Below are 57671 nucleotides of genomic sequence, written 5' to 3'. Positions count from 1 at the left end.
ACGACGCGGACCGCGATCGAGCCCGACGCGGCGTGCGACTCACCCCGCTCGACGCGGCGCTCCTCAAGTACACGGGCCGCTACCTGCACGGCGGGAGGGTCCCGACCCGGGAGCCCGGTGCCGTCGACCCCGCCCTGCTGCCCGAGGTCATGCGGGTGATCGCCACCGCGGAGCGGGCGTGCGCCGGGGTGCGGCTCTCCCCCGATCGGGGAGGCGGCCGGAACGCCCCGAAGGGGGACCGCGAGTGGCAGCGGATCGAGGAGGAGGTCGACCGCGCCGTTCGCCGCGCCCACCCGCACCTCGTCGACGACGCGGTGCGCACCGTGAGCTTCCTGATGTGCTCGGAAGCCGCCGCGCGGGCACGGGCGTCCCGGGGGCGGGCGAAGCGGGGGCCGGTCGGGTGAACTGGCGGGAACATTCGGGAGGCGCTATCGTCCGATGATCCGCAGACCACATCTCCAACCATTTTCGGTGTTTCACATCACACACCGAAGCGTATTCACAGAGCAACCGACGGAAGTCGGCAAGAAGCGGTTTGTGACCAATCTTCCACTCTGCTTCGAATAAAGCGCCGACTACCGCTCCCACCAGCACGGATGTCGGCTTTCCGCATTTTTCGGGGTGAGCGTCCCGCACAGGTCCAGACCACTTGCCCGAATGCCGGGAAAAGTGCATTCGCCGCCTATTTCCTTCGTCGGGCGCAGCCCTACGACCGGCCCGTCCCGGCCGTCGACCCGAGGCGAAAAGCTGCGATTGGTGGATCGATCCACCGCTCCGCACATCGCTGAAGGTGACATCCCATGCGAGTTCGACGCGTCCTGTCCCTCCTCGTCGGCGCCGGCGCCCTGCTGTCCACCACGGTCCTGGCCGCCCCGGCGTCCGCCGCGCCCGCCGCGCCGTTCGTGCCGCCGGGCCAGACCGACATCATCGACGGCGGCCCGGCCTCGTACGCCCCGTTCGCGGTCCGCCTGTTCAGCAACGGCAACCCGTGGTGCTCGGCGACCATCATCGCCCCGTCGTGGGTGCTGACCGCGCAGCACTGCGTCTCCGACGACAGCGCCACCTACACGTTCCGGATCGGCAGCCTCCAGCAGGACTCCGGCGGCGCCCTGGTGACCGGCGTCGAGGTCGTCGACCACCCCTCCGCCGACATCTCCCTGGTCCGGATCGACCAGGCGCAGCCGTCCTGGTGGCAGTTCGCGAAGCTCGGCACGTCCTCGGCGGTGGCGGCGAACCAGGCCGTGCAGATCTGGGGCTGGGGCGCCACCTGCCTCGGTGACGAGGTCAGCTGCCAGTCGCCGGTGCTGAAGCTGGCCACCACGCTGGTCGAGTCGGTCAGCGCGTCCGACTGGCTGGGCGGCGTCGCGATCTCGTCGACCCGCGTCGACGGCATCGCCGCCGGCGGCGACTCGGGCGGCCCGATGATGGCCACCAGCCCGGTCGACGGCCAGTACTACCAGGTGGGCGTGTCGTCCACGAGCAACCGCTTCGACTGGTGCGCCTACACGAACGTCACCGTCTACCGGCCCTGGATCTTCTCGGTCGCGGGCGTGTAAGCAGCGGGACGAATGACGAAGCGCTCGGCCGGGACACCCCGGCCGAGCGCTTCGCGTCACCCGTCCACGACGGGGATCCGGTAGGTCATCCCGTAGCGGTCACCGGGCACCACGACATCGCACGTCTCCACCGGCAGCTCACCGGCGAGGAACGTCCGCTCGATGGTGAGCACGTGCACGCCCGGCGGGATGTCCAACGCCTCGACCTCCCAGGGCAGCGGGGCACGGGTGGCCACCGACTCCACGGCCTCGGTCACGCGGATGCCGATGTGGTCCATGCGGGCGATGACCCCGAGACCGGCCAGCGGACCTTCCTCGGGGCGCTCCACGTCGGTCCCTTGGGTCAGCGCGAGCGGCTCGTACGACGTGGACACCTGGACGGGGCGGCCTTCGGCGAGGAAGCGGTACGCGGTCCTCATCACGGGAGCGCCCGGGGCGATCTTGAGCCGGGTGGCGATGCGGTCGGAGGCCGTGTCACGGGCGGAGGCGGCCTCGATGTCTGCCGTCGCACCCGCGCGGCGTGCGTCGTCGGCGAACTCGCCCGTGGGCTTGCGCCTGCGGTAGCGGTCGCGGGCCAGCCGCTCGACCTGCTGTCGCGGGCGCACGAAGCTGCCCTTGCCGCTGTGGCTGTCGACCAAGCCCTCGTTGCGCAGGACGCCGACCGCTTGACGCGCCACGATCCGGGAGACGCCGTACTGGCCCATCAACTCGGACTCGGACGGCAGCTTTGCCCCGGCGGGCAACGTGCCGTCGAGGATCTTCGCGCGGTAGTCGTTCGCGATTTGGGCGTAGGCGGGAGTTCCGGTCCAGCGGGTCACCTGATCGGTCTCCTCTCAGCCGCAGCCTGTCATACCTACCAGGTTAGCTCCGCCCGATCGGCTATTAGATCACCCAAGCTGTCCTACCTATTATGATAGGCATCGACGGCATGAAGCCGCCGACGAAACGGCCCGGTTGGGGCGGCTACCCCAACCGGGCCAAGAGAGACTCAACGGGCGGCTACCCGCGAGTCCTACGCGCAGAGCTGGACGGCCGTGCCGTGCTCTGGGACCGGGCGACCATCGCGCCCGGACGCGGCAAGCCCCAGTTCGCCAGGATCCACGTGCACCGACAGCGCCGCGCCATGCGGAAACTGCTGTGCCAGGTCTGCGGCCACCCCGCCGATAGGGACGAGGGCGGCGTCCTCTGGCTCCTCCCCGACCGAACGGGACGCCCACCCGGGTGGCCGGAGGGGATCCTCGTCAGCGAGCCCCCGGTCTGCGCGCCCTGCCTCACCCTGGCGATCCGCACCTGCCCGGCCCTGCGCGAGGAGGGGCACCTCGTGATCCGCACGGGCTCGTGCCCGACTTACGGGGTCGAGGGCTTCCGGTACCGCGCGGGACCACAGGGCCGGCCGGTCCCCGTCGAGCGCGAACTCGTCCCCTTCGCCGACCCCGCCGTCCTCTGGACCCTGGCCTCCGAGCTGGTGCGCGAACTCCTCGACTGCACGGTCCTGGAGGTCGCGGCGGGCAGGCCGGCGCGTGATGCGAGGTAGCCGCAGGAACTTCCCTATAATTCCCTATACTTCCCCATCGGCCCTCCCCTAAGGTCATGATGTGGAAGAAAAGCTCTACTCCCCCGACCAGGTGGCCGAACTGCTCGGCCTGCACGTCAAGACCGTCCGCGGCTACGTGCGGGACGGGCGGCTCAAGGCCGTCCGCATCGGCAAGCAGTACCGGATCGCCCACGCGGACCTCGAAGCCCTGACCGGCCGCCCGGTGCCCGCCGCGACGCGCGACACCAGTCGGCGCCGGCAGGTGGACGTGACGTGCGTCGTCGAGGTCGACGCGGCGCCGCCCGAGGTGGTCGAGCGGGTGAACGCCCTCCTGCTGGGCATCACCGCCAACCGCGGCCAGGGCGACGCCCCGCTGCGCGTGGAACTCGCCTACGACGAGGAGCGCGTCCGCCTGAAGGTCGTCATCCTCGGCAACCCGACCGACACCGCCCTGGTCCTGCGGCACGTCGAGGCGGTGACCGGGTCGTGAGCGTCTACCGCACGGAGAACGGCGGGCGGGAGGTCCGACGCGGCTACCTCCAACTCCTGGACCACTGGTCGGTGCCCCACGAACGGGTCACGGTGCCGACCTCGCAGGGCGAGACCTTCGTCGTGGTGTCCGGCCCGCCCGGCGCCCCGCCCGTGGTGCTGCTGCACGGCTCGGGCACGAACGCCGCGATGTGGCGCGACGACGTCGCCTCGTGGGCGCGGCACTTCCGCGTGCACGCGGTCGACCTGACCGGTGAGCCGGGCCTGAGCGCGCCGAACCGGCCTCGGTTGGGTTCCGACGGGTGCGCGCTCTGGCTGGACGACGTGCTGGCGGCGCTGGGCGTGGACCGCGTGTCGCTCGTCGGCGCGTCCCTCGGCGGGTGGTTCGCCGCCGATTACGCGACCAGGCGACCCGATCGGGTGCGGCGGCTGGTGCTGCTGTGCCCCGGTGGCATCGGCAGGCAGAAGACGGGGTGGGTGCCGCAGGCGATCCTGCTGCGCCCGTTCGGGCGGTGGGGCCTGCGGCGGACGCTGTGCGTGGTGGCCGGCCTCGGCGACGACGTGCCCGCGCTCTTCCTGGAGCAGTTCCTGGTGACGTTCCGCCACTTCCGACCTCGGCGCGAGCGGCTGCCGATCTTCCCCGACGAGGCGCTGCGGCGGTGGGCGATGCCCGTGCTGGTGGTCGTCGGCGCGCGGGACGCGATGCTCGACTCGGCGAGCACCGCGCGCCGGGTGCGCGAGCTGGTCCCGGGCGCGACCGTGAAGCTGCTGCCCGACGTCGCGCACACCATCAGGGGTCAGACCGCGGAAGTGCTCCGCTTCCTGCTCGACCGGCCCTGAACGCGCCGGTGGGGCGCCCCCGTCCCGGGACGCCCCACCGACTTGCCCGACTCAGCGCCGGCCGTGCACGGCCAGCAGCGCCGCGCGGTCCACCTTCCCGTTCGGCGTGGTCGGCAGCTCGTCCAGCACCCGCACGTCCTGCGGCACCATGTAGTCCGGCAGCGCCTCCATGCAGAACGCCTTCAGCTCCAGCTCCTCCAGCCCTTCGACCCCGCCCGCGAGCACGACGAACGCGGCCAGCGCGGGCTCCCGGTCCGGCACGGGCACCAGCAGCGCGGTGGCGGCGGCGACGCCCGGGAACTCGGCCACCCGGCGCTCCACCTCGCCCAGCTCCACCCGGTTGCCGCGGATCTTGACGAGCGAGTCCGCCCGGCCGCTGAAGTACAGCTCGCCGCCCTCGCCCCGACGGGCCAGGTCGCCGGTCCGGAACACCACCTGGCCGGCCCGCGGGTTCAGCGGGTCCAGGACCAGCGCGCGCGCCGTGGCCTCCGGGTCGTTCCAGTAGCACGTGAACAGGGCCGCGCTGCGCAGGTGGACCTCGCCGACGCCGTCGACCTCGTCGACCGGCCGACCGTCCTCGTCGATCAGGACCATCTCCGCGCCGGGGTGGGCGAAGCCGATCGACAGCTCCTCCACGTCCTCCGGCAGCGGGTTCGGCACGTCGGTGAACGACGACGCCACGGACTCGGTGCTGCCGAAGCAGTTCACGATCCGCACGCCCGGCAGCAGCGACTGCAACGACCGCAGCTCCGGCAGCGGGAACTTCTCGCCCGAGTACAGGATGCCGCGGATCGAGCCGCCCTGCTCCCCCAGCATCTCCGCCTCGTGCCGCAGCACCGGCCGCCAGATCGACGGCACGCCGTTGACCTGCGTGGCCTGCGCGTCGTGCAGGAACTTCACCAGCTTGCGCGGCCACCGCAGCAGGTCGCGCGGCACGGGCACCACGGCCGCGCCGCTGCCCAGCGCCAGGCCGATGTCCAGCAGCGAGAAGTCGAACTGGAGCGGCGACGTGGTCGCCACCCGGTCCTCGGGGCTGACGATGCCGTGGGCGAGCATCCCGCGGAAGAACGCCAGGATCGCCCGGTGGCTCATCACGACGCCCTTGGGGCGGCCGGTCGTGCCCGAGGTGAAGATGATGTAGGCGGCGTCGGTCGGGGTGACCTCGCGCCGGTGCCGGACGCGCGGCGCGGGCGCGCGCTCCACCACCAGGCCGTCCGGCCCGAACCGCGCCAGGCCCACGCCCTCGGCCACGCCCTCGCGCCGGCCGCCCGCCGCCTGGAGGTGCAGGGCGGGCTCGACGGCCTCGACGATCGCCTGCAACCGCTGCGCGGGCGTCTCCGGGCTGACCGGGATGTAGGTGAGGCCCAGCGACGAGCACGCCAGGAGCGCGGTGATCGACCACGACGTGGTGTCGGACTCCAGCACGACGCGGTCGCCGACGTCCAGGCCCAGCTCGTCCAGCTGCGCGGCCAGGGCCGTGACCCGGCGCTCCAGCTGGCGGAAGGAAATGGTGCCGAACTCGCCGCCGGCGTATTCGACGATCGCCGCGCGCTCCGGCACGAGCCGTGCGCCGACGAGCAGGAAATCATGCAACGTGGCGACCTGGTCGTGCGCTCGCGCGAATACTTCTCGACCCATGCTCTGGAGCACCTCACTGGTTGACGCTGACCGAACGCACGGACACCGAAAGGCTAGCAGCGCAGCTCAGGGGCTTAACCCGGAGAGCACCCCTAACCGACCCCTAATCCTCGACCCGCACCCCAGAGCGGTTTTCCGAACTCCGCACAACATCATTCTTGCACGGTTTTCCCGTGCTACCGTTGCCGCATCTCGGCGAAGCAATTGTCGTAAATGACCCGGAAGGGGATCGGTCACCATGTGGGAAGAGCGGTTCGAGGAGATCCTGCGCAAGCACCTGCCGTTCCTCGACGCGAGCGAGGAGCTGACCGGGGACGTCGAGCTGCGCGACGTCGGCCTCGACTCGCTGGCCATGGTCGACCTGCTCGCCGAGCTGGAGAAGGCCTACGGCGTGCGCTTCCGCGACGACGCGCTCAACCCCGAGACCTTCCGCACGCCCCAGACCCTGTGGACCACGCTGTCGGGGATGCTCGAACCGACGGCCTGACCACGTACGCGGAAGGGGGGCGGACCAACCGGTCCGCCCCCCTTCTCGCGCGTCCTGGACCCCTCAGAGCCCCTTGAGGAACTCCAGCAGCACCTGGTCGAACCGGTCGGGGTTCTCCAGGTGCGGCAGGTGGCTGGCGTCCGGCACGACCTCCAGCCGCGCGCCCGGCACCAGCTCGTGGAACGGGGCGATCGCCGCCGCGGTGACCTCGTCGTGCTCACCGCGCACCACGAGCGTGGGCGCGGTGATCGAGGGCAGCTCCGGGATCAGCGAGAAGTCCTTCAGGGTGCCGGTGATGTGGAACTCGTTGGGCCCGTTCATGGCGCCGTACACCGTCGGGTTGGTGTTCAGCTCCATGAACGTCGCGGTCAGGTCGCTCGGCAGCGAGGTCAGCCGGCACACGTGCCGCTGGTAGAACACCCCGCTGGCCTCCTGGTACTCGGCGCGGTGCGTGGTGCCCGCGGCCTCGTGCCTGCGCAGCACCTCGTCGACGCCCGGCGGCAGCGCCTTGCGCAGCTCGTCCAGCTCCTCCAGCCACAGCGGGTAGGAGGCGGGCGAGTTGGCCACCACGAGGCCGACCAGCCCGGCAGGCGTGCGCGCGGCGTGCGCCGCGCCCAGGACACCGCCCCAGGACTGCCCGAACAGGACGTACCGGTCGGCGATGTCCAGCGCCTCCAGCAGGTTGTCCAGCTCGTCGAGGAACAGCTCGGGGGTCCAGAAGTCCGCGCCCCGGTCGCGCAGGTGCGTCGAGCCGCCGTTGCCCAGCTGGTCGTAGTGCACGACCGGCCAGCCCTCCTCCGAGAGGAGGGCCAGCCTCAGCAGGTAGTCGTGCGTGCTGCCGGGCCCGCCGTGCAGGACGACCACCGGCGGCCGGTCGCCGCCGAGGTCGCCGGTGACGCGGTACCACGTCTTGTACGGCCCGAAGGGCACCGTCCCCTTGCGGCTCGGCGCCGGCGTCGCGGCCATCCGCACCACTCCTCATCCTCAAGAGCGGGGCGGGCGCCCCGCGGTCGTCACAGTCCGAGCAGCCAGTCGCGCACGGCGGACGCCGTGCTCTCGGCCGTGCTCTCCATCATCGTGAAGTGGTCGCCGGGCACCTCGACCAGCTCGTGCGCGCCGCTCCAGACCGCGCGCCACGTGCCGTCGCCCTCCTTGCCCTCGATCGACTCCTGCGGCCGCACGAACAGCACGGGCGCGGCCAGCTCCTCGACCGGGCACTCGGTGAGCAGCTTGGAGTAGCGTCCCATGGCCGCCAGCCGCGAGCCGCTGAACTCGCCGAACTCCGATTCGCGGGCCAGCAGCGCGTCGAGCATGTGGGTGAAGAACCGCGTCGTGGTCGCGCCCGTGGTCGGGTAGGTGTCCAGCAGCGCGACACCGACCGGCCCGATGCCCCGGCGCTCCAGCAGCCCGGCCGCGGCGTGCGCGAACAGGCCGCCCGAGGAGTACCCGGCCACCGCGTACGGCCCCTGCTCCGCGATCGGCCGGATGGCCTCGGCGAAGTAGTCCACCGCGGCCGCCGCCGTGGCGGGCAGGCTCCCCTCCCGGTCGAAGCCCGGGGTCGGCAGCACCACCACGTCCAGCTCCTCGCGGAACCGGGCGGCGAGGCGGGCGTACTGCTGCGGTCCGCCCAGCGCCATCGGCGAGGCGAAGCACACCAGGGTCGGCGAGCCGGGACCCCGGCTCAGCGTGACCGCGGGCGGGATCTCCCCCGCCTCGGCCGCGGTGTCGAACGACTCCATCACGTCCGCCGCGGCGGTGATCAGGGCGAGGCCCTGGGCCGGCCGGCCGCTGCGCACGGCCTGGCGGAACAACGCGCTGATCGTGTCCGAGGCGGCCTCGGCGCGCGGCGCCGGAGCGCCCTCGGCCGGGGCGGCGGCGAGTTCGGCGCGCAGGTGCGCCGCCAGCCGCTCGGGCGTGCCGTGGTCGAACACCGCGGTGGTGGCCAACCTCAGGCCCGAGGCCCCGTTGAGGGCGTTGCGCAGCTCCACGGCGGTCAGCGAGTCCAGGCCCAGCTCCACGAACGCCCGGTCCGCCTCCACCGCCTCGGGGCCGTCGTAGCCGAGCACGCCGGCGGCCGTGGCGCGCACGAGCTGCCGCAGCGCCTCGTCCTGGCCCGCGTCGTCCAGCCCGGCCAGGCGGCGGCGCAGCGCGGCCGGGTCGTCGGCCGCGGTGGCGGTGGTGCTCACGCGGGCGGCGGGCACCAGGGCGTTGAGGATCGGCGGCACCTGGCCCGCGACCGCGCCCTTCAGGTCGAGCTTGACCGGCGCCAGCACGGCGTCGGGCAGCGCGCACGCGGCGTCGAACAGGGCCAGGCCCTCTTCCGCCGGCAGCGGTCGCACCCCGCCGCGCGCCATGCGGCCCCGGCCGCTCTCGCCGAGCCCGCTGGTCATCGCGCTGTCCTCGGCCCACAGGCCCCAGGCCAGCGACTGCGCGGGCAGGCCGTTGGCCCGCCGGTGCACCGCCAGCGCGTCGAGGAACGCGTTGGCCGCCGCGTAGTTCGCCTGCCCCGCGCCGCCCATCAGGCCGGCGGCGGAGGAGAACACCACGAACGCGGTCAGGTCGGCGTTCGACCCCGAGGTCAGCTCGTGCAGGTTGAGCACCGCGTCGACCTTGGGCCGCAGCACGGCGTCCACCCGCTCGGGCGTCAACGAGGCCAGCACGCCGTCGTCGAGGACGCCCGCCGTGTGGACGACCGCGGTCACCGGGTGCTCGGCCAGCAGCGCGGCCAGCGCGTCCCGGTCGGCGACGTCGCACGCCGCCAGTTCGACCCGCGCGCCCAGCCCGGTCAGCTCGGCCACCAGCTCGGCGCCGCCGCCGGCCGCCGCGCCGCGCCTGCTGACCAGCAGCAGGTCGCGCACGCCGTGCCCGGTCACCAGGTGCCGGGCCACCAGCCCGCCGAGCGTGCCCGTCGCGCCGGTGACCAGCACGCGGCCCTCGGGGCCGAACGCGCTGCCGGGCTCCTCGCCGGCCTCGGCGACCCGGGTCAGCCGCGCCGCGCGCACCTGCCCGCCGCGCACCACGACCTGCGGCTCGCCGCCCGCGACGACCGCCGCGAGCGCCTGCGCCGACTCGTCGTGCCCGTCCAGGTCCACCAGCACGACCCGGTCCGGGTTCTCCGACTGCGCGGACCGCGCCAGGCCCCACACCGCCGCCGAGGCCGGGTCGTCGCCGTCCTGCGCGCCGCGCGTCAGCACGACCAGCTTGGTCGCGCCGTAGCGCTCCTCCGCCAGCCACGCCTGGAGCGTCGCCAGGGCGCGGTGCGCGACCGAGCGCACGGTCGCCGCGTCGAGCGAGCCGGTCGGCGCGAACTGCGCCAGCACCACCTCGGGCGCGCCGTCCACCAGGGTCTCGCCGAGCGCGGCGAGGTCGGCGTGCGCCTCGACCGCGTACCCGGCGGCCTTGAGCACGGTGCCGACGCCCAGGTCGTCGTCGCCCACCAGGGCCCAGCGGCCGGTGACCGGCGCGGCGGGCGCCGGGACCGGCACCCACTCCGGCCGGAACAGCGAGTCCGCCCGCCGCGAAGGCTGCCCGGCGAAGGGCCGCAGGACCAGCGAGCGCACCGTGGCCACCGGGCGGCCGGTCGGGTCGGCGAGGTCGAGCGACGCCTCGTCCCGACCGCCGCGGGTGATCCGCACGCGCAGACCGGGCGCGCCGGCGGCGTGCAGGGTGACCCCGTGCCAGCCGAACGGCACCGCGGGCGGCTCGTCCGCGCCCCGGTCCAGGCCGATGGCCTGCACGGCGGCGTCCAGCGCGGCCGGGTGCACCCCGAACCGGCGGGCGTCGGCCGCCGCGTCCTCGGGCAGCGTGATCTCGGCGAACAGCTCGCCGTCGCGCTGCCAGGCCCGGCGCACGCCCTGGAACACCGGCCCGTAGTTCAGGCCCGCGTCCGCCATCTGCTCGTACAGGTCGTCGAACAGCAGCTCCGACGCGCCCGCCGGCGGCCACTCGACCAGCTCGACACCCGTGCCGCCGTCGCCCGGGACCAGGACGCCCGCGGCGTGCTTGGTCCACGGCGCGTCGGCGTCGGCGTCCTGCTCGCGGCCGTAGACGGCCACCGCGCGGGCCCCGTCGCCGTCCGGCGCGGACACCGAGACCTGCACGCTCACCCCGTCGTCCTCGGGCAGCAGCAGCGGCGTGTGGATGGTCAGCTCCTCCAGCGCGCCGCACCCGGCGCGCGCGCCCGCCTGGAGCGCCAGCTCCACCAGGCCGGTGCCGGGGAACACCACCACGCCGCCCAGGTCGTGGTCGACCAGCCACGGGTGGGTGTGCCGGGAGAGGAGGCCGGTGACGATCAGGCCGTCGGTGTCGGGCAGCGTGGTGGTGGCGACGAGCAGCGGGTGCTCGGCCGCGCGCAGGCCCGTCGAGGCCACGTCGCCCGCCTCGGTGGAACCGTCCATCCAGTACCTGCGCCGCTGGAACGCGTAGGTCGGCAGCTCGACCCGCCGCCCGCCGCGCCCGGCGAAGAACGCCGACCAGTCCACGGTCGCGCCGGCCACGTGCAGCCCCGCCACCGCGAGCACGGCGGTCGTCGCCTCCTCGCGGCCCTTGCGCTGGGCGGCCACGAACGTGCCGTCCACCTGGGCCATGCCGGTGAGCACGCCGTCCGGGCCGACCTCCAGGAACCGGACGGCGCCGCGCCCGGCCAGGTCGCTCACGGCGTCGTGGAACCGCACGGCCTGCCGGACGTGCCGGACCCAGTAGTCGGCGGTCACCAGGTCCTCGCCCTCGGCCAGGACACCGGTCAGCGTCGACACCACCGGCGTCGCGGGCACCCGGTAGGCGATCCGCGCGGCGACCGCGCGGAACTCCTCCAGCATCGGCTCCATCAGCGGCGAGTGGAACGCGTGCGACACCGCGAGCCGCTTCATGCGACGGCCCTCCAGCTTGGCCGCCACCTCCTCCACGGCGTCCGCCGCACCGGAGACGACCACGGCCGTGGGGCCGTTGACCGCCGCCAGACCGACCCGCTCGTCCAGGAGTGGAACGATTTCCTCTTCGGTCGCCTCGATCGCGAGCATCGCGCCACCGGTCGGCAGCGCCTGCATCAACCGACCACGAGCCGCCACCAACTTGCAGGCGTCCTCCAACGAGAACACCCCCGCCACGTGCGCGGCAGCGATCTCACCGATCGAGTGACCAGCCAAGAAGTCCGGCTTCACGCCCCAGGACTCCAGCAAGCGGAACAGCGATACCTCAAAGGCGAACAACGCGGGCTGGCTGAACCCCGTCTGGTTCAACAACTCCTGATCATCGCCGAAAACGATGTCCTTCAACGATCGACCCAGCTCAACATCCATCAGAGCGCAGACCCGGTCGAACGACGCACCGAACACCGGGTGCGCCGTCGCCAGGTCGCGGCCCATGCCGATCCGCTGCGAACCCTGACCGGTGAACAGGAACGCGAGCTTGCCCGGCGCCACCCGGCCCTTGACCACGCCGGTCGCGCCGGCGACGTCGTCGGCGAGGGCGCGCAGCCCGGCCACCAGCTCCGCCCGGTCCCGGCCGACCACGGCCGCCCGGTGCTCCAGGGCGGACCGGTGGAGCGCGGCGGACCACGCCACGTCCACCACGTCGTGCGCGCCGTCGAGCAGGAAGGACGCCAGTCGGTCGGCCTGCGCCCGCAGCCCTTCGGCGGACCGCGCGGACACCGCCAGGGCGACCGGCTCGTCCGACTCGCGCCCCGCCACGGCCGGCGCCGCGGGCGCCTGCTCGATGATCGTGTGGGCGTTGGTGCCGCTGATGCCGAACGACGACACGCCGGCCCGGCGCGGACGGCCCCGCTCGGGCCACGGCACCGACTCCGTCAGCAGGGAGACGTTGCCCTCGGACCAGTCGACGTGCCGCGACGGCTCACCGACGTGCAGGGTCTTGGGGATGACCCCGTGCCGCATGGACATGACCATCTTGATGATCCCGGCGACACCGGCGGCGGCCTGCGTGTGACCCATGTTCGACTTGATCGACCCGAGCCACAGCGGCGTCTCGCGGTCCTGGCCGTAGGTGGCCAGCAGCGCCTGCGCCTCGATCGGGTCACCCAACGTCGTGCCCGTGCCGTGCGCCTCCACCGCGTCCACCTCGGACGGGGCCAGACCCGCGTTCGCCAACGCCTGCCGGATCACCCGCTGCTGCGACGGACCGTTCGGCGCCGTCAAACCGTTCGACGCACCGTCCTGGTTCACCGCCGAGCCGCGCACGACCGCGAGCACCTCGTGGCCGTTGCGGCGCGCGTCGGACAGCCGCTCCAGCACCAGCACACCGACGCCCTCGCCCCAGCCGGTGCCGTTCGCGCCGTCGGAGAACGACTTGCACCGACCGTCCTCGGACAGGCCGCCCTGGCGGCTGAACTCGATGAACGTCTCGGGCGTCGCCATGACCGTGACGCCGCCGACCAGCGCGAGACCGCACTCGCCGGACCTCAGGGCCTGCGCCGCCAGGTGCAGCGCCACCAGGGACGACGAGCACGCCGTGTCCACGGTGACCGCCGGGCCCTCCAGGCCGAACGTGTAGGCCACGCGGCCGGACACCACGCTGCCCGCGTTGTGGCTGGTGATGTAGTCGTGGTACATCGTGCCGGCGAAGACGCCGGTCTGGCTGCCCCGCAGCGACGCCGGGTCGATGCCCGCCCGCTCGAAGGCCTCCCACGAGGTCTCCAGCAGCACGCGCTGCTGCGGGTCGAGCAGCACCGCCTCGCGCGGCGAGATGCCGAAGAACTCGGCGTCGAACTCGGCGGCGTCGTGCAGGAAGCCGCCCTGGTCGACGTAGGTCGTGTCGGGACGGGTGCGGGTGGGGTCGTAGAGCCGGCGCACGTCCCAGCCGCGGTCGACCGGGAACCCGCCGATCGCGTCGCCGCCCTCGGCCACCAGCCGCCACAGGTCCTCCGGCGACCGCACCCCGCCGGGGTAGCGGCACGCCATGCCGACGATGACCACGGGGTCGTCGTCCACGGCCTTGGCCTTCGCCACCACGACGTCGCCCCGGGAACCGGTCAGCTCGCGGTGCACGTGCTCGGCGAGCGCGGCCGGCGTCGGGTGGTCGAACACCAGGGTCGCGGGCAGCCGCAGCCCGACCGCGGCGGACAGGGCGTTGCGGAACTCGACCGCGGTCAGCGAGTCGAAGCCCAGGTCCTGGAAGGCCCGGTTCGGGTCGACCGCGGCGGCCGTGGCGTGGCCGAGGACCGCGGCGATGTTCCCGGTCACCAGGTCCAGCACCGCTTCGCGGGCCTCGGCGTCGGGCAGGGCGGCCAACCGGTCGCCCAGGCCGCCCGCGGTCGGCGCCTTCGCCGCGGTGCGGCGGACCGGGCCGGCCAGCCCGCGCAGCAGCGGGGACAGGGCGTCGCCCTGCTCGCGCAGGCCCGCCGGGTCGAGCTTGGCGGGCACGACCAGCGCCTCGCCCGCGGCGAGCGCCGCGTCGAACAGCGCGAGGCCGTCCTTCTCGGTCAGCGGCAGCACGCCGCCGCGGGAGAGCCGGGCCAGGTCGTCGGCGTCGAGCGTGCCGGTCATCGCGCTGTCGTCCAGGCCCCACAGGCCCCACGCCATCGAGGTGGCGTGCAGGCCGGCGGCCCTGCGGTGCGCGGCGAGCGCGTCGAGGTAGGCGTTGGCGGCGGCGTAGTTGCCCTGGCCCGGCGCGCCCAGCACGCCCGACAGGGAGGAGAACACCACGAACGCCGACAGGTCCGAGGTCAACCGGTGCAGGTTCCAGGCCGCGTCGACCTTGGGCCGCAGCACCGCGTCCACCCGCTCGGGGGTGAGGGCGGTGACCACGCCGTCGTCCAGCACACCGGCCACGTGCACCACCGCGGACACGTCCACCCCGGCCAGCACCGGGGCCAGCGCGTCGCGGTCGGCCGCGTCGCAGGCGACCAGCGACACCGTCGCGCCCAACGACTCCAGCTCCGCGACCAGCTCCGGACCGCCCTCGGCGGCCAGGCCGCGCCGGCTCAGCAGCAGCAGGTCGCGCACGCCGCGCTCGACCACCAGGTGCCGGGTGACGACCCGGCCCAGCGCGCCGGTCGCACCGGTCACCACGACGGTGCCGTCGCCGAAGCCGGGTTCGGTGTCGTCGGGCACCGCGGCCCGGACCAGGCGGGCGGAATGCGCGACACCGCCGCGGAAGGCCAGCTGCGGCTCGCCGGAGGCCAGCGCGACCGGCAGCGCCGCGTCCAGCGCGGTGCCCTCGTCCAGGTCGACCAGCAGGAACAGGTCCGGGTTCTCGGCCTGCGCGGACCGCACCAGGCCCCACACCGCCGCACCGACCAGGTCGCGCACGCCCTCGTCGCCGACGGGCACCGCGCCGCGGGTCACCACGACCAGGTGCGAGGCGGCGAAGCGGTCCTCGGCCAGCCAGGTCTGGAGCACGGCCAGCACCCGGTGCGCCTCGCCGTGCACCGCGGCCGGCTCCGCGCCGGCCTCCACGGGCAGCACGACGACCGCGGGCACGACGTCGTTCACGGTGTCCCACTCGACCCAGGTGACCGGGTCGGCCACGGGCAGGTCGAGCGGGGACCAGTCCACCCGGTACAGCGGGTCGCGGCGCACCGCCGCCCGCTGCCCCGTGCCGACCGGGCGCAGGACCAGGGAGCCCGCGGTCAGCACCGGCGTGCCCGCCGGGTCCGCGATGTCGAGCCGCACGCCCGAACCGGCGGGCGCGATCCGCACCCGGACCGCCGAAGCGCCCGTGGCGTGCACGGCGACACCGCCCCAGGCGAAGGGCAGCGCGGCGTCCCGGCCGGCGTCGCCGGCCAGCGCGATGGCGTGCAGGGCGGCGTCGAACAGCGCCGGGTGCACCTCGAACCCGTCGACCTCGACGTGCTCGGGCAGCGCGACCTCGGCGAACACCTCGTCACCGCGCTGCCAGGCCGCCTGGAGGCCCTGGAACACCGGGCCGTAGCCCAGGCCGGCGGCGGCGAAGCCCTCGTAGACGCCGTCGAGCGCGATCGGCTCGGCCCCGGCGGGCGGCCACTCGGTCAGGGCCTGGCCCTCGACCGGCCCGGCCGCCAGCACGCCGGTGGCGTGACCGGTCCACGGCTCGCCGCCCGCCGCGTCCTCGCGGGAGTGCACGGCCACCGCCCGGCGACCGCTCGCGTCCGGCGCGGCCACGGTCACCTGGACCTGGACCGCGCCCTGCTCGGGCAGCACCAGCGGCGCGGACAGCGTCAGCTCCTCCACGACGCCGCAGCCGACCCCGGCGCCCGCGCGGGCGGCCAGCTCGACGAAGCCCGTGCCGGGGAACAGCACCACGTCGCCGATGCGGTGGTCCGCCAGCCACGGGTGCGTGCGCAGCGCCAGCCGGCCGGTGAACACCACGCCCTCGGAGTCCGCGAGCGTCATGGCCGCGCCCAGCAGCGGGTGGTCGGTGGCGTCCATGCCCGCGCCGACGGGCTCGCCGACCACGGCCGGGTCGTCCATCCAGAAGCGCTCGTGCTGGAACGCGTAGGTCGGCAGCTCGACCCGCCGCCCGCCGCGCCCGGCGAGGAACGCCGTCCAGTCAATCGACACACCCGACGCGAACGCCTGGCCGACGGCCGCCGTCAGCGCGACGACCTCGGCGCGGTCGCGCCGCTGCGCGGCCACCAGCACCGCCGAGTCGACCGAGTCCTGCGCCATGCCGGTCAGCACGCCGTCCGGGCCGACCTCGACGAACCGGGTCACCCCTCGGCGGGCCAGGTCGCTCACGGCGTCGGCGAACCGCACCGCCTGCCGCACGTGACGCACCCAGTAGTCCGCCGAAACAAGATCATCTTCTCCGGCGAGGGCCCCGGTCAGCGTGGACACGATGGCGTACTCGGCCGGGTGGAACGTCATACCTTCCGCCACCGCGCGGAACTCCTCCAGCATCGGCTCCATCAGCGGCGAGTGGAACGCGTGCGAGACGGCGAGCCGCTTCATGCGACGGCCCTCCAGCTTGGCCGCCACCTCCTCGATCGCGTCCGCCGCGCCCGAGAGGACCACGGACGTCGGACCGTTCACCGCCGCGAGACCAACCCGCTCGTCCAGCAGCGCAACGATTTCCTCTTCGGTCGCCTGCACCGCCAGCATCGCCCCACCAGCAGGCAGGGCCTGCATCAACCGACCACGAGCCGCCACCAACTTGCAGGCGTCTTCGAGCGAGAACACCCCGGCCACGTGCGCGGCAGCGATCTCACCGATCGAGTGACCCGCCAGGAAGTCGGGCCTGACACCCCAGGACTCCAGCAAGCGGAACAGCGATACCTCGAACGCGAACAGAGCGGGCTGGCTGAACGCCGTCTGGTTCAACAACTCCTGATCATCGCCGAAAACGATGTCCTTCAACGATCGACCCAGCTCAACATCCATCAGAGCGCAGACCCGGTCGAACGACGCACCGAACACCGGGAAGGCCGCCGACAGCTCCCGGCCCATGCCGACCCGCTGCGAACCCTGACCCGTGAACAGGAACGCGAGCTTGCCGTGCCCGGCCACCCCGCGCGCCACGGACGGCGAGGCGGTGTCGGCGGCCAGTGCCCGCAGCCCGGCCAGCAGGCCGTCGCGGTCGTCGCCGACCACCACGGCGCGGTGCTCCAGCGCGGTGCGCTGGGTGGCCAGCGACCAGGCCAGGTCGGTCGGGTCGACACCGTTCTCCACCAGCGGGAGCAGCTTCGCCGCCTGGGCGGGCAGCGCGTTCTCGGTGCGGGCGGACAGCACCCACGGCGCGGTGGCGGTCACGGTGACCGGCTCGACGCGCTCGACGTGCTCGGGCGCCTGCTCCAGCACCACGTGCGAGTTGGTGCCGCTGATGCCGAACGACGACACGCCGGCCCGGCGCGGGCGGGCGACCTCCGGCCACGGCACGGCCTCGGTCAGCAGCTCGACGTTGCCCGCGTCCCAGTCCACGTGCGAGGAGGGCTGGTCGACGTGCAGGGTCTTGGGCACGACGCCGTGCCGCATCGCCAGCACCATCTTGATCACGCCGGCGACACCGGCGGCGGCCTGCGTGTGGCCGAGGTTGGACTTCACCGAGCCCAGCCACAGGGGCTCGTCGCGGTCCTGGCCGTAGGTGGCCAGCAGCGCCTGCGCCTCGATCGGGTCACCCAACGTCGTGCCCGTGCCGTGCGCCTCCACCGCGTCCACCTCGGACGGGGCCAGACCCGCGTTCGCCAACGCCTGCCGGATCACCCGCTGCTGCGACGGACCGTTCGGCGCCGTCAAACCGTTCGACGCACCGTCCTGGTTCACCGCCGAACCCTTGACCAGGGCCAGCACCGGGTGCCCGTTGCGGCGCGCGTCCGACAGGCGCTCCAGCACCAGCACGCCGACGCCCTCGGACCAGCCGGTGCCGTCGGCGGCGTCCGCGAACGGCTTGCACCGGCCGTCCGCGGCCAGGCCGCGCTGGCGGGAGAACTCGACGAACGTCTCCGGCGTGGCCATCACGGTCACGCCGCCCGCGAGGGCCAGCGAGCACTCGCCCGACCGCAGCGCCTGCGCCGCCAGGTGGATCGCCACCAGCGACGACGAGCACGCGGTGTCCACCGACACCGCCGGGCCCTCGAAGCCGAACGTGTAGGACACGCGGCCGGACACCACGCCGCCGGAGCTGTGGCCGGTCACGTAGTCGTGGTACATCACGCCCGCGAACACGCCGGTCGGGCTGCCCTTCAGGGCGCCGGGGTCGATGCCGCCGCGCTCGAAGGCCTCCCAGGACGCCTCCAGCAGCAGCCGCTGCTGCGGGTCCATGATCACGGCCTCGCGCGGGCTGATGCCGAAGAAGCCGGGGTCGAACAGCGCGGCGTCGTCCAGGAAGCCGCCCTCGGCCACGTAGGTGGTGTCGGGCCGCACGGACTCGGGGTCGTGCAGCTTGGCGACGTTCCAGCCGCGGTCGACCGGGAACGCGCCGATGGCGTCGCGGCCCTCGGTCAGCAGCTGCCACAGGTCCTCCGGCGACCGCACCCCGCCGGGGTAGCGGCACGCCATGGCCACGATCGCGATCGGGTCGTCGTCGGCGCGCTTGGTCGCGACGACCGCCTTGGCGGTGGCGGCCGACCCGGACAGCTCGGTCAGCAGGTGCTCGACCAGCACCAGCGGGGTCGGGTAGTCGAACACCAGCGTGGCGGGCAGCCGCAGGCCGGTCGCGGCGTTGAGGCCGTTGCGCAGCTCCACGGCGGTCAGCGAGTCGAACCCGAGGTCCTGGAACGCCCGCGCGGGGTCGACGTCGTCGGGCGAGCCGTGCCCGAGGACGGCCGCGACCCTGGCGCGCACCAGGGTCAGCACCTCGGTGTGCCGCTCCTCCTCGGACAGCCCGGCCAGCCGGCCCGCCAGCTCGGAGGTGTCGGCGGCGACGGCGTTCGCGGCGGCGGCGCGCCTGGCGGGGCGGCGGACCAGGCCGTCGAACGCGAGGGGGGCGTTGTCGCCCAGCGCCCGCAGCGCGCGCAGGTCCAGCCGGGCCGCGACCACGGCCGCCGCGTCGGCGGACACGGCCGCGTCGAACAGCGCCACGCCCTCCTCCGCGGTCAGCGGCAGCACGCCGTTGCGGGACATGCGGGCCTTGTCGCCGGCGTCGAGCGCGCCGGTCATGGCGCTTTCGAGGTCCCACAGGCCCCAGGCGATCGAGGTCGCGGGCAGCCCGTCTGCGCGGCGGCGGGCGGCGAGCGCGTCGAGGTAGGCGTTGGCGGCGGCGTAGTTGCCCTGGCCCGGCGCGCCCAGCACACCGGACATCGAGGAGAACACCACGAACGCGGACAGGTCGGAGGTCAGCTCGTGCAGGTTCCAGGCCGCGTCGACCTTGGGCCGCAGCACCGCGTCCACGCGGGCCGGGTCCAGCGCGGTGACCACGCCGTCGTCGACCACGCCGGCCACGTGCACCACCGCGGACACGTCGACACCGGTCAGCACCCCGGCGAGCGAGTGGCGGTCGGCCGCGTCGCAGGCCACCAGGGAGACCCGCGCGCCGCCGGCCTCCAGCTCCGCGACCAGCTCCGGGCCGCCCTCGGCGGCCAGGCCGCGCCGGCTGAGCAGCAGCAGGTCGCGCACGCCGCGCTCGGCCACCAGGTGGCGGGACACGATGCGGCCGATGGTGCCGGTCGCGCCGGTCACCACGACCGTGCCGCCGCCGAAGCCGGCCTGCTCCGCGCCGTCGGCCGCGGTGGTCAGGCGGGCGGCGGTCACCGAGTCGCCGCGGAAGGCGAGCTGGGGCTCGCCGGAGGCCAGCGCGACCGGCAGCGCCCGCGCCAGGTCGGCGCCCTCGATGTCCAGCAGGGTGACCAGGTCCGGGTTCTCGGCCTGCGCGGAGCGCACCAGGCCCCACACGGCCGCGCCGGCCAGGTCGGTGACGTCGTCGCCGACCGCTCCCCCGGTCACCACGACCAGGCGCGAGGCGGCGAACCGCGACTCGGTCAGCCACGCCTGGAGCACGCCCAGCACGCGGTGCACCTGGGTGCGCACCGACTCGGGGTCCTCGCCGCCCTCCACGGGCAGCACCACGACCGCGGGCACGTCACCGTCGCCCAGGGCGTCCCATGCCGTCCAGGACACCTCGGGCAGGTCGAGCGAGGCGGTGTCGACGGGCTTCCAGCCCAGCACGCGCAGCGGGCTGCGGCCGGCGGCGGCCGGGCGCTGGTCGGCGGTCGGCCGCAGCACCAGCGACTCGACCGCGGCCACCGGCGCGCCGGTCGGGTCGGCCACCTCGACGGCCACCCCGCCGCCGCCCGCCGGGGACAGCCGGACGCGCAGCGCGGCGGCGCCCGTGGCGTGCACGGCCACCCCGGTCCAGGAGAACGGCAGGCCGCGGTGCTCGTCCAGGCCGCTCAGGCCCAGCGCGTGCAGCGCGGAGTCCAGCGCGGCCGGGTGCAGGCCGAAGCGCTCGGCGTCGGCCTCGTCGGGCAGCGCCACCTCGGCGAACAGCTCGTCGCCCCGCCGCCACGCGGCGCGCAGGCCGCGGAACGCGGGACCGTAGTCCAGGCCGCCTTCGGCGAGCCGGTCGTACAGGCCGTCCAGCGCCACGGGCTCGGCGTCCGCGGGCGGCCACTGGGCCAGGTCGAAGCCGGGCCGCGGGCGGCCCGCGGCGAGCCGGCCGGTGGCGTGCGTGGTCCACGGCGCGTCGGCGCCGCCGTCCTCGTCGCGGGAGTACACCTCGAACGGCCGCACGCCGCTCGCGTCGGGCGTGCCGACCACGATCTGGAGCTGCACCGCGCCCTGCTCGGGCAGCACCAGCGGGGTGGCGAGGGTCAGCTCGTCCACCACGCCGCAGCCGACGTCCTCGCCCACGCGGGCGGCCAGCTCGACGAAACCGGTGCCGGGGAAGAACACCGAGCCGCCCACGCGGTGGTCGCCCAGCCACGGGTGCGACCGCAGCGACAGCCGGCCGGTGAACACCACGCCGTCGGAGTTGGCCAGCGTCATGGCCGCGCCCAGCAGCGGGTGGTCGGTGGCGTCGAGGCCGGCCGAGGTCACGTCGCCCGCGGACGAGGAGGACTCGATCCAGAACCGCTCGCGCTGGAACGCGTAGGTCGGCAGCTCCACGCGGCGCGCGGCGCGGCCGGCGAACACCGCGGCCCAGTCGATCGCTTCACCGGCGACGTACGCCTGCGCCAGCGCGGTGACCAGCGCGGCCACCTCGTCGCGGTCGCGGCGCTGGGTGGCCACGAGCACCGCGGACTCCACCGAGTCCTGCGCCATGCCGGTCAGCACGCCGTCCGGGCCGACCTCGACGAACCGCGAGACGCCCTGGGCGGCCAGGAACACCGCGCCGTCGTGGAACCGCACGGCCTGCCGGACGTGCCGCACCCAGTAGTCGGCGGTGACCAGGTCGTCGCCGGTCGCGAGCACGCCGGTCACGGTCGACACGACCGCCAGGGCGGGCTGGTGGAACGTCATACCGGAGACGACCGCCCGGAACTCCGCGAGCATCGGCTCCATCAACGGCGAGTGGAACGCGTGCGAGACGGCGAGCCGCTTCATGCGACGGCCCTCCAGCTTGGCCGCCACCTCCTCGATCGCGTCCGCCGCACCCGAGAGGACCACGGACGTGGGGCCGTTCACCGCCGCCACGCCGACCCGGTCATCCAGCAGTGGAACGATTTCCTCTTCGGTCGCCTGCACCGCGAGCATCGCGCCACCAGCAGGCAGGGCCTGCATCAACCGACCACGAGCCGCCACCAACTTGCAGGCGTCTTCGAGCGAGAACACCCCGGCCACGTGCGCGGCAGCGATCTCACCGATCGAGTGACCCGCCAAGAAGTCCGGCTTCACGCCCCAGGACTCCAACAACCGGTAAAGCGATACCTCAAAGGCGAACAGAGCAGGCTGGCTGAACGCTGTCTGGTTCAACAACTCCTGGTCGTCACCGAAAACGATGTCCTTCAACGATCGACCCAGCTCAACGTCCATCAGAGCGCAAATCCGGTCGAACGTTTCACCGAACACCGGGAACCCGGCGTGCAGGCGGCGGCCCATGCCGACCCGCTGCGAACCCTGGCCGGTGAACAGGAAAGCCGACCGACCACCGCCTGCCACGCCGCGCACCACGGCCGCCCCGTGCTCGCGCAGCTGCGCGAGCCCGTCGGCGGTGTCGGTGGCCAGCACCACGGCCCGGTGCTCCATCGGGGCGCGCGTGGTCGCCAGCGCGGCGGCCACGTCCACCGCCGACGCCCCGCCGTCCAGCGCCTCGGCGAGCCGCTCCTCCTGGGCCGCGAGGCCGGCGGCGGTGCGGCCGGAGACCAGCCACGGCACGGGCGCGCCCTCGGGCCAGCCCGCGCCCTCGGCGGGCGCGGTGTCGGGCTCCGCCTGCTCCAGGATGATGTGGCCGTTGGTGCCGCTCACGCCGAACGCCGAGACCGCCGCGCGCCGGGGCCGGTCGACCTCCGGCCACGGGCGCGTCCCGGTCAGCAGCTCGATGTGCCCGGACGACCAGTCCACGTGCGTGGACGGCGTGCCCACGTGCAGGGACTGGGGCAGCACGCCGTGCCGGATCGCCATGACGGCCTTGATCACGCCGCTGACCGCCGCCGACGCCTGCGCGTGGCCGATGTTGGACTTGATCGACCCCAGCCACAGCGGGCGGTCGGCCGAGCGCTCGCGGCCGTAGGTGGCCAGCAGCGCCTGCGCCTCGATCGGGTCACCCAACGTGGTGCCCGTGCCGTGCGCCTCGACCAGGTCCACCTCGGTGGACGACAGGCCCGCGTTGGCCAGCGCCTGGAGGATCACCCGCTGCTGCGAGGGGCCGTTGGGCGCGGTCAGGCCGTTGGACGCGCCGTCCTGGTTGAGGGCGGAGCCGCGCACCACGGCCAGCACCTCGTGGCCGTTGCGGCGGGCGTCGGACAGCCGCTCCAGCAGGATCATGCCGACGCCCTCGCCCCAGCCGGTGCCGTCGGCGTCCTCGGAGAACGGCTTGCACCGGCCGTCCGGGGCCAGGCCGCGCTGGCGGGAGAAGGCGACGAACGCGCCCGGCGTGGACATGACCGTCACGCCGCCCGCGAGCGCCAGCGAGCACTCGCGCTGGCGCAGCGCCTGGGCGGCGAGGTGGATCGCCACCAGCGCCGACGAGCACGCGGTGTTGATCGTGAGCGAGGGGCCCTCCAGGCCGAGGGCGTAGGACACCCGGCCGGAGATCACCGCCGAGGTGCTGCCGGTGCTCATGTAGGCCTCGACGGCCTCGGGCAGGTCGGTCAGCCGGTCCCAGTAGTCCTGGCCGCCGCAGCCGACGTAGACGCCGACGGGCTTGCCGCGCAGCGCGTCCGGGTTGATGCCGGCGCGCTCCACGGTCTCGTAGGCCGTCTCCAGCACGATCCGCTGCTGCGGGTCCATGGCCAGCGCCTCGCGCGGGCTGATGCCGAAGAACCCGGCGTCGAAGTCGGCCACGTCGTGGACGAAGCCGCCCTGGTGCACGTAGCTCGACCCGGCGCGGTCCGGGTCGGCGTCGAACAGCGCGGAGGTGTCCCAGCCGCGGTCGGTCGGGAAGTCGCCGATCGCGTCACCGCCCTCCGCGACCAGCCGCCACAGGTCCTCCGGCGACCGCACCCCGCCCGGGTAGCGGCACGCCATCGCGACGATCGCGATCGGCTCCTGCTCGTCGGACTCGGCCTCCCGCAGGCGCTGCCGCGTCTGGTGGAGGTCGGCCGTCACCTTCTTGAGGTAGTCGAGGAGCTTCTCTTCGTTCGCCATCGTTGTGCCTCACCAAGTCTGCTGTACCGGAGGGGAGTGACGCCCAGGGGACCCAGGCTGGGTGAAACTCAGGCCATGCCGAGTTCGCGGTCGATGAAGTCGAAGACGTCGTCCGCGGACGCGCTCTCGAGCCGGTCGGCCACCTCGGCGGGCGCGTCGCCCGCCACGGTCTGGTTGAGCCGGCTCAACAGGTTCTGGAGCCGGGTGGTGATGTGCCCGGCCTCGATCTCCGCCGGCCCGAGGTTCGCCGCGGCGATCTCCAGGCGGTCGAGCTCGGCCAGCGCGGAGCCGACGGGCGCCTCGCCCTCGCTGACCAGCTCGGTGTGCAGGAGGGTGACCAGGGCGCCCGGCGTCGGGTGGTCGAACACCAGGGTGGCGGGCAGCCGCACGCCGGTCGCGCCGGTCAGCGCGTTGCGCAGCTCGACCGCGGTGACGGAGTCGAAGCCCAGGTCCTTGAACGCCCGGTTGGGCTCCACGGCGTCCGCGCCGGCGTAGCCGAGCACCGAGGCCACGTGCGTCCGCACGATGTCGAGCAGCAACGCGCGGCGCTCGCCGTCGGGCAGGCCCGCGAGCTTCGCGGCGAGGTCGCCGTCCTGCTCGGCGGTGTCGTCCTCGGCGGGTTCCAGCGCCGCCCGCGCCTCCGGCACGGTGTCGATCAGCGGGCGGGGCCGGGACAGCGCGTAGGTGGGCGCGAACCGCGCCCAGTCCAGGTCGGCGACGACCACGTGGCCCTCGCCGCGGTCCAGCACGCCCTGGAGCGCGGAGACCGCGAGCCTCGGCTCCATGACGCCGACGCCGAGCCGGGCCAGGTGCTCACCCGCCTCGCCGCCCGCCATGCCGCCGCCGCCCCACGAGCCCCACGCCACCGAGGTGCCCGCCAGGCCGCGGGCCCGGCGGCCGCGCACGACGCCGTCGACCACGGCGTTGGCCGCCGCGTAGCCGGTCTGACCGCCCGAGCCCCACACCGCCGCGCCGGAGGAGAACACCACGAACGCGTCCAGCTCGCGGCCCGCCAGCAGCTCGTCCAGGTGCAGCGCGCCGGCGACCTTGGCGTGCCCGATCTCGGCGAAGTCCGCCACGGACACGTCGTCGAGGCCGGACTCGCGGTGCATGACGCCCGCCGCGTGGAACACCGCCGTCAGCTCCGGCAGCGACTCCACCAGCCCGCGCAGGGCCTCGCGGTCGGCCACGTCGCACGCCACGACCTCGGCCTTGCCGCCCAGCTCCGCCAGCAGCTCCGCCGCGCCGGGCGCGTCCGGGCCGCGCCGCGAGGTCAGCACGACCCGCTCCGCGCCGCCCGCCACGAGCCAGCGGGCCAGGTGCCCGCCGACGCCGCCCGTGCCGCCGGTCACCAGGACCGTGCCGCGCGGCCTCCACCGGTCCTCCGCCGGGCCCGCGGGCGCGCGGACCAGGCGCCGCGCCAGCACGCCGGCCGGCCGCAGCGCCACCTGGTCCTCGTCCCCGGAGTCCAGCACGCCGACCAGGCGCTCCACCACGAGGTCGTCCACGTCGACCGGCAGGTCCACCAGGCCGCCCCAGGAGGTCGGCCGGTCCAGGCCGAGCACCGTGCCGACGCCCCACAGCGCGCCCTGGTACGGGTCGGCGATCTCCTCGAAGTCGTCCACCGCCACGCCCGCGGAGGTGCCGAACCACAACCGCGCGGACACGCCCGCGTCGTCCAGGCCCTGCACCAGCACGACCGAGGCCGCCACGCCGCGCGACAGCGACGGGAACAGCGGGTGCGGCCGGGAGTCCAGGCCCAGCAGGGACAGCACCCCGTCCGGCGTGGTCTCCCCGACCACCGCGCGCACCCGCTCGGCCACCGCGGCGCGGTCCAGCTCCTCCACCTCGACCCGCAGCACGTCCGCGCCGCGCGCGGCGAAACCGTCCGCGATGACCGTGACGCGCTTGTCGTCGCGCAGGGACTCCGGCACCACCAGCAGCCACGAACCGGGGAACACCACCGGCACGTCCGCCTCGACCGGACGCCACTCGACGCGGTAGCGCCACGAGTCCACGGTGGAGTCCTCGCGCAGCCGCGAGCGCCACGTGGTCAGCGCGGGCAGCACCTGCCGCAGCGCGCCCTCGTCCACCGCCAGGTCGGCCGCCAGCGACTCCAGCCCGCCGTCCTCCACCGCGGCCCAGAACGCCGCGTCGGCGGGGTCGGCAGCGGCGGCGGCAGGCTCCTCGGTGAGCCAGAAGTGGCGGTGCCGGAACGCGTAGGTGGGCAGCGGCACCCGGGCGCCGCCGGGCAGCAGCACGGTGAAGTCCGGGCTGACGCCGCGCACGTGCAGCTCCGCCAGCGAGCGGGCGAACCGGGCCGGGCCGCCCTCGTCGCGGCGCAGCGTGCCGACCACCGCGGTCGGCTGCTCGCGGTCGTCCAGCGTCTCCTGGATGCTCATCGACAGCACCGGGTGCGGGCTGACCTCGACGAACGCCGCGTGCCCGCGCTCGGCGAGGGTGCGGATGGCCGGGTCGAACGCGACCGTGGTCCGCAGGTTGGTGTACCAGTAGCGGGCGTCCAGCGCGGCGTCCTCGACCCACTCGCCGGTCACCGTGGACAGCATCGGCACCTCGCCCGCGCGCGGCCCGACCGGCGCGAGGTCGGCCAGCAGCCGCTGCTCGATCGAGCCGACCTGCGCGGAGTGCGAGGCGTAGTCGACGTTCACGCGCTTGGCGCGCACGTCCAGCGCGGTCAGGGTCGCGACCAGCTCGTCGAGGGCGCCCGGCTCGCCGGAGACCACGACGGAGGAGGCGCCGTTGACCGCGGCGACCGAGATGCGCTCGCCCCACGGCTCCAGGTGCGGGCGGACCGCGTCGGCGGACAGGCCGACCGACACCATGCCGCCGTGCCCGGCCAGGTGCTCGCGGATGGCGCGGCTGCGCAGCGCCACCACGCGGGCGCCGTCGAGCAGCGACAGGTGGCCGCCCACGACGGCGGCGGCGATCTCGCCCTGCGAGTGGCCGACGACCGCGTCCGGGGTGACGCCGTGGTGCCGCCACAGCGCGGTCAGCGACACCATGACCGCCCACAGCACGGGCTGCACCACGTCCACGCGGTCCAGCGACGGCGCGCCCTCCGCGCCGCGGGCGACCGCGATCAGGTCCCAGTCGACGAACGCCGACAGCGCCTCGGCGCACTCGGCCATGCGGGCGGCGAACACCGGCGAGGCGTCCAGCAGCTCGGCGGCCATGCCCACCCACTGCGCGCCCTGGCCGGGGTAGACGAACACGGTCTTGCCCGCCACGTCGGCCACGCCCGTCACCAGCGCGCCGGAGGGCTCGCCCAGGGCCAGCGCGCCGACACCGGCGGCCAGCGCGTCCCGGTCCTCGCCCAGCACCACGGCGCGGTGCTCGAACGCCGACCGCGTGGTGGCCAGCGACCAGCCCAGGTCGCGCGCCGACAGGTCGGGGCGCCGGTCCAGGTGGTCGACCAGCCGCCCGGCCTGCGCCTTGAGCGCGTCGTCGGTGCGGCCCGACAGCACCCACGGCACCACGCCGGACCGCTCGGGCTCCCGCTCGACGGGCTCGGTGGCCTCGGTGGCGTTCTCCTCGACAGGGGCCTGCTCCAGCACGACGTGCGCGTTGGTGCCGCTGATGCCGAACGACGACACGGCGGCCCGGCGCGGACGACCGGTCTCGGGCCACTGCTGCTCCTCGGTCAGCAGCGCCACGTCGCCCCTGGTCCAGTCGACCTCGGGCGTCGGCTCGTCCACGTGCAGGGTGCGCGGCAGCACGCCGTTGCGCATCGCCAGCACCATCTTGATCACGCCCGCGACGCCGGCGGCGGCCTGCGAGTGGCCGATGTTGGACTTCAGCGAGCCCAGCCACAGCGGCCGCTCGCGGTCCTGCCCGTAGGTGGCCAGCACGGCCTGCGCCTCGATCGGGTCGCCCAGGCGGGTGCCGGTGCCGTGCGCCTCCACCACGTCCACGTCGGACGGCGCCAGGCCGGCGTCGTTCAGGGCCGCGCGGATGACGCGGCGCTGCGACGGGCCGTTGGGCGCGGTGATGCCGTTGGACGCGCCGTCCTGGTTCACCGCGCTGCCGCGGATCACGGCCAGCACCTCGTGGCCGTTGCGCAGCGCGTCGGACAGCCGCTCCAGCACGACCACGCCGGAGCCCTCGGACCAGCCCGCGCCGTCCGCGGCGGCGGCGAACGACTTGCACCGGCCGTCACCGGCCAGCGCCCGCTGCCGGGAGAACTCCAGGAACGTGGCCGGCGTGGAGATCACCGTGGCGCCGCCGGCGAGCGCGAGCGACACCTGGCCCGCGCGCAGCGCCTGGCACGCCAGGTGCAGCGCCACCAGCGACGACGAGCAGCCCGTGTCGACGGTCAGCGCCGGGCCCTCCAGGCCGAGGTGGTAGGACACCCGGCCGGACACCAGGCTGCCGGCGCCGAAGCTGTTGAAGTAGTCGTGGTAGACCACGCCCGCGTACACGGCGGTCCGGGTGCCCTTGAGCCCCACCGGGTCGATGCCCGCGTGCTCCAGGGCCTCCCACGAGGTCTCCAGCAGCACGCGCTGCTGCGGGTCCATCTCGGCGGCCTCGCGCGGCGAGATGCCGAAGAACCCGGGGTCGAACTGCGGCGCGTCGTGCAGGAAGCCGCCGCGCCGCACGTAGGTGGTGCCCGGGTGCTCCGGGTCCGGGTGGTACAGCGAGTCCACGTCCCAGCCGCGGTCGGTCGGCATGTCCGAGATCGCGTCGGCGCCGGAGCGCAGCAGCTCCCACAGGTCGTCGGGCGAGGCGACGCCGCCGGGGTAGCGGCAGCCCATGCCGACCACGGCGATGGGCTCGGCCGCCCGCTCCCGCAGCTCGCGCAGCTCCTGGCTGGTCTCGTGCAGGTCGGCCGTCACCCGGCGCAGGTACTCGCGGAGCTTAGCTTCGTTGGACATCGAACCACCGTTCACGAGTTGCCGAGCCTGTCGTCGATGAACCGGAAGAGGTCGTCGTCGCTGCCGCCCTCCAGCAGGTCCGCGACGTTCACCTCGTCCTCTTGGCCGCCCTCCGCGCGCTGACCACCGGTGGCCAGCGCCAGCAGGGCCTTGAGCCGATCGGCCACCTCGGTGCGCACGTCCTCGCCCAGGCCGTCGGCGAACGCCGCCTCCAGCCGGTCCAGGTCGTCGAGCACGGGCGAACCGGTGGCGGGCGCGAGTTCCAGCCGCAGCTGCTCGGCCAGCACGGTCGGGTTGGGGTGGTCGAAGACCAGGGTCGCGGGCAACCGCAGCCCGGTCTCCGCCGCCAGCGCGTTGCGCAGCTCCACGGCCGTCAGCGAGTCGAAGCCGGACTCGCTGAACGCCCGCTCCGGGTCCACGGCGTCGGCGTTCGCGTGCCCGAGCACCACCGCGACCTGCGCGCGCACCAGCTCCAGCAGCAGGGCGCGCTGGTCGGCTTCGCCCAGGCCGGACAGCCGCGCGGTCAGGTCGGTCGGGTCGACCACCTCGGCCGGCCCGGTGTCCTCGCGCAGCGCGGCCCGCGCCTCGGGCACGGTGTCCAGCAGCGGGCGCGGCCGGGACAGCGCGTAGGCCGGCGCGAACTTCGCCCAGTCGATGTCGGCGACCACGGTGTGCGCCTCGCCGCGGTCCAGCACGCCCTGGAGCGCCGAGATCGCGAGCGCGGGGTCCATCAGGCCGATGCCCATCCGGGTCAGCTGGCCGGTGGCGTCGCCGGAGGCCATGCCGCCGCCGCCCCACGAGCCCCAGGCCACCGAGGTGCCCGCGAGGCCGCGGGACCGGCGGTGCCGGACCAGGGCGTCCACCACGGTGTTGCCGCCGGCGTAGCCGAGCTGGCCGCCGGAGCCCCACACCGCCGCGCCGGAGGAGAACACCACGAACGCGTCCAGCTCCCGCTCGCCCAGCAGCTCGTCGAGGTGCAGCGCGCCCGCCACCTTGGCGTGGCCGACCTCGGCGAACTCCGCCAGCGAGACGTCGTCGACGCCGGACTCGCGGTGCATGACACCGGCTGCGTGGAAGACGGACCTCAGCTCGGGCAGCGAACCCAGCAGCGCGGCCAGGGCGTCCCGGTCGGCCACGTCGCACGCCACGACCTCGGCCTTGCCGCCCAGCTCGTCGCGCAGCTCGGCCGCGCCGGGGGCCTCGGGGCCGCGCCGCGAGGTCAGCACCACGTGCTCGGCGCCGTTGTCGACCAGCCAGCGGGCCAGGTTCGCGCCGACGCCGCCCGTGCCGCCGGTCACCAGGACCGTGCCGCGCGGTCGCCACCGGTTGTCGACGGGCACGCCCGGCGCCCGCACCAGCCTGCGGCCGAAGACGCCGGACAGCCGGACCGCGACCTGGTCCTCGTCGCCGCCGGACAGCACGCCGGCGAGCCGGTCGAGCACCCGCGGGTCGGTCGTGCGGGCGGGCTCGGCGGGCAGGTCCACGACGCCGCCCCAGGCGCGCGGCCGGTCCAGGCCGAGCACCGTGCCGATGCCCCACAGGGAGGTCTGGAGCAGGCCGCCGGGCTGGTCGAACCGGTCCACGGCCACCGCGCCCACCGTGCCGAACCACAGCGGCGCGGACACGCCCGCGTCGTCCAGGCCCTGCACCAGCGCCACGGACGCGGCCACGCCGGTCGACAGCGACACCGACAGGGGGTGGGGCCGCTCGTCCACCGCGAGCAGGGACAGCACGCCGACGGGGGTGGCGTCGCCCAGCGCGGCGCGCACCGCCTCCGCGATCACGGCCCGGTCGGGCTCGGTCACCGCGACGGGCACGACGTCCGCGCCGCGCGCGGCCAGGCCGTCGGCGATCGCGCCCACCCGGTCGTCACCGGAGGCCAGCACGGGGGCCACCACGAGCCAGGTGCCGGTCAGCAGGCCCGGCTCGTCGGGCACCGACCGCCACTCGACCCGGTAGCGCCACGAGTCCACGGTGGACTCCTCGTGCAGGCGGTTGCGCCACGACGACAGGGCCGGCAGCACCTCGCCCAGCGCGGCGGCGTCCACCGCGAGGTCGGTCGCCAGCGACTCCAGGCCGCCCTGCTCGATCGCGGTCCAGAACGCGGTGTCCGCGGCGCTGCCACCGGCCGCGACGGTCACCGCGGCCTCGGGCGCGTCGATCCAGTACCGCTCGTGCTGGAACGCGTAGGTGGGCAGGTCGACCCGCCGCGCGCCGCGCCCGGCGAAGAAGGCCGCCCAGTCGACCGAGGCGCCACGCGCGAACGCCTGGCCCACGGCCGCGGTCAGCGTCGCCACCTCGTCGCGGTCGCGCCGCTGGGTGGCCACGAGCGCGCCGTCCACCTGGGCCATGCCGGTGAGCACGCCGTCCGGGCCGACCTCGACGAACCTGGTCACGCCCTGCGCCGCCAGCTCGGTCACGCCGTCGTGGAACCGGACGGCCTCGCGCACGTGCCGGACCCAGTAGTCGGCGGTGGTCATGTCGCCGGTCGCGGTGGGCACGACGGGGATGGCGAGCGCGTGGAACGCGATGCCGGAGACGACCTCGCGGAAGTCCGCCAGCATCGGCTCCATCAGCGGCGAGTGGAACGCGTGCGACACCGCGAGCCGCTTCGTGCGACGGCCCTCGAACTTCACCGCGAGGTCGTCCACGGCGTCGGCGACGCCCGACACGACCACGGCGGTGGGCCCGTTGACCGCGGCCAGGTCGACCCGCTCGTCCAGCAGCGGCAGCACTTCCTCTTCGGTGGCCTCGATCGCGAGCATCGCGCCACCGGTCGGCAGCGCCTGCATCAACCGACCACGAGCCGCCACCAACTTGCAGGCGTCCTCCAGCGAGAACACCCCCGCCACGTGCGCGGCAGCGATCTCACCGATCGAGTGACCAGCCAAGAAGTCCGGCTTCACGCCCCAGGACTCCAGCAAGCGGAACAGCGATACCTCAAAGGCGAACAACGCGGGCTGGCTGAACCCCGTCTGGTTCAACAACTCCTGATCATCGCCGAAAACGATGTCCTTCAACGATCGACCCAGCTCAACGTCCATCAAGGAGCAGATCCGGTCAAACGATGCACCGAACACCGGGAAGGCCTCGGACAGCTCCCGGCCCATGCCGACCCGCTGCGAACCCTGACCCGTGAACAGGAACGCGGTCAGGCCACCGCCCGCCACGCCGGTCACCACGCCGGGCGCGGCCGTTCCCGAGGCCACCGCGCGCAGGCCGGCCAGCAGCTCGTCGCGCGACGACCCGACGACCACGGCCCGGTGCTCCAGCGCGGCCCGCGTGACGCCCAGCGACAGGCCCACGTCCACCGGCTCCAGCGAGGCGGCCCGCTCGGCGATCCGGGCGGCCTGGTCGCGCAGCGCGTCCGCGCCCCGCGCGCTCACCGGCCACGCCACCACGTCGGTGGGCACCGCCACCGGTTCGGCGGGCGCGGGCTCGGCGGCGGGCGGCTCCTCGATGATCGTGTGCGCGTTCGTGCCGCTGACGCCGAACGACGACACGCCGATGCGGCGGGGCGTCTCGCGCGCCGGCCACGGCCGCGCCTCGGTCAGCAGCTCGACGGCGCCCTCGCTCCAGTCCACGTGCGAGGAGGGCTCGCTGATGTGCAACGACTTCGGCAGCAGCCCGTGCCGCAGCGCCAGCACCGACTTGATGATGCCCGCGACGCCCGCGGCGGCCTGGGCGTGGCCGATGTTCGACTTGATCGACCCGAGCAGCAGGGGCCGCTCGCGGTCCTGGCCGTAGGTCTTCAGCACGGCCTGCGCCTCGATCGGGTCGCCCAGCGAGGTGCCGGTGCCGTGGCCCTCGACCGCGTCCACGTCGGCGGGCGCGAGCCCGGCGTTGGCCAGGGCCGCGCGGATGACCCGCTGCTGAGAGGGGCCGTTGGGGGCGGTCAGGCCGTTGGACGCGCCGTCCTGGTTCACGGCCGTCCCGCGCACGACGGCGAGCACGGGGTGCCCGTTGCGGCGCGCGTCGGACAGCCGCTCCAGCAGCAGCACGCCCGCGCCCTCGGCCCAGCCGGTGCCGTCGGCGCTGTCGGAGAACGGCTTGCACCGGCCGTCGGGCGCCAGGCCGCGCTGGCGGGAGAACGCGATGAACGGGGTCGGCGTGGCCATCACCAGCACGCCGCCCGCGAGGGCCAGCGAGCACTCGCCGGACCGCAGCGCCTGCGCCGCGAGGTGCAGGGCGACCAGCGACGACGAGCACGCGGTGTCCACCGACACCGCCGGGCCCTCGAAGCCGAACGTGTAGGACACGCGGCCGGACAGCACCGCCGCGGACGTGGCCGTCGCGAGGTAGGCCTCGACCTCCTCGGGCGCGTGGTCGAGCAGGTCCGCGTAGTCCTGGCCGCCGGTGCCGAGGAACACGCCGACGCGCTTGCCGCTCAACGCCCGCGGGTCGACGCCCGCGCGTTCCACCGCCTCCCACGACAGCTCCAGCGCCAGCCGCTGCTGCGGGTCCATCGCGGTGGCCTCGCGCGGCGAGATGCCGAAGAAGGCCGCGTCGAACTCGCCCGCCCCGTGGACGAAACCGCCCTCGTGGACGTAGCTGGTGCCGGGTCGGTCGGGGTCGGCGTCGTAGAGCGCCGCGCCGTCCCAGCCGCGGTCGGTCGGGAAGTCGGAGATCGCGTCCACGCCGTTCGCGACCAGCTCCCACAGCTCCTCCGGCGACCGCACGCCGCCCGGGTAGCGGCACGACATCGCCACGATGGCGATGGGGTCGTCGTCCACCGCGCCCGCCGGCGGCTCGACCTCGGCGGCGGCGGTGTCGCCGACCAGCTCCTCGCGCAGGAACTTCGCCAGCGCCACCGGCGTCGGGTGGTCGAACACCAGGGTCGCGGGCAGCCGCACCCCGGTCGCCTCGCCGAGCCGGTTGCGCAGCTCGACGGCGGTCAGCGAGTCGAAGCCCAGGTCCTTGAACGCGCGACCGGGTTCGACCCCGGCGGGGTCGGTGTAGGCGAGCACGGCGGCCACGTGGGTCCGGACGGTGTCCAGCAGTGCGCGGTGCTGCTCCGGTTCGGGCAGCGTGGCCAGCCGGGCGGCCAGTTCCGACCCCGCCGGGGCCGGGCTCGTGGGTCCCGCGTCGAGGCCGAGGACTTCCCGGACCTCGGGCAGGGCGTGCACCAGCGGCCGGGGGCGGGCCGCGGAGTAGGTGGGCGCGAACCGCTCCCAGTCGATGTCGGCCACGACCAGGTGGTGCTCGTCGTGGTCCAGGGCCTGCTGGAGCGCGCCGATGGCCAGGTGCGGCGCCATGGCGGGGATGCCGTGCAGGCGCAGCTGCTCGCCGAGGGCCTCCTCGTCGACCATGCCGCCGCCGCCCCAGCCGCCCCAGGCCACGCAGGTGACCGGTGCGCCGCGGTGCTTGCGCCGGAGGGCGAGGGCGTCCAGGTGGGCGTTGGCGGCGCCGTAGCCCGCCTGCCCGGCCGAGCCCCACACCCCGGCGCCGGAGGAGAACAGCACGAACGCGTCGAGCTCGCGGTCGCCGAGCAGCTCGTCGAGGTGCCGCGCGCCGGCGACCTTGGCGCGACCGGTCTCGACGAAGTCGGCCAGGGTGATGTCGCCCAGGTGCGCCTCGTCGGGCAGCACGCCCGCGGCGTGCACGACGGTCAGCGGCCCGTCGGGCAGCGAGGCCAGCAGCCCGGCGACGGAGTCGCGGTCGGCCACGTCGCACGCGGCCAGCGTCACGGTCGTGCCCGCGGCCTCCAGCTCGGCCTTCAGCTCGGCCGCGCCGGGCGCGTCCGCGCCGCGCCTGCTGGTGAGCACCAGGTGCGCCGCGCCGCGCTCGGCCAGCCAACGCGCCACGTGCGCGCCGACGCCGCCCGTGCCACCGGTCACCAGCGCGGTGCCGCGCGGGGCCCAGTCGCGGCGGGCGGGCGTGGTCAGGGGGGCGTGCACGAGCCGGCGGCCCAGCACACCGGCCGGGCGCACCGCGACCTGGTCCTCGGCGCCGTCGGCGAGCACGTCGCACAGGCGGTCGAGCAGGGCGCTGTCCGGGCCGGCGGGCAGGTCGACCACGCCGCCCCAGGTGAGCGGGTGGTCCAGGGACAGCACGCCGGCCAGGCCCCACAGGGACGCCTGCGCGGTGGAGGCGGGCTGCTCGAACGGGTCCGCGGCCACCGCGCCGGAGGTGATCACCCAGGTGGGCGCGGTGATCCCGGCGTCGCCGAGGGCCTGCACGAGGGTGACGGTGCGGGCCACGCCCGCGGTGATCGTCGGGTGGAGGGGGTGCGGGCGCTCGTCGAGCGCGGTCAGCGCCACCACGCCCGCCAGGTCCGGCGCGGCCGAGGCGCGCAGCAGCTCGGCCAGCGCCGAGCGGTCGAGCTCCGCGAGCTCCGCGGGCTCGACGGTCACCACGACCGCGCCGCGGGCGGCCAGCCGCTCCGCGACGGCGGCGGCGCGCCCGTCGGAGTCACGCCCGTCGGAGTCGGCGACCAGCAGCCAGCGGCCGGTCAGCGGCGCGCCGGTGGGCCGGCCGGTGGGCCGCCACACCACGCGGTAGCGCCACGAGTCGATCTCGGACCGCTCCCGGCTGCGCGCCCGCCAGGACGCCAGCGCGGGCAGCAGCTCGTCCAGCGCGCCGGGGTCGACGCCGAGCAGGTCGCCCAGCTCGCCGTCCTCGACGGCCCGCCAGAACTCGGCGTCGCCCTCGGTGGCCGCCTCGACCGTCGCGGGCACGACGGACTCCAGCCAGTACCGCTGCTTGCGGAAGACGTGGGTGGGCAGCTCGACGCGCGTGCCGCCGGGGTGCGCGGCCGCCCAGTCGGGCGCCAGGCCGTGCGCGTGCAGCCGGGCCACGGCGCAGGCGAACGCGGTGACCTCGTCGCGGTCCTTGCGGCGGGTGGCGGCCAGCACGGTGGTGCCGGGGTCGAGGAAGCCCTGCGCCATGCCGGTCAGCACGCCCTCGGGGCCGACCTCCAGGAACCTGGTGACGCCGCGCGACTCCAGGAACCGCACGCCGTCGTGGAACCGGACGGCCTCGCGCACGTGCCGCACCCAGTAGTCGGGCGAGCCGAGCGAGTCGGCGGTCTCGCCGGTCACGTTGGACACCACGGGGATGCTCGGCGCGTGGTAGGCGATGCCGGAGGCGACCTCGTGGAAGTCCGCCAGCATCGGCTCCATCAACGGCGAGTGGAACGCGTGCGACACCGCGAGCCGCTTCGTGCGACGGCCCTCCAGCTTCGCGGCGACCTCGTCGACGGCGTCGGCCGCACCGGAGACGACCACGGCCGTGGGGCCGTTGACCGCGGCCAGGCCGACCCGGTCGTCCAGCAATGGAACGATTTCCCCCTCGGTGGCCTCCACCGCGAGCATCGCCCCACCGGCGGGCAGCGCCTGCATCAACCGGCCGCGAGCAGCGACCAGCTTGCAGGCGTCCTCCAGCGAGAACACCCCCGCCACGTGCGCGGCAGCGATCTCACCGATCGAGTGACCCGCCAAGAAGTCGGGCCTGACACCCCAGGACTCCAACAGGCGGAACAACGCCACCTCGAACGCGAACAGAGCAGGCTGGCTGAACGCCGTCTGGTTCAACAACTCCTGATCATCGCCGAAAACGATGTCCTTCAACGATCGACCCAGCTCAACGTCCATCAAGGAGCAGACCCGGTCAAACGACGCACCGAACACCGGGAAGGCCTCGGACAGCTCCCGGCCCATGCCGACCCGCTGCGAACCCTGACCCGTGAACAGGAACGCGGTCAGGCCGCTGCTCTCGACACCGCTCTCCACGTTCGGGGACGGCGTGCCCGAGGCGATCGCGCGCAGCCCGGCGACGAGGTCGTCCCGGGTGGACCCGACGACCACGGCCCGGTGCTCCAGCGCAGCCCGCGTGGTGCCCAGCGAGTACGCCAGGTCCAGTTCGCCCGCCCGCGTGGTCTCCGCGAACGACGCCAGCCGCGTCGCCTGCGCGACCAGGTCGTCCGCGCCGCGCCCGGACACCGGCCACAGCCGCACCGGGAACCCGGTGACCGGCTCGGCCTCGCCGGTCTCCTCGGCCTCCGCCACCGGCGCCTGCTCGATGATGGTGTGCACGTTGGTGCCGCTGATGCCGAACGACGACACACCGGCCCGGCGCGGGCGGCCCGTCTCCGGCCACGGCAGCGACTCGGTCAGCAGGGAGACGTTGCCCGCCGTCCAGTCGACCTGGTCGGTGGGCTCCTCCGCGTGCAGGGTCTTCGGCAGCACGCCGTGGCGCATGGCCATGACGACCTTGATCACGCCCGCCACGCCGGCGGCGGCCTGCGGGTGGCCGATGTTGGACTTGATCGACCCGAGCAGCAGCGGCCGGTCGCGGTCCTGGCCGTAGGTGGCCAGCAGCGCCTGCGCCTCGATCGGGTCGCCCAGCGCGGTGCCGGTGCCGTGCGCCTCGACGGTGTCGACCTGCGCCGCGGACAGCCGCGCGTTGGCCAGCGCCTGCTGGATGACCCGCCGCTGCGACGGGCCGTTGGGCGCGGTCAGGCCGTTGGACGCGCCGTCCTGGTTCATCGCCGAGCCGCGCACGACCGCGAGCACGGGGTGCCCGTTGCGGCGCGCGTCGGACAGCCGCTCCAGCACCAGCACGCCCGCGCCCTCGGACCACGCGGCGCCGTTCGCGCCCTGCCCGAACGACCGGCAGCGGCCGTCCGGGGACAGCGCGCGCTGCTTGCTGAACTCCACGAACAGCTGCGGCGTCGCCATCACGGCCACGCCGCCCGCCAGCGCCAGCGAGCACTCACCCGACCGCAGCGCCTGCGCGGCCAGGTGCACCGCGACCGACGACGACGAGCAGGCCGTGTCGACGGTGACCGCCGGGCCCTCCAGGCCGAAGGTGTAGGCGACGCGGCCGGAGGCGATGCTGCCGGAGGTGGTGCTCTCCAGGTAGTCGTGGTGCATCACGCCGGTGAACACGCCGGTGGCGGTGCCCTTGAGCGTCGAGGGCGGGATGCCGGCGCGCTCGAACGCCTCCCAGGTGACCTCCAGCAGCAGCCGCTGCTGCGGGTCCGTCTCCAGCGCGTCGCGGGGGCTCATGCCGAAGAACACCGGGTCGAACTCGGCGACGTCGTGCAGGAAGCCGCCCTCGCGGGTGTAGCTCTTGCCGGCCTTGCCCGGCTCCGGGTCGTAGATGCCCTCCAGGTCCCAGCCGCGGTCGACCGGGAACCCGGAGATCGCGTCGACGCCGTTCGCGACCAGCTCCCACAGCTCCTCCGGCGACCGCACGCCGCCCGGGTAGCGGCAGGCCATCGACACGATCGCGATGGGCTCCTGCTCCTTGGCCTCCAGCTCGCGCACCCGCCGCTTGGCCTGCTGGAGGTCGGCGGTCGCCCGCTTGAGGTAGTCGCGGAGCTTGTCGTCGTTCGCCATCGGTGTTCCACCCATCCTGGAGGGCCGTCTTCGTGGTCGCGGGTGAGCGGTGGTCAGGAGATGCCGAGCTCGCTGTCGAGGACGTCGAACAGCTCCTCGTCGGTGGCCTCGCCCAGGTCGAGCTCCTCGTCGCCGCCGCGGCCGTGGACGTCCTGCCACGTGCGCAACAGGGCTTCGAGGCGGGCGGTGACCCGGGCGACGTCGTCGCCCGCCACGGCCTCCAGCGCCGCCTCCAGCCGGTCGACCTCGGCGAGCACGGACCGGGCGCCGTCGTCCTCGCCGACCAGGTCGGCGAGCAGGGCGCGGGCCAGCACGTCCGGTGACGGGTGGTCGAAGACCAGCGTGGCGGACAGCCTCAGGCCGGTCGCGGCGCCGAGCAGGTTGCGCAGCTCCACCGCGGCCAGCGAGTCGAAGCCGAGGTCCTTGAACGCCTTGGTGGGCGTGACCTCCTCCACGCCGGAGTGCCCGAGGACGGACGCGGCGTGCGTGCGCACCAGGTCGAGCACCAACTGCTCCCGCTCCACGGCGGGCAGCCCGGTGAGCCGGTCGGCCAGGGACCGCGCGTCGGGGCCCGTGCCGGCCTTCGCCGCGCGCCGGGCCGGGACCCGGACCAGGCCGCGCAGCACGGCGGGCAGCGCGTCGGTGCGGGCGCGCAGGGCCGAGGTGTTGATCCGCAGGGGCACCAGCGCGGCCTCTTCGGTGGAGAGCGCGGCGTCGAACAGCGCGAGCCCCTCGTCGGCGGCCATCGCGGGCATCCCGAGCCGGTCCATGCGGCGCAGGTCGGCCTCGTCGAGGTGCCCGGCCATGCCGCTGCTCTCCGCCCACAGGCCGTAGGCCAGCGAGGTGGCGGGCAGGCCCGCGGCGCGCCGGTGCTCGGCGAGGGCGTCGAGGAACGCGTTGGCGGTGGCGTAGTTCGCCTGCCCCGCGCCGGCGACCACGGCCGCCGAGGAGGAGAACAGCACGAACGCGCCCAGGTCGCCGGTGAGCCGGTGCAGGTGCCAGGCGGCGTCCACCTTGGCCCGCAGCACGGTGTCGACCTGCTCCGGGGTGAGGTCGGCGAGCATGGCGTTGTCCGCCACGCCCGCCGCGTGCACCACGGCGGTCAGCGGGTGCGCGGCGGGCACGCCGGCGAGCATCTTCTCCACCGCCTCGCCGTCGGCGGTGTCGCAGGCGACGACCGAGACGTCGGCGCCGGCGGCTTCCAGCTCGGCGGCCAGCTCGGCCGCGCCGGGCGCGTTCGGGCCGCGGCGGCTGGTGAGCAGCAGGTGCCGGACGCCGTGCCGGGCGACGAGGTGCCGGGCGAGCAGGCCGCCCAGGCCGCCGGTGCCGCCGGTGACGAGCACGGTGCCGTCCGGCCGCCAGGGCGCGGTCGACTCCTCGGTCACCACGACCCGGTGCAGCCGGGGCACGTGCACCCCGCCGTCGCGCAGCGCGACCTCGGGTTCGCCGGACGCGACGGCGGCGGGCAGCAGGTCCTCGTCGCCCGGTTCGACGTCGACGACGGTGAAGCGGTCGGGGTTCTCGGCCTGCGCGGCCCGCAGGAGGCCCCACAGGGGCGCGCGGGTCAGGTCGTGCCGGACCGCGCCGCGGGTGACCACGACCAGGCGGGAGTTCGACAGCCGCTCGTCGGCGAGCCACCCGGTCAGCAGGCCGAGCACGTCGTGCGTGACCGAGCGGACCTCGGCGGGCACGTCGACCGCGCCGACGGGGACCGCCGCCGGGTCGCCGGGCGTGATCGGCGCGAGCACGACCTCGGGCGCCGCCGTGCCCGCGTCGAGGGCCGCGCGCAGCGCCGCCAGGTCCGCGTACGGGGTCGCGGCGACCAGGGCGTCCGGCCCGAGCACGGCCCAGCCGTCCTCGTCGGGCACGGCCGCGGGACCGGCCGGGAGCGACGTCCAGCGCAGGCGGAACAGGGACTCGTGGTGGCCGCGGGGCGCGCCGCCCAGCTGCTCGGCGGTCACCGACCGCACGATCAGCTCGTCGATCGTCGCGACCGGCTCGCCACGGCCGTCGGCCACCGCCACGGACAGCTTGTCCTCACCGGTGGGCTTGATGTGCAGGCGCAGCTCCGTCGCGCCCGCGGCGTGCAGCCGCACGCCGTTCCAGGCGAACGGCAGCGGGGTGCGCTCGGCCGAGCCGTCGGCGAGGTTGCCGTGCAGGGCGGCGTCGAGCAGCGCCGGGTGCAGGCCGAACCGGGCCGCGTCGCCGTGCGCGCTCTCCGGCAGCACGGCCGAGGCGAACAGCTCGTCCTCGCCGCGCCGCCACACCGACCGCAGGCCGCGGAACACCTCGCCGTACCCGTAGCCGGCGTCCGCCAGCCGCTCGTAGAACCCGTCGAGGTCGACGGCCTCCGCCCCGGCGGGCGGCCACGCCTCCAGGTGCTCGGGCTCCGCTTCGCCGCCCGTGCCGAGCACGCCGGAGGCGTGGCGGGTCCACGGCTCGTCGGCGGGCGCGCCCTCGGGCCGCGAGTGGATCGACAGCGTGCGCCGACCGCTCTCGTCCGCGCCCTCGGCGGTCACGCGCAGCGCCAGCGCGCCCTGGTCGGGCAGCAGGAGCGGCACCTCCAGGGTCAGTTCCTCGACCACGTCGCAGCCGACCTGGTCGCCCGCGCGCACGGCCAGCTCCACCAGGCCCGTGCCGGGCACCAGCACGGTGCCGTGCACCGCGTGGTCGGCCAGCCAGCCGTGGGTGCTGCGGGACAGCCGGCCGGTCAGCACCACGCCGCCGGTGGACGGGGCCTCGACGACCGCGGACAGCATCGGGTGCTCGCCCGCCAGCAGGCCGAACGACTCGGCGTCGCCGGCCGGGCCGGCGGAGGTCAGCCAGTAGCGCCTGCGCTGGAACGCGTAGGTCGGCAGGTCGACGCGCCGCGCGCCGCGGCCGGCGAAGAACGCGGCCCAGTCGACCGCGACGCCGTGCGCGTACGCGGTGGCCAGGCCGGTGGTCAGCGTGACGACCTCGTCGCGGTCGCGCCGCTGGGTCGCGACGGCCACGCCGGCGGGGGCCATGCCGGTCAGCACGCCGTCCGGGCCGACCTCGACGAACCGCGAGACGCCCTGGGCGACCAGGAACTCCGCGCCGTCGTGGAACCGCACGGCCTCGCGCACGTGCCGCACCCAGTAGTCGGCGGCGGCGACCTCCGCGGTCACCTGCCCGCCGGTCACGGTGGACACGAACGCCAGGGTCGGCTCGTGGTAGGCGACCTTCTCGGCGATCCGCCGGAACTCCTCCAGCATCGGCTCCATCAGCGGCGAGTGGAACGCGTGCGACACGCGCAGTCGCTTGGTGCGGCGGCCTTCGAGCTTCGCCGCGATCTCGTCCACCGCGTCCTCGGCGCCCGAGACGACCACCGCGGTCGGGCCGTTGACCGCGGCCAGGCCGACCCGGTCGTCCAGCAGTGGAACGATTTCCTCCTCGGTGGCCTCCACCGCGAGCATCGCCCCACCGGCGGGCAGCGCCTGCATCAACCGGCCGCGAGCGGCCACCAGGCGGCACGCGTCTTCGAGCGAGAACACCCCGGCCACGTGCGCGGCGGCGATCTCGCCGATCGAGTGACCAGCCAAGAAGTCCGGCTTCACGCCCCAGGACTCCAGCAAGCGGAACAGCGATACCTCGAACGCGAACAGAGCGGGCTGGCTGAACGCCGTCTGGTTCAACAACTCCTGATCATCGCCGAAAACGATGTCCTTCAACGATCGACCCAGCTCAACATCCATCAGAGCGCAAATCCGGTCGAACGACGCACCGAACACCGGGAAGGCCGCCGACAGCTCCCGGCCCATGCCGACCCGCTGCGAACCCTGACCCGTGAACAGGAACGCGGTCGCGCCCGGCTGGACCTGGCCGCGCACCGCGCCCGGCGCGCCGTCCGCCAACGCGGCGAACAGGTCGTCGGTGGTGCGGCCCACGGCCACGAGCCGGTGCTCGAAGTGCGCGCGGGAGGTGGCGAGCGAGCAGGCGATGTCGAGCGCGCTCGCGCCGGTCACCGAGCGCAGCCGCCGCACCTGCGCGGCCAGCGCCTCCGGGGTCTTGGCGGTCACCACCCACGGCACCACGTCGGTCTCGACGGCACGCGCCTCCTCCGGCGCGCTCTCGTCCTCGGTGGCCTGCTCCGCGTCCTGTCCGGAGGACTGCTCAGCCGACTGCTCGGCAGGGGTCTGCTCGGCGGGGGCCTGCTCCAGCACCACGTGCGAGTTGGTGCCGCTGATGCCGAACGACGACACGGCCGAGCGGCGCGGGCGACCCGTCTCCGGCCACGGCACGGTCTCCGTCGGCAGCACCACGCTGCCCGCGGTCCAGTCCACGTGCGACGTCGGCGCGTCCACGTGCAGGGTCTTGGGCACGACCCCGCGGTCCATGGCCAGGATCATCTTGATCACGCCGGCCACGCCCGCGGCCGTCTGGGTGTGGCCCAGGTTGGACTTGATCGACCCCATGAACAGCGGGTGCTCCCGCTGCTGGCCGTAGGTGGCGATGACCGCCTGCGCCTCGATCGGGTCGCCGAGCCGGGTGCCGGTGCCGTGCGCCTCCAGGACGTCGACCTGCTCGGCGGACAGGCCGGCGTTGGCCAGGGCCGCGCGGATGACCCGCTGCTGCGACGGCCCGTTGGGCGCGGTCATGCCGCTGGACGCGCCGTCCTGGTTCACCGCGGTGCCCTTGACCACCGCGAGGACGCGGTGCCCGTTGCGGCGCGCGTCGGACAGCCGCTCGACCACGATCACCCCGGCGCCCTCGGCCCAGCCGGTGCCGTCGGCGGCCTCGGCGAAGGGCTTGCACCGGCCGTCCGGGGCCAGGCCGCGCTGCCGCGAGAAGTCCACGAAGGTCTCGGGCGAGGGCATCACCGTCACGCCGCCGGCCAGCGCCAGCGAGCACTCGCCGCGGCGCAGCGCCTGCACCGCGAGGTGCAGGGCGACCAGCGACGAGGAGCAGGCCGTGTCGACGGTGACGGCGGGGCCTTCGAGCCCGAAGGTGTAGGCGACGCGGCCGGAGAAGACGCTGCCCGCGTTGCCGTTGCCGATGAAGCCCTCCAGCTCCTCCGGCACGACGGGCACGCGCGACGAGTACTCGTGGTACATGAGGCCGGCGTAGACGCCCGTGCGGCTGCCCTTGAGCGTGGTGGGGTCGATGCCCGCGTGCTCGAACGCCTCCCAGGTCACCTCCAGCAGCAGGCGCTGCTGCGGGTCCATGGCGACGGCCTCGCGGGGGCTGATGCCGAAGAAGGCGGCGTCGAAGTCGGCCGCGTCGTGCAGGAACCCGCCCTCGCGCGCGTAGGTGTGCCCGCGCCGGTCGGGGTCGGGGTCGTAGAGGGCGTCGACGTCCCAGTCGCGGTCGTTCGGGAACGGCGAGACCACGTCCACGCCACCCGCCACGAGGTCCCACAGCTGGTCGGGACCCGCGACCCCGCCGGGGAAGCGGCAGCCGATGCCGACGACCGCGATCGGGTCGTTGTCCCGGCGCTCGGCGTCGCGCAGCCTGCGGCGTGCTTCACGCAGGTCCGCGGTCGCCCGCTTCAGGTAAGCAAGAAGCTTTTCCTCGTTTCCCACGTACGCCTCCCGGGGCCGTTCCACTCCGCGGTCAATCCGATCCGGTGCCCGAGCCCAACAGTGGACGACATGTCTTGCTGCACCGCCGTTGACGTGCGAATTTTCACACGTCCTGGATCTGCTGCGGCAACAGCGGCGATTTTACGCAGGAATTTCCCACACCGCCGCACAAGCGCACGACACCTCAGCCGATGATTTCCGACCCGCTTTTCCCGAGATAACGCTACGGAGACGCGGACACCACCGCCAACCCCTAGCAGGCCCTTAGCTCACCCCTAGGGACGTTAACCCCGGCGGCCTCCCGGGAACCCTTCCCGACCACGGCAAACCCCGATCGACCCCTTCCCGGAAACGACGGGATCCCGGCCGCACAGGGGTGCGGCCGGGATCCCGGTGGAGCTGGTGGAGCTGGTGGTGCTGGTCAGGCCGTGGAGCCGGACTTCTCCCGCTCGCTGTCGTCCTGGCCGACCGGGTCGGGGTCGGGGTCGGGGCCCGCGGCGTCCTCGGTGACCTCCGGCGCGGCGGCGGGCGGCGGGACGGGGCGCGGCACCTTGCGCAGCATGGTGAACGCCAGCACCGCGGTGACCAGCAGCACACCGGACACCGAGTAGGCGGCGACGTGCAGCTCCTCGGTGAACGCCGTCCGCGCGGCCAGCCTCAGCGCGTCACCGGCGGCCGCGGACAGCGTGCCGGCGACCTCGACGGCCTCGCCCAGCGTGTCCCGGGCGGAGTCCAGCGCGTCGGCGGGCACCCCGGCGGGCGGGTTGTCGGCGAGCTGCGAGCGGTACACGAACGCGCCGACGCTGCCCAGCACGGCCACGCCCAGCGCGCTGCCGAACTGGCTGCCGGTCTCCGAGAGGCCGGCGGCGGAACCCGCGCGCTCCGGCGGGGCGGTGGTCACCACCAGCTCGGCGGTCAGCGTCAGCGCCATCGCCATGCCCATGGTGGACAGCATCTGGCCGACGACCGCCTGGGCCAGGCCGTCCTCCACGCCCACCTGCGACATCACCAGGAAGCCGCCGATGCCGATGGCCAGGCCGAGGGCGGTGGTGGTCGCGTGCCCGAGCTTCGAGGTGAGCAACGGGGCCAGCACCGCCGCGCCGATCGCCGCGGTGAACGCCTGCGGCAGCGACCACAGGCCCGCCACGAACGGTTCGAGCCCCAGCACCAGCTGGAGGTACTGGGCGGTGAAGAACATGAAGCCGACGAGCGCGAAGTTGGCCAGCACGTTGGTGACCAGCGCGGCGGAGAACGCGGCCTTGCGGAACAGCCGCACGTCCACCATCGGGTCGTCCAGCGCGCGCTGGCGCAGGATGAACAGCGGCACGAGCAGCAGGCCCACGACCACCGCGGCCAGCGGCAGCCAGCCGAAGCCCTGCTCGGCGAACTCCTTGACGCCCCACACCACCGGCAACACGCTCGCGAACAGCAGCAGCGAGCTGACCAGGTCGATCTTCCCGGCGTTCGGGTTGCGGTACTCGGGCAGCAGCAGCGGCGAGGCGATCACGAGGACCAGCATGATCGGCACGTTGATCAGGAACACCGTGCCCCAGTGGAAGGACTGGAGCAGCACGCCGCCGGCCAGCAGGCCGATGGCGCCACCGGCGGAGAAGCCGGCCGACCACAGGCCGATCGCGGCGCGGCGCTGCTGCTCGTCCTGGAACATGGTGCGGATCAACGACATGGTGGACGGCATCAGCGTCGCACCGGCGGCGCCCATGAGCGCGCGGGTGGCGATGAGCACCTCGGGGCTGCTCGCGTAGGCCGACACGGCGGAGGCGATGCCGAAGGCGGCCGCGCCGATGATCAGCAGCTTGCGGCGGCCGATGCGGTCGCCGAGCGTGCCCATGGGGATGAGCAGGCCCGCGAGCACGAACGCGTAGATGTCGGTGATCCACAGGAGCTGGCTGCTCGACGGCGCCAGTTCGGCGCTCAGGAATGGCAGCGCGTAGGACAGCACGGTCATGTCCATGCTGATGATCAGCGTGACGAGGACGAGGACGGCCAGCCCCCACCACTCCCGCTTCCCGGCACGTTGGGCTGGAGTCATGTCCATGAAACTACACCCGATCTATACGCTTGTATATGACGTCTGTATGAAAACACTGTCCCGATCCTGTAGGGTCACGTCGTGGGCCATCGAGAACAGCTGCTCGCCGGCGCGAGAAAATGCCTGTACGAGCGCGGCTACGCCAACACCACGGCGAGGGACGTCGTCTCCGCGTCGAACACCAACCTGGCCTCGATCGGCTACCACTTCGGGTCCAAGGAGGCGCTGCTGAACGCGGCGCTCGTCGCGGCGTTCGAGGAGTGGGGCGCCGAACTGGACCGGGTCATGATCAGCGCGGGCGGGCCGGACCTCACCACGTCCGACCGCCTGGAGATCATGTGGAGCGGCGTGCTGGAGTCCTTCAGCAGCCACCGCCCGCTGTGGGTGGCGGGCATCGAGGCGTTCTCCCTCGCCGAGCGGATGCCCGACCTGCGGGAGAAGCTCGCCATCGCCTACCAGCGCGCCCGCCCGTCGCTGGGCGCCCTGGCGGTGCCCCACGAGGACCCCGACGACCCGACGCGGCTCGCCGCCGGGTCGTTCCTGCTCTCGGTGATGATCGGGCTGACCGTGCAGAACCTGCTGGACCCGCCGTCCGCGCCGACCGCGGGCGACCTGCTGTCGGCGGTGCGGGCGATCGGGGAGAAACTCGTGGGGTCCCCCGAGGGGGACGACGCCGGCGCGAACGAGGGCGGCGACGCGGCTCCCACTGCGGGGAAACCCGGCGCCCAGCGCTGAACCACCCGCACCCGAAACGCCACCGGACGGCACGCCCGCCGGGGTACCGTCGGTCGGCACACCCACCACCGGGAGACCCCCGGTCGGCACACCCACCACCGGCACACCCCCGGCCGGCACACCCACCGCCGGCACGCCTCCGGTCGGAGCGCCCGAACCCGACTCCGCCGGTCCGGTGAACACCCGCGCTGCCCTCCGTGTCCGACGTGCCCGAAAGTGCCGGCGGCACTTCCCCTTCTTCCCGCCTGCTGAACCCTCGCGCCCGCCCACTCCTCCCGTCCACCCCTTGCGGGGCGGGCAAGGGGGCCGACCCGGACCGCCCAGGGGTGCCCTAGGGGTTGTCGCGCGGTACGGCCACCGGCAGGTTCGAGGCACCGCCCCCCGCTAGCCGAGTCGAGGAGACCGCATGTCCGTTCTGGCTGCCGACACGACGGTCGAGGGGTCGAAACCGCTCGACCCGCGTGACCCGATGGTCCGGCTGGGGAACCTGCTCGACCCGGGTTCCCTGGCGCCCTTGCACGACCAGGACGGCAGCGGGGTGCGGGCGGCGCGCGGGCGCGTCAACGGTTCTCCCGTGCTGGCCTACTGCACCGACGCCACCATGATGGGCGGCGCGATGGGCTGGTCCGGCGCGCAGCGCATCGTGGAGGCGATCGAGATCGCCGTGCGCGACCGCGTCCCGGTCATCGGCCTGTGGCACTCCGGCGGCGCGAAGCTCGCCGACGGCGTGGAGTCCATGGACGGCGTCGGCCGGATGTTCGCCGCGATGACCCGGGCCTCCGGGCGGGTGCCGCAGATCTCGGTGATCCTCGGCCCGGCCGCGGGAGCCGCCGCGTACGGGCCCGCGCTGACCGACATCGTGGTGATGGCCGAGGGCGGCCGGGTGTTCGTCACCGGCCCCGAGGTCGTCCGCAGCGTCACCGGCGAGCAGATCGACATGGAGGGCCTGGGCGGCGTCGAGGCCCACGGCCGCAAGTCCGGCGTGGTCCACGTGACCACGGAGTCCGAGGAGGAGGCGCTGCGGAAGGCGCGCTCCCTGGTGGACTTCTTCACCCGGCCCGGCGTGCTGGACCTGGCGTCCGCGGACGACGGCCGCGACCCCAGCTCCTGGCTGCCGGAGTCGCCGCGCCGCGCGTACGACGTGAAGCCGTTGCTGAACGACGTGCTCGACGCGGGCTCCTTCGAGGAGTTGCAGGCCAAGTGGGCGCCGAACGTCGTCGTCGGCTTCGGCAGGCTGGCCAAGCGCACGGTCGGCGTCATCGCGAACAACCCGCTGCGCAAGGGCGGCTGCCTGGACTCGCTGAGCGCGGAGAAGGCCTCGCGGTTCGTGCGCATGTGCGACGCGTTCGGCGTGCCGCTGCTGGTGCTGGTCGACGTGCCCGGCTACCTGCCCGGCGTCGGGCAGGAGTGGGGCGGCGTGGTGCGGCGCGGCGCGAAGCTGCTGCACGCCTTCGCCGAGGCGGTCGTCCCCCGGGTCACCCTCATCACCCGCAAGTCCTACGGCGGCGCGTACATCGCCATGAACTCGCGCTCCCTGGGCGCCAGCGCGGTGTTCGCCTGGCCGGACGCCGAGGTGGCCGTGATGGGCGCCGAGGCGGCCGTGAAGATCCTGCACCGCAAGAAGCTCGCCGCCGCGACCGAGGAGGAGCGGCCGGAGCTGCTGGCCCGGCTCACCGAGGAGCAGCAGCGCATCGCGGGCGGCGTCGACCGGGCGATCGCGCTCGGCGTCGTGGACGAGGTCGTGGCGCCGGGCGACACGCGCCGCAGGCTGGCCGAGGCGTTCGCGTCCGCGCAGCCGGGCCGCGGCCACCACGGGAACATCCCGCTGTGAGCGCACCGACCTCCACCGGGACCTGGCTGCGCCGGTTCCGGCCGACCGCCGGCGCGCCGGTGCGGTTGGTGTGCTTCCCGCACGCGGGCGGCTCCGCGTCCTACTTCGTGCCGGTGGCCCGCGCGCACGCGCCGGGGGTCGACGTGCTGGCCGTGCAGTACCCGGGGCGGCAGGACCGCCGCGCGGAGCCCGCCGTCGACTCGATCCCCGAGCTGGTGGACGCCCTGGTGCCGGAACTGCTGGCGTGGACGGGCGAACCGTTCGCGTTCTTCGGCCACAGCATGGGCGCGACCGTGGCGTTCGAGGTGGCGCGCCGGCTGGAGGAGCGCGGTGTCACGCCGGTCCACCTGTTCGCGTCGGCCCGGCGCGGCCCCACCACCCACCGCGGCGAGCGGCTGCACCTCCGGGGCGACCGCGTGCTGATGGAGGAGCTGAGGTCGTTGGGCGGCACGGACCTGCGCGCCATGGACGACGAGATCCTGGCGATGGTGCTGCCCGCGCTGCGGGCGGACTACAAGGCCGTGGAGACCTACGAGCACGTGCCCGGCCCGCCGCTGCGGACGCCGATCACCGCGCTGATCGGCGACGGTGACCCGAAGGTGTCCGAGGACGAGGCGCGGACCTGGGCGGAGCACACCGCGGGCGGTTTCGAGCTGGAGGTCTTCCGCGGCGGCCACTTCTACCTGACCGATCACGCGGAGGCGGTCAACGCGCTGATCGCCGACCGCCTCCGACGGGCCCGCTGACCCCTCAGTCGAGGTGCGCGAGGCCGATGGCGCACAGGTGGGACACCCACCGGCCCAGGTCCTCGCGCACCGCGTGCCGGTCGGCGTTCCACCTCCGCGCCAGCGACGCGGACGCCTCGTCCACGCGACCGTCGTGCCGGCGCAGCGCGATCCACATCCCGGTGTGCTCGGCCTCGAAGAGGAACGACGTGCCCGTGCGGGGCATGGTGAGCAGTAACCTGCCCTCCGCGTCCACCTCCGCGCTCACCGGGTGTTCGAGTCGAACGCGCACCCGCTCCCCCTGAACGGCTCGACGACGCGGTCGCACCACGCGGCGATCCGCTCGGACGAGCGGACGGCGCACAGCACACCGCCCCCGGAGGCGGTGAACTCGCCCAGCACCGCGCGCACCACCCCGAGCGCCCACGCGTCGACCCCGGCGAACGGGTCGTCCAGCACCAGCAGCCGGCGCTCGCCCAGCAGCGCGGTCGCCAGCCGCAGCAGCAGGCGCTGCCCGGCGGTGCACCGGTACGCGGGCAGGTCGGCCGCGCCGGTCAGCTCGCACACCGACAGCAGCAGGGTCGACCTGCGCTCCGCGGCCACGCGCGACAGGCCGTGCGCCATCCCCGCGCACACCAGCACGTCGTGGCACGAGCGCCGGTCGACCACCGGCTCGTCGTCGGGCACCAGCGCGACCGCCGACCGCACCAACCCGGGGCCGTCCCACAGGTCCTCGCCGAACAGCCACATGACGCCGTCGTCGGGCGGCAGCAGCCCGGCCGCGATCGACGTCAGCGTCGTCTTGCCCGCACCGGGACCGCCGACCACCCCGACCAGCGCGCCGCCGCGCACCTCCAGGTCGACGCGGTCGAGCACGACCTCGTCCCCGAACTGCTTGCGGACGCCGTCCAGCCGGAGCAGCGGAGTCCCGGCGACCCCGGCACCCGGGAGCACCCGCTCCTCCGAAACCCTTGCACGCATGAACTCCTCCTATGAACTGACCTCAACGCTAAGAGAGGCAACCGGTGGAGGGCATGGCGCTAACGCCACAATCGAGGTGGACCTACACCAACCCCCGATCGGGAAGACCCGCGAGAGGAAAGTGACGAAGGGTCACAAGACGAGGGCGTCGAACCTCCCGGAAACGGCCCGGGAACACCGGGGGTCCCACCCGCCGCACGCACGGCGACCCGCGCAAATCTCCGACGCGTGGAATATCGGGGCCCGATCTTTCGACCGGGTGATCACCTTCCCCTGTTCGGGTGGATAACGCTTCTCGACAGGAGCCGACGCGGATTGCACGGTATTCTGCCCCAACGACTCCACTAGTGTGACCTTCGCCACTAGCCTCTGTCACGATGCCGGCTTCGGTGTTCCGAGGTGCCGCCGGTGCCCGGCGCCGAGGGGTCGAACCGGTCCCGGGTCACTCCGGCGGCGTGGCCCGCACGTCGGCCGTGAGCTCCAGCACCGCCGCCGACTTGTCCGGGCCCAGGAAGCGCAGCCCCATGAAGTTGTCGCCGGCGTTGAAGCCGGGCAGCGCCCAGACCTCCTCGTAGGGGAGGTCGGTGGGCCAGAACGCGCGCAGGCTGTAGACGTTGCTCCACACGCACCTGCCGGGGTCGGGCCGCCACAGGTGCCGGGAGAAGTCGGGGTTGCGCAGGCCGTGGCCGACCTCGCCGACCGCCAGCACGCGCTTGCGGCCGGTCAGCAGCACGACGTCGCCGGTGACGACGGTGTCCATCCGCCTGTCGTGCTTCGCCGTGGCGCCCCAGAACCGCGCCCGGCCCGACGGGTGCACGGCGGTCAGCCGGGCCAGGTCCTCCGGGTCGAGCAGGCCGGCGCGGTCCGGTTCCCGGAACGGCACGGTGCGGTCCAGGGTCTCCGCCCAGTACCGGCGCACCCAGGGCTTGCCGTAGGAGGGCTGGATGAAGACTTGCGGCACGGCCACGAGGCTACCCGCGGCGGGGCGGGGTGGCGGGTCGCGCCGCCACCCCGCCCCGACCGGTCACAGCGCGCGCTGGAGGTGGTCCGACAGCAGCCGCACGAAGCGGGCCGGGTCGGTCAGCTCGCCGCCCTCCGCGAGCAGCGCCATGCCGTGCAGCAGCTCGACGGTCCCGGCCAGCCCGTCGTGGTCCTCGCGGGCGGCGAACGCCTCGTGCAGGCCGACGACCAGCGGGTGGGTCGGGTTCAGCTCCAGGATGCGCTTGACCTGCGGCAGCTCCTGCCCCATCGCCCGGTACATCTTCTCCAGGGTCGGGGTGAGGTCGTGCGCGTCACCGACCACGCACGCGGGCGAGGTCGTCAGGCGCGAGGACAGCCGCACCTCCTTGACCTGCTCCTCCAGGGTGGCGGACATCCACGCCAACAGGTCGGCGAAGTCCTTCTGCCGCTCCTCGGCCTCCTTCTTCTCCTCCTCGGTCTCCAGGTCGACCTGCCCCTTGGCGATCGACTGGAAGGTCCTGCCCTCGAACCCGGGCACCCCGTCGACCCACATCTCGTCGATCGGGTCGGTGAGGACCAGCACCTCGAAGCCCTTGGCGCGCAACGCCTCCAGGTGCGGCGAGTTCTCGACCGTGGCCCGCGAGTCGCCGGTCATGTAGTAGATGTGCTGCTGGTCTTCCTTCATCCGCTCGACGTACTGCGCGAGCGTGGTCTTCTTCTCCGCGTCGTGGGTGGAGTCGAACGAGGCGATGCCGAGGATGGCGTCGCGGTTCTCGGGGTCGGCGAGCAGGCCCTCCTTCACGGCCGCGCCGAACTCGCGCCAGAACGTCTCGTAGTCCTCCGGCTTGTCCGCCATCATCGCCTTGACGGTGGACAGCACCTTCTTGACCAGGCGGCGGCGCATCAGCTGGATCTGGCGGTCCTGCTGGAGGATCTCGCGCGAGACGTTCAGCGAGAGGTCCTGGGCGTCCACCACGCCCTTGACGAACCTCAGGTACTCCGGCATCAGCTCTTCGCAGTCGTCCATGATGAAGACGCGCTTGACGTAGAGCTGCACGCCGCGCTTGCGCTCGCGCATGAACAGGTCCAGCGGCGCCTGCGACGGGATGAACAGCAGCGCCTGGTACTCGAACGTGCCCTCCGCCTTCATGCGGATGGTGTCCAGCGGCTTGTTCCAGTCGTGGCTGACGTGCCGGTAGAACTCGGCGTACTCGTCCTCGGTGACCTCGCTCGCCGGGCGCGCCCACAGCGCCTTGCGCGAGTTGACCACCTCGGGCTCGGCGTCGTCGCCGCCCTTGGCCAGCCGGATCGGCCAGGTGATGAAGTCGGCGTAGCGCTTGACCACCTCGGTGAGCTTGGCGGTCGAGGTGTAGTCCGGGAGCTGGTCCTCGTCGTCGGCGGGCTTGAGGTGGAGGGTGACGGCGGTGCCCTGCGGCGCGTCCGCGACGTCCTCCACCGTGTACGTGCCCTCGCCGCTGGACTCCCACCGCACGCCCTCGGCGGACCGCGGGTGCCTGGTCACGAGCGTGACCCTGTCCGCGACCATGAACGTCGAGTAGAAGCCGATGCCGAACTGGCCGATGAGGTCCTGCGAGGCGGCGGCGTCCTTGGCCTCCTTCAGCTTGCCCAGGAACTCGGCCGTGCCGGACTTGGCGATGGTGCCGATCAGGTTGACCACGTCGTCGCGGGTCATGCCGATGCCGTTGTCGCGGACCGTCAGCGTGCGCTGCTCGCGGTCGACCTCGATCGCGATGTGCAGGTCGGAGGTGTCCGCGGTCAGGTCCTTGTCGCGGAACGTCTCCAGGCGCAGCTTGTCCAACGCGTCCGAGGCGTTGGAGACCAGCTCGCGCAGGAACGTGTCCTTGTTCGAGTAGATCGAGTGGATCATCAGCTGGAGGAGCTGCCGCGCCTCCGACTGGAACTCGAGCGTTTCCACGTCCGTCCTCTCTGTCCGGCTCCTGTCGACCGCACATCGTATCCAGAACGGCGGCGCCGGGTACGTGGCCGATACTGAGTTCGTGACCGCGAGACGACCGCGCCTGGAGATCGAGTACTGCACGCAGTGCCGCTGGCTGCTGCGCGCCGGGTGGACCGCCCAGGAGCTGCTGACGACCTTCACCACCGAGTTGGGTGAGGTCGCCCTGGTGCCCGGCACGGGTGGCGTCTTCGACGTCCGGCTCGACGGGGAGGTGCTGTGGTCGCGGAAGGCGGAGGGCGGGTTCCCCGAGGTGGCGGCCCTGAAGCGGCTGGTCCGGGACCGCATCGCCCCGGACCGCGACCTGGGCCACACCGACCGGCGGGTGGTGGATTGAGCCCGGGTCGCCCTCAGACGACGTCGAGCCGCGGCGCGGCGGACGCGGCCTGCGCCACCTGCGCCAGCACCTGCGCGTCCGCGAGGTTCGCGACGCGCACCGACATCGCCGGAAAAGCCCGTTTTGTCGGTTTCGTCGTGTAGACCGAGAAGGTATTTGGTCCTCTGGTCGTAGACGACCTCCTTCGCCCGGTTCCAGTCCACCTGCAAGAACTGCCTGCGGAGCACGCCCGCGAAGAGGAACAGCAGGCGGTGGTTGGTGAGCGCTTCGGCGATGTCCGGGCGCAAACCGGGCGCGGGCTGCGCGGGCGGGTCCTGAGCCGGCCGCTCCTGCCGGACGACCTTCCGCTCCGCGGTGTGGAACGTCCAGCGACGGCCGTCCCAGTAGCGCACCAGGGCGCCGTTCAGCGGGTCGGGCAGCCACGCGGCGGGGCGTGGAGGCGGCGCCGAGGGGTGGGTCACCGGTCACTCCCCGCCGTCGTCGGACAGGTCGCCGTCGTCGGACAGGTCGCCGTCATCGCCCACGTCGGTGCGCGCGCCGACAGCGGACAGCACTGCCCCCGACCTCGACGTGGCGGCCTCGGCGCGCCTGCCGGGCTCGGAGGCGCGCCACTCGACGGCCTCGGCGGTGTCGCTGTGCTCCAGGACGTGGTCGTCGCCCAGCTCGGACAGCAGGTCCCGGACCTCCGCGGGCGTGGCGTAGAAGAACTCGCGACGGGAGTTCACCAGGTTGACCCGACGGTGGCCCAACCGCTGGTGGAGCGACGTCTCCAGGGCGACGGCGTCCTCCGAGAAGAACAACGCGTGGGTGTCGAACCGGAAGGGCACCGAGGCGTCGCCGAGTTCCCGCACCCGGTCCATCGGGTCGAGGCGCCGGGTCATGCCGATCTTCACCACGTCAGGCCCGAACGCGCCGATGTTGGAGATCACGTACACGTAGCCCGCACGCGCGTTCGCGGCGCGGTCCTCCACGCCGGCGATCGCGTCGTCGACGGAGGCCAACTGCTCCCGGGCACGCGACAGGCCTTCGAGGTCCCCGTTCGCCTCCAGCTTGGCCACCACGGTCGCGTAATGGGCGCGCTCCTTGGCCAGGCGGGCCCGTTCCCTCTCGATCTCCTTCACCACCTTGGCCTCTTCGCGGAGCCGTTCGCGCTCGGCTCGGGCCTCGTCGCGCTCGGCCTCGGCCTTGACCAGGTGATCGGCGGTCAGGTCGACCTCCACGAGCCGGAGCCGGTGGTAGTCGCCGCCACCCGCGCCTCCCGTGATCCCGTCCGGACCGACCGTGCGGTAGGCACGGGGCCCAGCATGTACTGCGGATCGGGCATTACGCCGTTCGCGTTACGCGACTGGCCCGATCGCCGTAGCAGGTCATCGGATCGGTCTAATGAGGTCAACACACCCGGTGACGCTCGGGAGCCGGGCGTCACCGAACCGGACAGGTCGACCGGTCCCGGTCCGGGTCAGTCCTCCGCGGAGCGGGGAGCAGCCGACCGGGCGGCGGCCACGAACTCGCGCATCAGCCCGTGGTCCTTCACCCCGCGGCCCGACTCGATGCCGCTGGACACGTCGACGCCCCACGGCCGGGCCAGGGTGACGGCCTCGGCGACGTTCCCCACGCCCAGCCCGCCCGCCAGCAGCCACTGCCCCTCGGGGCGGGCGCGGTCCAGGGTGGAGAGGTCCCAGCGCTCGCCCGAGCCCGCCACGGGCGAGTCGAGCAGCAGCAGGTCCTCGCCGTACGCGCCCACCCTCACGTCGGTGTCCGGCTTGAGCGCGACCGCGCGCACCAGGCGCACCCCCGAGGCCCCGACCTGGTCGAACGCCTCCCTCGGGTAGTCGCCGTGCAGCTGGGCCGCGCCGATGCCGGACGCCTCGGCCAGGTGGCGCACCTCGGCCGCGCCGACGCCGCGGAACACGCCGACGGCGAGCACGTGCGGCGGCACCTCGCGCACCAGCCGCCGGGCCGTGTCGAGGTCCACCTGCCGCGCGCTCTCGGTGAAGACGAAACCCACCGCGTCCGCCCCGGCCTCGACCGCCACGGCCACGTCGGCCCCGGTGCGCAGGCCGCACAGCTTCACGTACATGCCGGTGACAGTAGCGCGCCGGCCCGGGCGCGCCCGGAGGCGCTTGTCCACAGAGGACCAGGCGGCCGGGCCGGGCCGGGTGGAATGGGCGACGCACCGCCCGTCGGGGGCGACGCGGTGACCGCCTGGCAAGGTAGCTTCTGCGCAGCGGTCACGTTTCGGGGATTCGCACCACAGGCGTCTTGAGCAGACAGGACGGGTTCGCCATGGCCGATGAGGGTGATCACGCACCACCCGTGCCGTTGGTCGTCGACCTGACGGGTCCGCACCCGCCCGCGCTGGCCGACGTGCGGCGGCGCACCGTCGCGTACCTGCCCGTGCTCGCCGAGGACAAGGTGGACGACGTGCTGCTGGTCGTCACCGAACTGGTCAGCAACGCCTACGACCACGGCGGGCGCGCGCTGGAGCTGCGCGTGGGCACCGGCCGGCAGCTGATCCGCGTCGAGGTCGACGACGAGTCGCCGCGCCTGCCGGTGCTGGGCCGCTCCTCCGCCGGGCGCTACCGGGGGCACGGCCTGCTCATGGTGGAGAACCTGTGCAAGGACTGGGGCGTGGCGCAGCGGACCTCGTACAAGACCGTGTGGGCGGTCCTGACCAGCGACGGTTGACCGCGGGTGGTTGATCGGCCCAGTCGGGTCCTGGCGGCCCCCGCGGCCTCCGGGGCGCGCCCGACGCGTTCCCGTACGGTGGTTGCGGGCATCAGCGCCACCGGGCAGGTGACCTGGCGCCGGAGCAGGGCGGCCGACGGGGATCGCGCGGGAACGGACGAGAGGTGGCCATGGCCAACCACGACAACGACCTCGCGGTCCGGTTGAGCGAGGTCGCCCGCGCCCTCCAGCAGCGGGGAACCGCGCAGGACACCCTGGACGGGATCGTGCGCGCGGCGGTGGAGACCATCCCCGGCGCCCGGCACGCCGGGGTGATGACCGTCGTCGGCAAGCGGGAGGTCAGGACGGTCTCGGTGACCGACGACCTGCCCCGGCAGGTCGACCAGGTCCAGTTCGAGACCGGTCAGGGGCCGTGCCTGACGGCGCTCTACCTGGACCGGACGATCAGCGTGCCCGACCTGGCGGCGGACACCCGGTGGCCCCGGTTCACCTCGCGGGCCCGGTCGCTGGACGTGGGGTCCATGCTGTCGTTCCAGCTGTTCGTGGAGGGCGACGACCTGGGCGCGCTCAACCTGTACGCCCCCGAGCCGCGCTCGTTCGACGAGGACTCCCTGCACGTGGGGCTGCTGTTCGCGAGCCACTCGGCGGTCGCCCTGGCCGAGGCGCAGCAGCGGGACCGGCTGACCCAGGCGGCCCACACCCGGGACCTGATCGGGCAGGCCAAGGGCATCCTCATGGAGCGCTACACGATCAACGCCGACCAGGCGTTCTCGGTGCTGGTGCGGGTGAGCCAGCAGAACAACCGGAAGCTGCGCGACCTCGCCGAGGAGCTGGCCACCACCGGCAAGCTGCCGGCCGAGGCGTAGCGACCGCCGACCGGTTGGACGGGGGCGCGGCCGGCTGCCGGCCGAGGGACGACGGCTGCCGCCACCGGTCAGCCACGCCACCACTGCTCCGTCAGCCGCCCGTCAACCACGCCACCGCCGCTCACCGCCCCTCGTCGGCGCGCTGACGCCGCAACTGCTCCAGCGCCGCCTCGTTCGACTCCTGCTCCAGCGCGCGCCGCATGGTGTCCACCTTCTCCTCCGGCAGGTGCGGTGCGAGCAGCGGCACGTTCGGGTCCACCACGGCCTCCAGGACCACCGGCCGGTCGGCCTGGAAGGCCTCCTGCCAGGCCCTCCCCACCTCGTCGGGCGCGTCGACCCGGATGCCGCGCAGGCCCAGCAGCTCCGCGTAGGCGGCGTAGGGGAAGTCCGGCACCCGCTGCGAGGTCTCGAAGCGCGGGTCGCCCTCCATCTCGCGCTGCTCCCAGCTGACCTCGCTCAAGTCGCGGTTGTGCAGCACCAGCACCACGAACCTCGGATCGGCCCAGGTGCGCCACCGGTCGGCGACGGTGATCAGCTCCAGCAGGCCGTTCATCTGCATCGCGCCGTCACCGACCAGCGCCACCACCGGCCGGTCGGGCGCGTGCAGCTTCGCGGCCAGGCCGTAGGGCAGGGCGCAGCCCATCGACGCCAGGTAGCCGGAGGTGTGCGCGGGCGCGCCGACCGGCAGCGCGAGGTGGCGGGCGTACCAGTAGCAGGCCGAGCCGACGTCCACGGCGACCTGGACGTCCAGCGGCAGGGCGGCGGACAGCTCGTGCACCACGAGTTCCGGGTTGAGCGGGTCGGCGGGCGCCTGGGCGCGTGCCCCGGCGATCCGCCGCCACCGGGCGACGCTCGCGAACACCTCCTGCTCCCACGACCGGTCGGGGTTGGGCGTCAGCAGCGGCAGCAGCGCCCGCAACGTCTCCGTCGAATCACCCACGAGGGGTACCTCGACCGGGTACTTGCCGCCGACCACGCGGGCCTTGATGTCGATCTGCACGGCGCGGGCCTGGCCGGGTTCCGGGTAGAACTCGGTCCACGGGTCGTTGCTGCCGACGATGAGCAGCGTGTCGCAGCCCGCCATCAGCTCGG

General features: G+C 74.1%; 25 protein-coding genes and 2 pseudogenes (2 of these 27 running past the window's edge). 12 read left to right on the top strand and 15 right to left on the bottom strand.

From position 1 onward, the window contains the following. Both ABD223_RS27480 and ABD223_RS27475 read left to right on the top strand, forming a co-directional pair. Positions 1 to 404 (top strand): annotated as a pseudogene (locus ABD223_RS27480) (DUF6357 family protein); it begins 486 nt to the left of the window's first position. Positions 405 to 800: 396 nt separating this feature from the next. Then, positions 801 to 1556 (top strand): S1 family peptidase, encoded by a 756-nt coding sequence (locus ABD223_RS27475; protein ID WP_344039441.1) that lies wholly within the window; start codon positions 801 to 803, stop codon positions 1554 to 1556. Positions 1557 to 1612: 56 nt separating this feature from the next. Here ABD223_RS27475 and ABD223_RS27470 read toward each other — a convergent pair whose 3' ends face one another. Then, entirely contained in the window at positions 1613 to 2374 is a 762-nt protein-coding gene (locus ABD223_RS27470) for a GntR family transcriptional regulator (RefSeq protein WP_344039439.1), read from the bottom strand. Between the two features lie 92 nt (positions 2375 to 2466). Between ABD223_RS27470 and ABD223_RS27465 the strand changes: the two genes are divergently transcribed. From ABD223_RS27465 to ABD223_RS27455, 3 genes are all read left to right on the top strand, one after another. Continuing rightward, the gene (locus ABD223_RS27465; RefSeq protein ID WP_344039438.1) at positions 2467 to 3090 is read left to right on the top strand and encodes a hypothetical protein; all 624 of its coding nucleotides are present in this window, start codon (positions 2467 to 2469) and stop codon (positions 3088 to 3090) included. Between the two features lie 61 nt (positions 3091 to 3151). After that, positions 3152 to 3580, top strand: coding sequence for a helix-turn-helix domain-containing protein (locus tag ABD223_RS27460; RefSeq protein ID WP_344039437.1), 429 nt, complete (start codon positions 3152 to 3154; stop codon positions 3578 to 3580). Next, the gene (locus tag ABD223_RS27455; protein ID WP_344039436.1) at positions 3577 to 4419 is read left to right on the top strand and encodes an alpha/beta fold hydrolase; all 843 of its coding nucleotides are present in this window, start codon (positions 3577 to 3579) and stop codon (positions 4417 to 4419) included. Before ABD223_RS27460 ends, ABD223_RS27455 begins: the two co-directional genes overlap by 4 nt. A 51-nt stretch (positions 4420 to 4470) precedes the next feature. Here ABD223_RS27455 and ABD223_RS27450 read toward each other — a convergent pair whose 3' ends face one another. Beyond that, on the bottom strand, positions 4471 to 6057 hold the full coding sequence (locus ABD223_RS27450) for an AMP-binding protein (protein WP_344039435.1): 1587 nt from the start codon (positions 6055 to 6057) through the stop codon (positions 4471 to 4473). Positions 6058 to 6295: 238 nt separating this feature from the next. Between ABD223_RS27450 and ABD223_RS27445 the strand changes: the two genes are divergently transcribed. After that, complete coding sequence (locus ABD223_RS27445) at positions 6296 to 6544, top strand: acyl carrier protein (protein ID WP_344039434.1); 249 nt, start codon at positions 6296 to 6298, stop codon at positions 6542 to 6544. Between the two features lie 63 nt (positions 6545 to 6607). On the opposite strand, the gene ABD223_RS27440 is transcribed toward ABD223_RS27445, so the two are convergent. The 6 genes and pseudogenes from ABD223_RS27440 to ABD223_RS27415 form a co-directional block, all read right to left on the bottom strand. Continuing rightward, entirely contained in the window at positions 6608 to 7510 is a 903-nt protein-coding gene (locus tag ABD223_RS27440) for a proline iminopeptidase-family hydrolase (RefSeq protein ID WP_344039433.1), read from the bottom strand. Between the two features lie 47 nt (positions 7511 to 7557). Further along, positions 7558 to 23655: an SDR family NAD(P)-dependent oxidoreductase gene (locus ABD223_RS27435; protein WP_344039432.1), complete on the bottom strand. Its 16098-nt coding sequence runs from the start codon at positions 23653 to 23655 to the stop codon at positions 7558 to 7560. 68 nt (positions 23656 to 23723) lie between these two features. Continuing rightward, a complete protein-coding gene (locus tag ABD223_RS27430; protein ID WP_380645893.1) occupies positions 23724 to 28508 on the bottom strand; it encodes a type I polyketide synthase in 4785 nt (1594 codons plus the stop codon). A gap of 50 nt (positions 28509 to 28558) precedes the next feature. Beyond that, complete coding sequence (locus tag ABD223_RS27425; RefSeq protein ID WP_380645891.1) at positions 28559 to 37945, bottom strand: type I polyketide synthase; 9387 nt, start codon at positions 37943 to 37945, stop codon at positions 28559 to 28561. Further along, positions 37942 to 43431: pseudogene (locus ABD223_RS27420) on the bottom strand (type I polyketide synthase); the annotation flags it as partial. The gene ABD223_RS27425 and the pseudogene ABD223_RS27420, both read right to left, overlap by 4 nt. 421 nt (positions 43432 to 43852) lie before the next feature. Then, on the bottom strand, positions 43853 to 45481 hold the full coding sequence (locus ABD223_RS27415; protein ID WP_344039428.1) for an MFS transporter: 1629 nt from the start codon (positions 45479 to 45481) through the stop codon (positions 43853 to 43855). Positions 45482 to 45562: 81 nt separating this feature from the next. Here ABD223_RS27415 and ABD223_RS27410 point away from each other — a divergent pair, with 81 nt between their 5' ends. The 3 genes from ABD223_RS27410 (at position 45563) to ABD223_RS27400 (ending at position 48793) form a co-directional block, all read left to right on the top strand. Then, positions 45563 to 46216 carry a TetR/AcrR family transcriptional regulator gene (locus tag ABD223_RS27410; RefSeq protein WP_344039427.1) on the top strand — a complete coding sequence of 218 codons (654 nt, stop codon included), beginning with the start codon at positions 45563 to 45565 and terminating at the stop codon, positions 46214 to 46216. Positions 46217 to 46622: 406 nt separating this feature from the next. After that, positions 46623 to 48047: an acyl-CoA carboxylase subunit beta gene (locus tag ABD223_RS27405; protein ID WP_344039426.1), complete on the top strand. Its 1425-nt coding sequence runs from the start codon at positions 46623 to 46625 to the stop codon at positions 48045 to 48047. Next, positions 48044 to 48793 (top strand): thioesterase II family protein, encoded by a 750-nt coding sequence (locus ABD223_RS27400; protein WP_344039425.1) that lies wholly within the window; start codon positions 48044 to 48046, stop codon positions 48791 to 48793. Before ABD223_RS27405 ends, ABD223_RS27400 begins: the two co-directional genes overlap by 4 nt. A 4-nt stretch (positions 48794 to 48797) precedes the next feature. Here ABD223_RS27400 and ABD223_RS27395 read toward each other — a convergent pair whose 3' ends face one another. From ABD223_RS27395 to htpG, 4 genes are all read right to left on the bottom strand, one after another. Further along, on the bottom strand, positions 48798 to 49064 hold the full coding sequence (locus tag ABD223_RS27395) for a hypothetical protein (RefSeq protein WP_344039424.1): 267 nt from the start codon (positions 49062 to 49064) through the stop codon (positions 48798 to 48800). Further along, a complete protein-coding gene (locus ABD223_RS27390; protein ID WP_344039423.1) occupies positions 49037 to 49753 on the bottom strand; it encodes an ATP-binding cassette domain-containing protein in 717 nt (238 codons plus the stop codon). Before ABD223_RS27390 ends, ABD223_RS27395 begins: the two co-directional genes overlap by 28 nt. 442 nt (positions 49754 to 50195) lie before the next feature. Beyond that, positions 50196 to 50714: a hypothetical protein gene (locus ABD223_RS27385; RefSeq protein WP_344039422.1), complete on the bottom strand. Its 519-nt coding sequence runs from the start codon at positions 50712 to 50714 to the stop codon at positions 50196 to 50198. A 63-nt stretch (positions 50715 to 50777) separates the two neighbouring features. After that, positions 50778 to 52649 (bottom strand): molecular chaperone HtpG, encoded by a 1872-nt coding sequence (gene htpG, locus ABD223_RS27380; RefSeq protein ID WP_344039521.1) that lies wholly within the window; start codon positions 52647 to 52649, stop codon positions 50778 to 50780. Positions 52650 to 52731: 82 nt separating this feature from the next. Here htpG and ABD223_RS27375 point away from each other — a divergent pair, with 82 nt between their 5' ends. After that, a complete protein-coding gene (locus ABD223_RS27375; protein ID WP_344039519.1) occupies positions 52732 to 53025 on the top strand; it encodes an Rdx family protein in 294 nt (97 codons plus the stop codon). A 464-nt stretch (positions 53026 to 53489) separates the two neighbouring features. Here ABD223_RS27375 and ABD223_RS27370 read toward each other — a convergent pair whose 3' ends face one another. Then, positions 53490 to 54245 (bottom strand): GIY-YIG nuclease family protein, encoded by a 756-nt coding sequence (locus tag ABD223_RS27370; RefSeq protein WP_344039421.1) that lies wholly within the window; start codon positions 54243 to 54245, stop codon positions 53490 to 53492. Positions 54246 to 54484: 239 nt separating this feature from the next. Continuing rightward, complete coding sequence (locus ABD223_RS27365; protein ID WP_344039420.1) at positions 54485 to 55105, bottom strand: phosphoribosylanthranilate isomerase; 621 nt, start codon at positions 55103 to 55105, stop codon at positions 54485 to 54487. A gap of 182 nt (positions 55106 to 55287) precedes the next feature. On the opposite strand from ABD223_RS27365, the gene ABD223_RS27360 reads away from it, so the two are divergent. After that, positions 55288 to 55713 (top strand): ATP-binding protein, encoded by a 426-nt coding sequence (locus ABD223_RS27360; protein WP_344039418.1) that lies wholly within the window; start codon positions 55288 to 55290, stop codon positions 55711 to 55713. Positions 55714 to 55883: 170 nt separating this feature from the next. Then, positions 55884 to 56579 carry a GAF and ANTAR domain-containing protein gene (locus tag ABD223_RS27355; protein WP_344039417.1) on the top strand — a complete coding sequence of 232 codons (696 nt, stop codon included), beginning with the start codon at positions 55884 to 55886 and terminating at the stop codon, positions 56577 to 56579. A 121-nt stretch (positions 56580 to 56700) separates the two neighbouring features. On the opposite strand, the gene ABD223_RS27350 is transcribed toward ABD223_RS27355, so the two are convergent. Continuing rightward, positions 56701 to 57671: the 3' portion of a thiamine pyrophosphate-requiring protein gene (locus ABD223_RS27350; protein ID WP_344039416.1), read on the bottom strand. Its footprint extends 799 nt past the window's final position; only the last 971 of its 1770 coding nucleotides appear in the window; its start codon lies beyond the right edge, outside the window — the gene reads right to left on this strand; it ends in the stop codon at positions 56701 to 56703.

Source organism: Saccharothrix xinjiangensis (assembly GCF_039527585.1).
GTDB lineage: Bacteria > Actinomycetota > Actinomycetes > Mycobacteriales > Pseudonocardiaceae > Actinosynnema > Actinosynnema xinjiangensis.
Note: the sequence above shows the minus strand (reverse complement) of the source record. Positions and strands in the feature narration are given on the sequence as shown.

What these genes read in the sequence shown, in the direction of transcription:
- ABD223_RS27475 (WP_344039441.1), top strand. Translation starts at nt 801, where the DNA reads ATGCGAGTTCGACGCGTCCTGTCCCTCCTCGTCGGCGCCGGCGCCCTG.
- ABD223_RS27465 (WP_344039438.1), top strand. Translation starts at nt 2,467, where the DNA reads ATGATAGGCATCGACGGCATGAAGCCGCCGACGAAACGGCCCGGTTGG.
- ABD223_RS27450 (WP_344039435.1), bottom strand. Translation starts at nt 6,057, where the DNA reads ATGGGTCGAGAAGTATTCGCGCGAGCGCACGACCAGGTCGCCACGTTG.
- ABD223_RS27445 (WP_344039434.1), top strand. Translation starts at nt 6,296, where the DNA reads ATGTGGGAAGAGCGGTTCGAGGAGATCCTGCGCAAGCACCTGCCGTTC.
- ABD223_RS27440 (WP_344039433.1), bottom strand. Translation starts at nt 7,510, where the DNA reads ATGGCCGCGACGCCGGCGCCGAGCCGCAAGGGGACGGTGCCCTTCGGG.
- ABD223_RS27435 (WP_344039432.1), bottom strand. Translation starts at nt 23,655, where the DNA reads ATGGCGAACGAAGAGAAGCTCCTCGACTACCTCAAGAAGGTGACGGCC.
- ABD223_RS27415 (WP_344039428.1), bottom strand. Translation starts at nt 45,481, where the DNA reads ATGACTCCAGCCCAACGTGCCGGGAAGCGGGAGTGGTGGGGGCTGGCC.
- ABD223_RS27405 (WP_344039426.1), top strand. Translation starts at nt 46,623, where the DNA reads ATGTCCGTTCTGGCTGCCGACACGACGGTCGAGGGGTCGAAACCGCTC.
- ABD223_RS27390 (WP_344039423.1), bottom strand. Translation starts at nt 49,753, where the DNA reads ATGCGTGCAAGGGTTTCGGAGGAGCGGGTGCTCCCGGGTGCCGGGGTC.
- ABD223_RS27365 (WP_344039420.1), bottom strand. Translation starts at nt 55,105, where the DNA reads ATGTACGTGAAGCTGTGCGGCCTGCGCACCGGGGCCGACGTGGCCGTG.
- ABD223_RS27355 (WP_344039417.1), top strand. Translation starts at nt 55,884, where the DNA reads ATGGCCAACCACGACAACGACCTCGCGGTCCGGTTGAGCGAGGTCGCC.